Source organism: Halomonas sp. YLB-10, assembly GCF_003856855.1.
GTDB classification, from domain to species: Bacteria; Pseudomonadota; Gammaproteobacteria; order Pseudomonadales; family Halomonadaceae; genus Halomonas; species Halomonas litopenaei.
This window is the reverse complement of record NZ_RRCU01000009.1, coordinates 1-55,426: the sequence shown is the minus strand read 5'-3', so window position 1 is coordinate 55,426 and position 55,426 is coordinate 1. Positions and strand designations below refer to the sequence as shown.

Genomic DNA, 55,426 nt, shown 5'->3' with positions numbered 1-55,426 from the left:
ACCAATGTGGTACAGACAGCGCCGGGACTCAAGCACTATTTTGTTAAACTTACAACATTTCTCCAAAAACATTGATGAAGGACACTCTAATAAGCACGAAATTTCGACAACTTACTGCCCACGCCTTCTCTATGAAGGCCAGCGCTAGACCTTAGTCGCATCGTCAGGCCGTAGTAATATTACCTTCAACGCTCTAAGGTATCCCTCATCCCGGTGACACCATTCACCACGCCTTTTATCCCGGAGGCCCCATGCCCCAACCCGCCAAGGAAGTCAGCCGCATTCTGCCGGCTCGCAAGCGCATCGCCCTGGTCGCCCACGACGGCAAGAAGCAGGAACTGATGGAGTGGGCCTCCCGCTGGAAGGACACCCTGATCGCTCACCAGCTGCTCGGCACCGGCACCACCGCCGCGCGGCTCAGCCGCACCCTGGGGCTGGAGGTGGAAGGCCTGATGAGCGGTCCACTGGGAGGCGACCAGCAGATCGGTGCTCGCATCACCGAGCAACGACTCGATCTGCTGATCTTCTTCTGGGACCCCTTCGCCCCCCAGCCCCACGACCCGGACGTCAAGGCGCTGCTGCGCCTGGCCGCCCTGTGGAATGTGCCGGTGGCCTGCAACCCCTCCAGCGCCGACTTCATGATGAGCTCGCCCTGGCTCGGCCAGGACTACGAGATGCAGATCCCGGATGCCAACGCCTGGATTTCCTCTCGCAGCGATAACAACTGACCAATATCGAGGATTCTCCCGTGTTCCAGCTGACCCGAAGCGTGACCTGGCAGTCGCTGTTGAAGCTTCGCGACGAGACCGCCGACGACCGGATTCGCGACTACTTTGCCAAGGATCCGAAGCGGTTCGACAAGATGAGCCTGCGCGTGGGCGGGCTTTTTCTGGACTACTCCAAACACCAGATCTCCGACGCGGTGCTGGAGAAGCTGGTCGAGCTGGCCGAACACTCGGCGCTGGTCCAGCGTCGAGCCCAGATGTTCTCCGGCGACATCATCAACGTCACCGAGGACCGGCCGGTACTGCACACGGCGCTGCGCAATCTGGGTGACAGCCCGGTCATCGCCGATGGCAAGGACGTGATGCCGGAGATCCACGCCACCCGCGAGCAGATCAAGCGCTTCTCCGAAGAGGTCCGCAGTGGCAACTGGAAGGGCTACAGCGGCGAGCGTATTCGCGACGTGGTCAACATCGGCATCGGTGGCTCCGACCTGGGCCCCAACATGGCCAGCCGCGCCCTGCTCAAGTACCGCCAGGCGGACCTGAACTTCCACTTCGTCTCCAACGTGGACGGCGCGCATATCCAGAAGGTGCTGAGCCGCCTCGATCCGGCCACCACCCTGTTCATCGTCTCGACCAAGACGTTTTCCACCCAGGAGACGCTGCTCAACGCCCGCACCGCACGGCGCTGGTTCGTCGAGAACGCCGGCGATGACGCCGACATCGGCGCTCACTTCATCGCCGCCTCGACCAACCGCAAGGCCGCCATGGAGTTCGGCATCCGCGAGGAGAACGTGTTCGAATTCTGGGCCTGGGTCGGCGGTCGCTATTCGATGTGGTCCTCCATCGGCCTGCCCATCGCCCTGGCGATTGGCTATGAAGGCTTCATCGAGATGCTCGAAGGCGCCTACGAGATGGACCAGCACTTCCAGAACGCCCCGCTCGGCGAGAACATGCCGGTGCTGATGGCGCTGATCGGTATCTGGTACATCAACTTCGTCGGTGCCGAGACCCAGGCCATCGTGCCCTACGACCAGGCCCTGCATCAGCTGCCGGCCTTCCTGCAGCAGCTCGACATGGAGTCCAATGGCAAGTCGGTCGATATCTTCGGTCGCCCGGTGGACTACAAGACCGGCCCCATCGTGTGGGGGCAGACCGGCTCCAACGGCCAGCACGCATTCTTCCAGCTGTTGCACCAGGGCACCCGCTACGTGCCCATCGACTTCATCGCCTCGCTGAAGCCCGAGCCCGGCGTCGAGGACCACCACTTCGCCCTGCTCACCAACATGCTGGCCCAGGCCAACGCCTTCATGGAAGGCAGCAGCAAGGGCGGCGACCTGGACCCCTACAGCTGCCCCGGCAACCGCCCCTCCAGCGTGCTGCTGCTCGACGAACTGACACCGCGCAACCTGGGCGCGCTGATCGCGCTCTACGAGCACAAGGTGTTCGTCCAGGGGGTGATCTGGAACATCAACTCCTTCGACCAGTGGGGTGTCCAGCTGGGCAAGCGCATCGCCGGCGAGATCAGCGAGAAGATCGACGAGCGCAGCCAGGACTTCGACGCCTCGACCCAGGGACTGCTGGGCCTGGTGCGGGAGCACTTCCAGGCGCCCGGCAAGAGCGTGGAAAAGGCCGCCGAAAAGGCAGCGAAGAAGACCGCCAAGCCCGCCGGCAAGGACGCCAAGGCCAAGTAAGCAGGGCGGAGGCGGAAGGTGCCGAGCACCGAGTGCTCGGCACGCCGCCCGCCATGGTGGCGACCATCAACGGACAAGGAATGATCGAGAATCGCCAACGGGCCACCCCGGAGTCTGCGCTCCAGGGTGGCCCGCTTTGGTCTGGCTCGCGCTGTTCTGGCTCGCGGGGGCTGGAATAGCGGGATTGCGCCTGGCGTGAGCGCCTGGCACGAGCGCCTGGCTTGCCGAGACGAACTCCTGGGCTACTTGAACGACCGCTGGGGCTACTCTGACGAGCGTCTGGGCTACTCGGACGAGCCTCTGACCAGGGCCCGCCGTGCGCTGACGTCACCGGCCCAGGCCGCCGCCAGCCATAGCGGCACGCTCAGCACCACATAGGCCAGCGCCAGCCAGGGGCTGCCGCCGGTGGCCAGGCGGGCCGCTTCGAGGCTGAACAGCGAAAAGGTGGTGAAACCTCCACAGAAGCCCGCCACGACAAGCGGATGAAGCCTCGCCAGCCGAGGGCTGTCGCTCAGGGCCGCATGGGTAGCAAAGCGGGCAATCAACCAGGATCCCAGCACGTTGACCAGCAGGGTCGCCCAGGGAAAGGACGACGCCACCAGGCCCGAGACCGCGACGCCGGTCAAGAGGCGACACACCGATCCCAGGGCGCTGCCAAGGCCCACCGCCAGATAGAGCCGCCAGACGCTTGTTGCCTGACTCATGCTTCTCCCCTCTGCCGACACCTCACAGGCCACCCCCGAGGGCAAGTCCCGCCACCACGGCGGCCAGGCCCGCCAGCAGGGTCAAAGAGACGTTGAGCGCGGCGGCTGCATGACGACCTTCGCGCATCAGGTCCAGAGTCTGCAGACTGAAGGAGGACACCGTGGTGAAGCCGCCCATCACCCCGCTCAGCAGCATGAGTGCCGCGGTCGAGCCTGCCACCAGGCGACTGGCCAGCAGGCCGATCACTAAGGCTCCCAGCAGATTGACGATCAGGGTCCCCCAGGGGAAGCGCACTCCCCAGGCGGCCGCTGCCCGACGACTGACGAACAGTCGCCCCATGCCTCCTGCGGCGCCCCCCAGCGCTACCGCTGCCAGCGTCCACCACTCCATCACGAATCGCCTCGGCCAAAACCGCCATGGTATGCAAATACCTGGTCGATGTCGTGACCGGTGGCAATACCGCTGGACCTCGCCCTCGGCGTGGCGAAACGGGCTGATCGCAGATGGCCCGTAAAGCGACAAGGCACAAACAATGCCGAGCCTCGGAAGGCGGGAGATCAAAGATGCTGAAGGTGCTGAAAATCTAAAAAAAACGCCGCCCGAGGGGGCGGCGAAGTTGTGCTTGCCTAGCAGGGATGAAGCGCATGGGATGCGTTCACGATCAATATGGCACAGAATTGGCAATCCGTACAACTTTTGTACATCCTTGATTGCGTACAAGCGGCAAACGGGCATGTTAGCCTGCGACAGATTCGTCCAAGGACGCCCCTCTGCCCCGACGGGCCCACCCATCAAAGGAGAAGGTTTGCGTGATGCGATCACGACTCTGCTCTCGACTCTTCAGCGTGCTGATGCTCGCGCTCGTGCTGCTCGCGGGACCTGCCATCGCCCAGCAGGGCGGTGACGCCAGCGGCTCTGGCGGTTCCTCCAGTGACGGTCCGGCCTACTCGACCCTGGCCGACCTGCTGGAAAACGAACAGGCCCGCAGCCAGCTGATCGAGCAACTGCGACAGATGGCGGAAAACGCCCCCGAGCAGGCCCAGGCCGCCGGTGAACAGGCCGTCGACAGCGCCGCCGAGGCCACCCTGCCCAAGCAACTGGCAGACATGACCAGCCGCGTGGTCAGCGAGTTCGGCAATCAGTTCGAGAATCTCGCCGCCATCTTCGGTGGCATGATCGACGGCGCCCTGACCGAAGGCGAACTCAACTTCGACCTGTTCACCCAGGCGGCGATCAACCTCGGCCTGGTGATCCTGGCGACCTTTGTGCTGTTCGTGATCATCAGGCGGCTGGTCAGGCCACTGTTCACGCGGTTGAGCCAATATTCGCAGAACGGTCAGAACCTCAACCCCACCATCCGCCTGGTGCTGTGCGTGGTGCTGGCGGTGATCGTGGACGCCGCCGTGGTGGGTCTTGCCTACGTCGGCGGCAACCTGGCCGCCACTTTCGCCATCGGTGAAACGGGTAGCCTGTCGACCCGGGCGTCGCTGTTCCTCAATGCCTTCCTGGTCATCGAGCTGTTGAAAGCGGCCGTGCGCATGCTGTTCGCCTCGCGCTACGAGGGCCTGCGACTGCTGCCCATCACCGCTCCCAGCGCGTCCTACTGGAATCGCTGGATCGCCCGGCTGATTGGCCTTACCGGCTACGGCCTGATGGTGGTGGTCCCGTTGATCAACACCTACCTGTCTTACCGTGTCGGTGAGGGCATCGGCGCCCTGATCATGATCGGCGCCTACCTGTACGCCATCACCGTGGTGCTGATCAATCGCAGCCGCCTGCGCGATGGGCTGTTCGATGCCGCTGTCAGGTCCAGCCTGTCGGCCTCCCGTGTCGCGCTGCGCCTGCTCGGCCGCATCTGGCATCTGCTGGCGATCACCTACTTCACCGTGGTGCTGGTGCTGACCCTGACACGCCCCGAGGACGCCCTGCCGTTCGTGCTGATCGCGACCCTCAAGACCCTCGGTATCGTGCTGGCTGCCATGCTGGTGTCGCGCCTGCTGGCCCAGGCCATCGGTCGTCGCATCACCCTGTCCGGTGAGCTGCGCAAGAAGCTGCCGTTGCTCGAGGCACGCCTCAACTCCTATGTCCCGACGATGCTGCGCGCCTTCAACGTGCTGATCCTGATCGTCGCCGCCATGGCCCTGCTCAACGCCTGGGGCGTGTTCGACATGGCCACCTGGTACGCCTCCGAAGCGGGTCGCGTGCTGGTCAGCCAGGTGATCAACGTGGCCATCATCCTGATCGTCGCCGCGGCGGTCTGGATCGGCCTTGCCAGCCTGATCGAACACAAGCTGAATCCGACCACCGGCCGCGGCATGCCCTCGGCCCGGGCCCAGACGCTGCTGTCGCTGTTCCGCAATGCTCTGGCCATCGCCATCGTCACCATGACGGCGATGATCGTGCTGTCGGAAATCGGCATCAACATCGGACCGCTGATCGCCGGTGCCGGTGTGCTCGGTCTGGCCATCGGTTTCGGCGCCCAGAAACTGGTGCAGGACATCATCACCGGTATCTTCATCCAGGTGGAAAACGCCATGAATACCGGCGACGTGGTGACCCTGGGCGGCATCACCGGCACCGCCGAGAAGCTCAGCATCCGCTCGGTGGGTATCCGTGACCTGCACGGCACCTACCATCTAGTGCCGTTCTCCAGCGTCGATGTGGTCTCCAACTACATGCGTGGCTTCGGCTACCATGTGGGCGAATACGGCGTCGCCTACCGCGAGAACGTGGACGAGGCGATCGTCGCCCTGCGCAACGCCTTCGACGAACTGTCCTCCGACGAGGACCTCAAGTCCGAGATCCTCGAACCCCTCGAGGTGGCCGGTGTCATCGCCCTGGCCGACAGCTCGGTCAACATCCGGGTACGCATCAAGACCACCCCCGGCAACCAGTGGGCGGTGGGCCGTGCCTACAACCGTCTGGTCAAGCTGCACCTGGACGAGGCGGGCATCGAGATCCCCTTCCCGCACACCACGATCTTCTTTGGCGAAGACAAGCAGGGCCAGGCGCCAGCCGCCAACCTGCGCCTGGTCGAGAAGGATGTGGTGGCCACCGGCGAAGCCAGGGATACCGCACCGCTGCCCGGCGAGGACGGCAGTATCGACTCGCCCCGCGAGCACGAGACCCGCGAGGATGCCGAGACCAACGCCAAGTTCAGGGGCGACTACGACCCCGACGGCAACTGACAGACCTTACCTGCAACGCTTCTGGGGCGGCCTACGGGCCGCCCTTTTTTATTGATCGAATCGCCAGGGTGCCGAGCCCTGACGCCACGCTCTGCCGCCACGCCCTGACGCCACAACTCTGACAACACAGGCGTGGCGGCAGCTGCACGCCGGGCCTGTACTCGCCTTCAGCATGGTGACGCCACACCGCAGTCCCCTTGGCTGGCGCTGCGCACGAGCCCCATCCTCCAGGACCACAAACGCCACGGGCGGGGCCGAAGCCCCGCCCGTGGCGTTTGTGGGTACTGCTTAGTAGATCGAACGCCTGGCTCAGGCCTGCTGAGCGTCGCTCGGCTGCGGCAACGAGGGCAGCGACTTGTCGAGCAGCTCGACGCTCTGGCGATAGTAGAGCTGGCTCTTGTTGTGCTCGCCCAGGTTGGCGTAGAGCCGCGCCAGCTCGGCACAGACCACTCCGCTGGGACGTTGACGCTGGCTCGCCTCGAAGTACTCCTGGGCCTTGCCCCAGTAGGCGTTGCGCAGCGCCAGGCGACCCAGGGTCAACAGCAGGTCGGGATCGTTGGGACGCTCCTGCAGCCACTTCTCGGCGGTCACCAGCTGACGTGAAGCGTCCACCCCAAGCAGGCCATAGCGCAGCACCAGACGGCTGTCCCAGTTGGTCTTGAGCGAGTGGCGCAGCAGTTTCTCGGCGATCACCTGTTCGTCGCAGCGCACCAGCGTCTCGACGTAGAGCACCAGCAGGTCGATGTTGGTGCGCAGGTACTCGGGCATGTCGGACCACAGGTTGCGCACCCGCTCAATATCCTCGGGATTGCGCGTCTCCTGCAGGATCAGCTCGCGGTAGGCCTGCAGCTCGAGCTGTTCACGCTCTTCCCGGGCGATCAGCTGCTGGTCGGCCAGACGCGGCAGCAGGCGACGCAGGCCGTCCCAGTCGCTGACGCTGATATAAGCGGCCTTGAGCTGCTTGAGCACCTGGGGATGGCGCGGCAGATGACGGTCCAGACGGGTCAGGATCGCCAGTGCTTCCTCGTACTGCTGGCGGTCCAGCATCAGCTGGGCCTGCATCATGCCCACCGCCGGATCGGCACCGTCGGTGGAGATGTGGGCCCGCTTGAGCAGGGTGTCGGCCTGGTCATAGCGGCCCTGGTAGTGGGCCGCCAGGGCGGCAGACAGGTAGTTGACCAGCGGGGTGCTGGAGTCATCGGCGGCCTTGACCAGGGCCTTCTCGGCGCGCTTCCAGCGGCCTTCGGCCAATGCCACCAGGCCGCGCACGGTGCGCTTCATCGCGGTGCGATTGCGTGCCCGCGAGTTCCACACCTTGAAGCGGCTGACCGGACGGCTCAGACGGAACAGCACGCGCAGGGCAAAGTGCAGCACCATGAACAGGGCCAGCAGGATCACCAGGCCAAACCAGAACGAAGTCTGGAAGGAGGTGTCGCCCACCCGCACCAGCCAGTAGCCGGGCACCGACATCATCAGCTGACCGAACAGCGCCCCGAGCGCGAGGCCAACGACAATGAGCAGGATCAGCTTTCTCATGCGTTATCTCCCTGGCCGGAAGCGCCCGCTTCGAAGCGCTGCTCGATGAACCGGGCCAGCGCCTGCTGGGAAGCGCTGATATCAGGAAGCTCCGGGCGGATGGACTTGCCCTTGAGCTCGCCCAGACGAGCGATCACCGACTGCACCGACTCGTCGTCGACGTCGTAGTAGCCTTCGAGCAGGGTGATGGCCTTGTCGAGGCTGGCCTCGTACAGGCCGGTCTCTTCCTTGAGCAGGGCCAGCTGGGACTGCTCCAGCACCAGGCGCAGGCTCTGACGCAGATAGGACTCCTGCTCCGGGGTGATCAGGGCTTCCAGCGCCTGGTCGTGGTGGCGTACCGTCACCAGCTCCTTGAGCTCTTCACCGACCCGTGCCAGCTGCTCCTGCCAGGCACCGGAAGGAGCCTCCTCGATGGTGGTATCGGCGGTGAACTGCTCGATGTCCTGGGCCAGCGGCAGGCCGGCGATCTGCTCCTGCTGGGCGTTCAGGGCCAGGTAGAGGCCAGTCCGGTCAACCTTGGGCACCGTCTGCAGGGCGGCAAGCTCCTCGGCGATGGCGCGGCGTACCGGGACCAGTGCCGGATTGTTGGCCTCTTCCAGGCGAGCGTCGGCGGTGCGCAGCAGCGCCGCAGCACCTTCGACGTCACGCTCGAGCTGCAGGCGCTGATTGGCCAGACGCAGCAGGTAGGCGGCCTCGGCGTGCAGCCAGTCACGCTCGTCGGCGTTCTGTTCCTTGGACAGCTCGGCCAGTACCCGATCGAGGGTCTGGTTGACGTCGGACTTGTAAGCGTCGAAGTCGCTCTTGATGCCGTCCACCGCCTGGCCCATGGTCTCGCGACGCTCGGCAAGGCCGCTTTCCAGCTGGGACGACAGCTCCTGGACCTCGGCCACGCTGGGGCTGTTCTGCTTGAGCTGGTCGATGCGCGCGGACATGGCCTGCTGCAGCTGCCAGCCCTTCCAGCCGACAAAGGCCACACCGGCGATCAGGATCAGCACCAGCACCAGGGCCACGACGCCGGCCTTGCCGCCACCAGAGCCGCCACCAGAGCCTCCGGAAGACGAGGTCGCGGCACCGCCGGCAGAAGCCCCACCGTTACCACCCTTGCCTGCCGCTGGGCTGGGCTTGTTGTCACTGGCTTTGGCGCCACTGGCCTTGGTGTCACTGGCCTTGGTGTCACTGGGCTTGCCATCGCCGGGCTTGCCGGCACTGGCCTTGCCGCTATTGTCGGGCTTGCTAGCGCTGGGCTTGCTGGCACTTGGCTTGCTGGCACTGTCCCCGGCGGTGCCCTTCGCGGCAACCGGAGCGGCGTCACTCGGCGTGGCCTTGGCGGTGCCTGCGCTCGACGATGTGGCGCCGGCAGGCGATGAGCCGCCCGTCGCCGCAGCGGGTGTGGAGGATGCCGCGCTGGCACTGGACGAGGTGGATCCGGTCGAGCTGCTGCCACTCTTGTCGCGACGCCGCGACCGCCGCTGGGAGCCCCCCTTGCCCGCGCCGCCCTTCGAGGCGTCCGTGCCTGAGGTCGCGCTTCCTGTGCCCTGCTGGCCGGAAGCGGACGGGGTCTGCTGCTCGTCCTGATCGTGCTGTTGGTTGCTCATCTGTCGCTAGCCCTTTTAGAGATCTTCATTCGCCATCCTCTGGGTCGCAGGTCCTTGCCACCGCGGCCGCCAGCGCCGCAGGAGACGCGCCAGACGCCACGACCGGGATGCGAAATCCCAGCGTTTTCGCCAGTGTAGCCAACCGCTGGCTGGATACGACAAGCGGTTGTTGAAAGGCGGCCTCTGAACACCATCTTGCCAGATGTTCAAGGATTTCTCCGCTACTGACCACCAACGCCTGATAGCCCCCTTGTTCGAGCCATGTTCTGGCCCCGGCGTCGGGAGTGATCAGGCGGCGTCGATACACCTCGAGACGCGTGACACGCGCGCCCCTCTGCCCCAGGGTGTCGCCCAGCAGCGGGCGGCCACCTTCGCCCGCCACCAGCAGCACTCGCTGGTGCTCCAGGCGCTGCAGCGAGGCCAGCGCCAGCAAGGCCTCGCTGGTCTCTTCTCCGGCGGCGGGGGCAGGCACCCTCACCTTTAGCCCCAGCGCCTGGTGCAAGACCATCGCCGTGGCCTGCCCGACGGCGTGCAGTTCAAGCCCCTGGGGCAGCTGTGGCCAGTAGCGATCCAGCGCCTCGACCAACCGCTCGGCGGCAGCGGGACTGATGACTACCACCTTATGAAAGTGGTCGATGTCGAGCCAGGCCGAGCGCACATCTGCCGTCTCTGGCACAGTTTCCTGCCGCATCACCTCGAGCCGCTCGGTGCTGAACCCCTTGCTTTCGATGGCCTCGGCCAGCGCTTGGGCGCGTTCGCCGGGCCGGGTGATCAGTACCGGAGTGCCCATCAACGCGGCCCGTAGACCTCGGCCAGGATATCCCCGGCGCCCTGCTCCAGCAGCTGCTCGGCGACGCGGATCCCCAGCGCCTCGGGTTCGTCCACCGAACCACGCCCTTCGGCACGCAGCACGCGGGAACCGTCGGGCGTGCCGACAAGGGCTCTCAACCACAGGGTTCTGCCATCGTCCTGATAGATGGCGTGCCCACCGATGGGCACCTGGCAGCCGCCTTCCAGACGTGTATTCATGGCCCGTTCGGCACGCACTCTGGTCGCCGTCTCGATATCGTCGAGCGGTGCCAGCAGCGACACCAGCTCGGTGTCGTGCATGCGGCATTCGATGCCAAGCGCGCCCTGACCACAGGCCGGCAGGCAGATCTCCGGCGGCAGCTCCTGGGCGATACGTTCACCCAGCCCCAGCCGCTTGAGCCCGGAGGTAGCCAGCAGGATGGCATCGAATTCGCCAGCGTCGAGCTTGGCCAGGCGTGTCTGGACATTGCCACGCAGACTGATGACCTCGAGATCCGGACGGGCCTCGCGCATCTGCAGTCCGCGGCGCAGGCTGGAGGTACCCAGACGGGCGCCCTCGGGCAGGTCCTCGAAGCGAGCATAGTCATTGGAGACGAAGGCGTCGGTGGGCTCGGCGCCTTCCAGGATCACCGAAAGCCCCAGGCTCTCGGGAAACTGCATCGGCACATCCTTCATGGAGTGCACCGCGATATCGGCGCGGCCGTCGAGCATCGCCTCCTCGAGTTCCTTGACGAACAGCCCCTTGCCGCCAACCTTGGCCAAGGGCGTGTCGAGAATCTTGTCACCGCGGGTCGACATCGGTACCAGCTCGACCTCGAGCCCGGGGTGAATCGCCATCAGGCGATCGCGAACATGTTCGGCCTGCCATAGGGCCAACTGGCTCTTGCGCGTCGCGATACGCAGCCTGGACATCTGTTGCACGTTGCTCTCCCTGGTCGGGCTTGCGACCAAATCGCCGCGTCCGCCATGTTAAATGAATGACGTCATCATAAAGCACGGTCTCCGTCAGTAAAATCGACGGCGACGGGACCCGTTGCCGCGCCTGCCAGAAGCGCCTGCTGCCACCCTCGTTTCAGGGGCTGATGCCGCACCGTCCTTGCCGGCCCGCTGCACCCTCGCCTCAAGGGCCGACTCTGGTACACTTTGGGCATACCAACGACAACGGCTGCCGGCTCCGTCAGCGCCCTCGGCGCCGGCCACCGATCACGTCGCCATCGCATCGTCATTCAGGAAGTCCATTCAATGAGCCAGACCACCAACCAGTCCTGGGGCGGCCGCTTCAGCGAACCCACCGACGCCTTCGTCGCTCGTTTCACCGCCTCGGTCGATTTCGACCAGCGCCTGGCCCGCCATGACATCCAGGGCTCCATCGCGCATGCCACCATGCTCGCCCAGGTTGGCGTGCTGAGCGAAGAGGAACGTGACGCCATCCTGACCGGGCTCAAGGAGATCGAGACGGAGATCGCCGAAGGGCGTTTCGAGTGGTCGGTGGCGCTGGAAGACGTGCACATGAACATCGAGGCACGGCTGACCCAGAAGATCGGCATCACCGGCAAGAAGCTGCACACCGGGCGCTCGCGCAACGACCAGGTGGCCACCGATATTCGCCTCTACCTGCGCGAGGAGATCGACCTGGTCGCCAGCGAGCTGGCGCGGCTGCGTGCCGGGCTGATCGAGCTGGCCGAGGGCGAGGCCGACACCATCATGCCGGGCTTCACCCACCTGCAGACCGCTCAACCGGTGACCTTCGGCCACCACCTGCTGGCCTGGCAGGAGATGCTGGCCCGCGACCATGAACGCCTGCTGGACTGCCGCAAGCGGGTCAACGTGCTGCCGCTGGGCGCCGCCGCCCTGGCCGGCACCACCTACCCCATCGATCGTCACCTGACCGCCGAGCTGCTCGGCTTCGAACGCCCCGCCGAGAACAGCCTCGACGCGGTCAGCGATCGGGACTTCGCGATCGAGTTCACCGCCTTCGCGAGCCTGCTGCTTATGCACCTGTCGCGGATGAGCGAGGAGCTGGTGCTGTGGACCAGCGCCCAGTTCGACTTCATCGACCTGCCCGACCGCTTCTGCACCGGCTCCTCGATCATGCCGCAGAAGAAGAACCCGGACGTGCCCGAGCTGGTACGCGGCAAGACCGGCCGCGTCTACGGTCACCTGATGGGCCTGCTGACGCTGATGAAGTCGCAGCCGCTGGCCTACAACAAGGACAACCAGGAAGACAAGGAACCGCTGCTCGACACCCTGGATACCGTCAAGGGGTGCCTGCGCGCCTTCGCCGACATGGTCCCGGCCATCGTCTCCAAGGGCGATTCCATGCGCGAGGCCGCTCGCAAGGGCTTCTCCACCGCCACCGACCTTGCCGACTATCTGGTACGCAAGGGCGTGGCCTTCCGTGACGCCCATGAAATCGTCGGTCAGTCCGTGGCCTACGGCATCGAGAGCGGCAAGGATCTGTCGGACATGAGCCTCGACGAACTGCGCCAGTTCTCCGACGTCATCGGCGAGGACGTGTTCGAGGTGCTGACCCTGGAAGGCTCGGTGGCCGCCCGCAACCATATCGGTGGCACCGCCCCCGACCAGGTGCGCGCCGCTGCCCAGCGCGCCCGTGAGGCCCTCAAGACCCTTGCGACCGGCCAGGGAGGCGCCCAATGAACCGCCTCGTCAAGGTGCTGCGACCCGCCCTGTTGCCGGCCCTGCTGCTGGCCCTGATGGCCCTGGCGGGCTGCGGCCAGAAAGGCCCCCTGTACCTGCCCGGTGACGAAGAAGCGGCGGAGCGCTACGGCCCCCGCGAAACCGTCGAGGACGAACAGGGCGAAGAGGACAGCCAGGAAAGCGACCAGAGCGCGACCGAGGACGAGAGCTGAGCATGGATCACTTCAACTACCGAGACGGCGAGCTGCACGCCGAAGAAGTGCCTCTGGCCCGCATCGCCGAGGCGGTGGGCACCCCCTGCTACGTCTATTCACGTGCCACCCTGGAGCGCCACTTCCAGGCCTACCGCGAGGCGCTGGGTAGCCACCCGCATCTGATCTGCTACGCGGTCAAGGCCAACAGCAACCTGGCGGTGCTCAACGTACTGGCGCGCCAGGGTGCCGGTTTCGACATCGTTTCCCGGGGCGAGCTCGAGCGGGTGCTGGCCGCCGGGGGTGACCCGGCCAAGGTGGTGTTCTCCGGCGTCGCCAAGCGCCCCGACGAGATGGCGCGCGCGCTCGAGGTCGGCATCAAGTGCTTCAACGTGGAGTCGCGTCCAGAGCTTGAAGTGCTCAATGAAGTGGCAGGCCGCCTGGGCAAGGTGGCGCCGGTGTCATTGCGGGTCAATCCCGACGTCGACGCGGGCACCCATCCGTATATCTCCACCGGGCTCAAGGACAACAAGTTCGGTATCCCGGTGGATGAGGCGCTGGAGGTCTACCGTCTGGCCGCCGAACTGCCGCACCTCAAGGTCACCGGGCTCGACTGCCATATCGGCTCGCAGCTCACCGAGATCGCTCCCTTCCTCGACGCCCTGGAGCGTCTGCTGGTGCTGCTCGACCGCCTGCGCGAGGAGAACATCGAGGTCTCGCACCTCGACCTGGGCGGCGGCCTCGGCGTGCCCTACAGGGACGAGACGCCGCCGGCCCCGTTCGACTACGCCTCGAAGCTGCTCGAGCGCCTGTCGCGCTGGGACGGCGGCGAGCGCCTGACGCTGCTGTTCGAGCCGGGCCGCTCGATCGCCGCCAACGCCGGCGTCATGCTGACCCGGCTGACCTACGTGAAGCCCGGCGAAACCAAGAACTTCGCCATCGTCGACGCCGCCATGAATGACCTGATTCGGCCCTCGCTGTACCAGGCCTGGCAGGCCATCATCGAAGTCGACACTCGCCTGGACCGCGCAAGCGACGTCTACGACGTGGTCGGCCCGGTGTGCGAGACCGGCGACTTCCTCGGCAAGGAGCGTCAGCTGGCGGTGGCGCCGGGCGACCTGCTGGCGGTGCGCTCGGCAGGCGCCTACGGCTTCGTGATGGCCTCCAACTACAACAGCCGCCCGCGTCCGGCGGAGGTACTGGTGGACGGCGACAGCTATCAGGTGGTGCGCCGACGCGAGACCCTCGAGGACCTCTGGGCCGGTGAGTCGCTGCCCGGCGAATCGCAACCGGGATCGGCATCGGGATCGACGTCAGGAGCACCGCGCTGATGCTTCTGCACTTCACCAAGATGCATGGCCTGGGCAACGACTTCATGGTGGTCGATCTGGTCACCCAGCGGGCCCGCATCGAGGCCGAGGAAATCCGCCGTCTGGCCGACCGGCGCTTCGGCATCGGTTTCGATCAGCTACTGGTGGTGGAACCGCCGCGGGACCCGGACATGGACTTTCGCTACCGGATCTACAACGCCGACGGCAGCGAGGTCGAGAATTGCGGCAATGGTGCGCGCTGCTTTGCCCGCTTCGTACGCGACAAGCGGCTGACCCACAAGCGCCAGATCCAGGTCGAGACCGCCGGCGGCCCGCTGGTGCTGGACGTGCATGACGACGAGCAGGTCAGCGTCGACATGGGCGCCCCGCGCTTCGCCCCGCCGAGCCTGCCCTTCGAGGCCGACGAGGACCGCCTGCGTCACACCCTCGAGGTCGACGGCGAGACCCTCGAGATCGCCGCCGCCTCCATGGGCAACCCCCACGCGGTGATCAAGGTCGACAGCGTCGACCAGGCGCCGGTGGAGCGCCTGGGACCGCTGGTCGAACACCACCCGCGCTTTCCCAAGCGGGTCAACGTGGGCTTCATGCAGGTGGTCTCCAGCCACGAGATTCGGCTGCGGGTGTTCGAGCGCGGCAGCGGCGAGACCCTGGCCTGTGGTACCGGCGCCTGCGCTGCGGTGGCCTGCGGCATTCGCCAGGGCCTGCTCGAAAGCCCGGTGACCGTCCACCTGCCCGGCGGCAGCCTGACGATCCGCTGGGAAGGTGGCGAGCGCCCCTTGATCATGACCGGCCCCGCCGAGCGGGTGTTCGATGGACGAATTCCGCTGCGTTGACCCCAGGCGCACAGGACTCGACGGGACTGGGCTAAGCTGCCAGCAAGGTACCGGTCCCTCGCGTTCCCGGAAACTCGATCCAGCCTAGACATTGAACTCCAACAGGAAGACGCGCATGCCTCAAGCCGCCCCAGAGCCTCGCAAGACGCTCGACCCGGACCGCGTCGCCGAATGGCTGGCACGCCACCCGGACTTCTTCGTCGGTCGCGAAGGCCTGCTGCAGAGCCTCACGATTCCCCACCCGGAGACCCAGGGCGCCACCTCGCTGCTGGAACGGCTGGTCCATGACCTGCGCAAGCGCGCCGAAGGCGCGGAACTGCGGCTCGAGCAACTGCTCGACTCGGCCCGCCACAACGAGGCGCAGTATCGGCGCACCCGCGAGCTGGTGCTGGCACTGCTGGAAGCCCAGGACAACGACGCCCTGGGCCAGGCCCTGGCCACCCAGCTAAGCGAGCGCTTCCAGACGCCGGCGGTGTCGCTGTGGTGCCCCGCCAGCCTGACCGATCGCGACCCCAGACCGCCCCAGGCCCCGCGTCACGTGCTCGACGACCACACCGGCCAGCGCCTGACCGCGCTACTCGATGGGCGCGCCAGCCGCTGTACCCGTCTTGCTCCCACCGACTGGAAGCGCCTGCTGCCCCACGCCAAGGCGCCGACCAAGTCGGGCTCCTGCGCCATCGCCCGCATGACCCTGGGCGAGCCCCAGGGCTTTGTGGTGCTGGCAAGTCCTGATCCCGACCACTTCCGTGCCAGCATGGACACCCTGTTTACCGAGTACCTGGCCGAGGTGCTGGTGCGCCTGAGCGTGCGGCTGTGCGAGCGTGATGATGGCTGAAAAGGCGGCTGAGACGACGGCTGAGACGACGGCCAAGTGGCAGCTTGCCGGCGCGGTAGCGGACTTTCTCGATGAGCTGGGTCGCACCGCCAGTGCTGCCACCGTCGACGCCTACCGGCGTGACCTGGCCACCTTCGAGAACTGGTGGCACGCCCAGGCCAATGACACCGACGCCAGGCCGCCGGATGATCAGGCCCTGACGTCCCACACGCTCCGGCGTTTTCTGGCCGCCGAACGCAGCCGAGGCATGGCACCGCGCAGCCTGAAGCGCCGCCGCGCCGCCCTGTCGCGACTGTGTGAACACCTGGTGGCGGCTGGCCGACTCGACTACAACCCGGTCGGCCTGAGCCGCGGCCCCCGGGCACCGAAGGATCTACCTCGGCCGGTGGACGTGGACCTGCTGGCGCGCTTTCTCGACACCCCCCACGACGGCTCGCCGCTGTCGGTACGCGACCAGGCGATGCTGGAGCTGCTCTATTCCAGCGGGCTACGGCTGGCGGAACTGGCGGCGCTGGATCTCCCCGACCTTCATGGCGGCCGGGTGCGGGTCCTCGGCAAGGGCAACAAGCCGCGCCAGGTGCCGGTGGGCTCGCGTGCGCGCCAGGCCATCGACCAGTGGCTAAGCGTGCGCTCAGTGCTGGCCGCCGACGGCGAAACAGCGCTTTTCGTCGGCCAACAGGGCCACCGGCTCGGCCATCGTGCCATCCAGGCACGCCTGGTCACCCAGGCCCGCCGGCGCAGCCTGCCGGAGCACCTGCATCCCCACCGCCTGCGCCACTCCTTCGCCAGCCACCTGCTGGAATCGAGCCAGGACCTGCGCGCCGTCCAGGAGCTGCTGGGCCACGCCAACCTGTCCACCACCCAGGTCTATACCCGGCTGGACTGGCAGCACCTGGCGGAGAGCTACGACAAGGCCCACCCCCGCGCGCGGCGCAGCCGGAGCGACGACAGCCATCCCGGAGACACCCCTTGATCGACCACGCGGCAGCGGACGACTTCAGCCGACTCAAGGCCATCACCTTCGACCTGGACGACACCCTGTGGGACAACAGCGGCGTCATGCAGCGCACCGAGCAGGGCCACGTCGACTGGCTGACCGAACAGCTCGGCGCCTGGCAACGCGGCCGCGAGGAGCCGTTGACGCCCCCCATCGCGCTTTCGGACTACCTGAGTGAACGCCAGGCTCTGGCCAGGCGCAGCTGGTCGCGGCGCGGCGACTTCAGCTGGCTGCGTGAGCGCACCCTGATCCAGCTGCTGGAGGAAAGCGGCGTGAACCGGGCGGCGGCTCACTGGTGGGCGGCGCTGGCGATGCAGCGTTTTCACTCGCTGCGCATCCTCGTCACGCCCTTCCCCGACACCGACGCCATGCTGGAAAGGCTGAAGGGCCGCTATCGTCTCGGCAGCATCACCAACGGCAACGTGGCCTTCCACCGTCTGCCGCTGGCCCGCCACTTCCAGGCGCGTATCGCTGCCGGCGAGATGTTCGCACCCAAGCCCGATCCACGGCCCTTTCTGGCGATGCTGGCACGGCTTCAGGTCAAGGCCTGCGAGACCCTGCACGTGGGCGATTCCTGGGAGGAAGACGTGCTGCCGGCGATTCGCCTGGGCTTGCGGGCGATCTGGATCGCGCCGCCAGAGGCCGAGACGGCTCCCTTGCCACGCGGCGTGACCCGACTGTCTCGGGTCACCGAGCTGCCAGCCCTGCTCGGTGAGCATCAGGATCAATAAAGCGAGAAAAACCCCGGCGACCGCCGGCGCCACGTGGTAAACCGGCAGGCACCTGTTCCCTGAGTGCCTGCCGCCATGCCCCGCCCGCTCTATCGCCCCCTCGCTTCATCACCGCCGACCCGGCGTCACCTGCGACGAGTGCTCAAGCTCGGGCTGGCGTTTGCCCTGGTTTCGGGACTGGGGCTTGTTTCGGGGCTGTCTTCGGGACTGCTTTCGGGGCGTGTTTCAGGACTGGGGCCCGCTCTCTCCCTGCCCCTGGGCATCGCGCCAGCCCTGGCGGCACGCCCTACCTGCGACACCGTACGCCCGCCCGGTACCTGCGGCCTCTATAGCACCGGCATGTCCTACCCCTCGACCTTGTCCGGCACCACGCCGGAAGGCAACACCGCGGGGATAGCCTCCTTCCACACCACCTACGCCTGCCAGACCGGCAGCGACGGCCGCGTCTATATCCTGCTCGATACCCAGGGTTCCTACGACAGCGCCACCGGTGACGCCGAAAGCTCAGTGCAGGGCTTCTACTTCGACAAGGCCGACACCAGCATGGGCGGCCATCACCACCAGACCCTGGTCGCTTCCCTGCGCACCGCCAACCATGCATCTGGCTGTGTCTCCGGCAGCGTCACGAAGGAGATACCGATCGTACGCCATGGCGACACCGAACCGGGCAACTACAAACAGTTTACCTACTGGCCTCATACCCACGTGGCGACCAGCACCGGCGCCAGCGACAACTATACCGGTACGGTAGTCGGAGTTGGCGGCGCTTACGTCACCGTGATCGAGAGCACCTGCAAGATGTGGACCCCCTACATCATCCTGCCCGATATCGACCTCAGCGAGCTGCCGGGAGCAGGATCTCGGGGCGGCACCACCACCGCCTACCTGAGCTTCAACGACTGCGATGAGGTCAACATGGCGGATTTGTCCATACGCTCGAGCGGCGCCAGCGTCATCAACGCCCGCCAAGGCATCCTCGGCAACGCCGACACCTCAGGTGAAGGCGCCAAGGGCATCGGGCTGGCGCTGGAAATCGACGCTTTTTCAGCCCACGACTTCGACCCCGTGGACCTGTCTGGCTCGCGAGCGGTTGGCCTGATGGGGGAGGCGCCCAGGGTTCCGTTACGCGTCAGCTACTACCGCTATGCCGAACAGGCATCCGGGGGGCGCGTCAAGGGGCTGCTGGAGGTCACCGCCACGTACAAGTAGCCGGCGGGCTCGTCAGGCTGGCTAGGGCTCGTCAGGCTGGCTAGCCTTCGTGCGCAAGCCAGCCGTCCAGGCGCCGATGGGCCTCGTCGACGCCCTGGCGCTTGAGCGCCGAGAAAAGCTGCACGCTGACCAGGTCCTCCCACTCACGCAGCCGCGAGCGCACCTGCTGCAAGGCATTCTTGGCCGCGCCCTGCTTCAGCTTGTCGGCCTTGGTCAGCAGGATATGCACCGGCAGGTCGCGCTCATCGGCCACATCCAGCAGCGCCAGGTCGAACTCGGTCAATGGGTGACGCACGTCCATCACCAGCACCAGCCCCTTGAGCGAAGCTCGCTTCTGGAGGTATTCGGCCAGGTGGCGCTGCCACTCCAATTTGACCTTTTCGGGCACCTTGGCGTAGCCGTAGCCGGGCAGGTCCACCAGCCGGCGCTCGCTGTCCTCGCCCAGCGAAAAGACGTTGATGAGCTGGGTGCGACCCGGCGTCTTGGAGGTACGCGCGAGCGCCTTCTGTTGGGTGATGGTGTTGATCGCGCTGGACTTTCCGGCATTGGAACGTCCGGCAAAGGCGACCTCGACACCACTGTCTTCGGGGCATCGGGCCAGCGTCGGCGCACTGGTGAGGAATCGGGCCAAGGAGTAGTTGAAAGCCATGAGATGGAAGAAATCCTGACGGTGATCAAAGGTAGGGTCGAGGGCCCTGGCATTCCCGCCCCCGGGGTGTTTGGTTATAGTAAGCTTTGAGGCGGCTGCGACCCGGGGAATCATCATAACATTGTGCCGCTGTCGCCAGCGACCGGCCTCAGCGCGGGCGCTTCCCCCTGCAGTGAAGGCCACGCCTTCCGCGGGACCGTGAAAACATTAAAACGGCATAAGTGAACTAGCGATGAGACAGTTACTGGCAAGCCTGGCAATCTCCATCGGCGTCGTCGGCGCCGCCCATGCCGACCTCCAGAGTGACGCAGACGCCGCCGCAGGACGCGACAAGGCTACCGCCTGCGCCGCCTGCCACGGCCAGACCGGCGCCAGTATCGCGCCGACCTTCCCCAACCTGGCCGGCCAGCAGGCCTCCTACCTGGCCAAGCAGATCATCGACATCCGTGACGGCACCCGTCCGGTGCCGCAGATGGCGGGGCAGGTGGACAACTTCAGCGACCAGGACGCCTGGGACGTGGCCGCCTTCTTCGCCGGCCAGGACCCGGTGGTGGGGCAGGCCAAGGATGACGAGGCGTTGCTCGAGCGCGGCGAGGCGCTCTACCGCGCTGGCGACCTGGCCAAGGGCATCCCGGCCTGCAGCGCCTGCCATGGCCCGACCGGCAGCGGCATCGGCTCGGCGGTCTATCCGGGGCTTTCCGGCCAGCACGCCGGCTATGTGGTCAGCACCCTCCAGGCATTCGCCTCCGGCGCCCGCGCCAACAGCCCCGGCGGCGTGATGGCCGACATCGCCGCCAAGATGAGCGACGCCGACATGGAAGCCGTGGCCAACTACGTCCAGGGCCTGCACTGATCGATTCACCTTTCGATGCGTCCCGCGGGGCGGCCCTTGTGGCCGCCCCGTTGCGTTTACCAGCAAAGATAGACATGCGACGCCTGCCCAATCGGGATATTCGGGAACCCTTCGAACGTTGTAGACTCAAAACAGCGTTCGCTTTGCGGCTCCAGGTTCGTCGCGCCCTCGCGCCGCCATGGCATGCCCGCCTCAATCAAGGAGAAAACATTCTATGCTGAAGTCACTGATGATGGGCCTCGCTGGCCTTAGCCTGTCGACCATGGCGGTCGCCGCCTCGATCACCGAGGGCGAGGACTACACCGTCGCCCCCAATCAGGTCGAGCTGGGCAGCGACGATGGCAAGATCAACGTGACCGAAGTGTTCTGGTATGGCTGCCCACACTGCTACTCGCTGGAAGATCCGCTCAACGCCTGGGTCGCCGAGCTGCCCGATGACGTCGAGTTCGAACGCATGCCGGCCACCCTGGGCGAGACCTGGGTCAAGCATGCCAAGGCCTTCTATGCCGCCCAGCAGCTCGAGATCCTCGACGAGGTGCACGAGGACTTCTTCGACGCCATCCACCAGGAAGGCGAGCAGCTTACCGAGCCAGCAGACATCGCCGCCTTCTTCAGCGACTACGGTGTCAGCGAAGAGCAGGCGCTCAAGGCGCTGGATGGCTTCGGCGTGAAGTCCCAGATCAATCGCGCCAGCGCCACCATGCGCAACCTCGAACTGATGGGCGTCCCCGCGCTGATCGTCGATGGTCGCTACATCGTCTCGCCGAGCACCGCCGGCAGCCTCGACAACATGCCGCGCATCGCCGAGGCGCTGGTGGAGCAGATCCGCAGCGAACAGGAGTCTGGAGCCCAATGACGTCACTGGCCGAGGAACGCCACCCCACGCTGGACAGAGGTCACCTGAGGCTGGTGACCTTCAACCTGCAGGTGGGTATCCAGACCTCGGCCTACCACCACTACCTCACCCGTAGCTGGCAGCACCTGTTGCCTCACCCGCGTCGGCAACGACGTCTGGACATGATCGCCGAGGTGCTGTCGCACTTCGACATGGTGGGGCTACAGGAGGTGGACGGCGGCAGCTTTCGCTCGAACCAGGTCAATCAGCTCGAGTACCTGGCCATGCAAGGCGGCTTCCCCCACCACTATCAGCAGCTCAACCGCAACCTCGGTCGACTTGCCCAGCACAGCAATGGTCTGCTCTCCCGGCTGGCACCCAGCCGCATCGAGGAGCACCGCCTGCCGGGAACCCTGCCCGGCCGGGGCGCCATCCATGCGCGCTTCGGCCAGGGCCCCGAGGCCCTGCACCTGTTCGTCGCCCACCTGGCCCTGGGCCAGCGCACCCAGAACCTGCAGCTCGACTACCTCAGCGAGCTGATCCAGCCACTCAAGCACGTGGTGGTGATGGGGGACCTGAACTGCACCCCGGATCGCCTGCACGCCCACGACCGCTTCTGCGCCTCGTTGCCGCTGCATCCGGTGCGACCGGCACTGAGCTACCCTTCCTGGCGCCCCAGCCGAGCGCTGGACCATATCCTGCTGTCGTCGTCGCTGGAGGCCGATGAGGCCGAAGTCCTCGACCGACTGTTTTCGGACCACCTGCCGGTGGCCGTCGATATTCGCCTGCCCCAGCCCTGCCTCGCCGCCATCCAGGCCGATCAGCCCGAGCAACCTGCCTGAGCTATCCTGTCGGCGGCGGACGCCACGCCAGCGGACCTCGACTTTTGGTGTCATGACAGTGCTACCTCGACTGCCGTATAGTCAGCGTTGACGTGCACCGAGATTCGCTAATGTCTCCGCGTGCCACACTATCCATGACGCCAGGTCCCCCCGGCAAGCCGACGTCCTGCCCTGGCGACGGCGTGCCCGGGCGCCAGCCTGGACAATGATCGCCCTGACACCACCAGCGAGTTCCTAATGTCTACATCTTCCGGCTTGCCGGGGCCACTGGCGGCCCTGGACGCCTTCTCCGAACGCCTTGGCAGGGGCCTTTCCTGGCTGATCCTGGCGATGATGATCATCCAGTTCCTGATCGTGGTGCTGCGCTATGCCTTCAGCGTCAACAGCATCCCCATGCAGGAATCGGTGATGTACATGCACGCCGCCGTGTTCATGCTGGCGGCGGCCTACACCCTGAAGCACGGCGGGCACGTGCGCGTCGACATCTTCTATCGCGCGATGTCACCCAGGCGCAAGGCGCTGGTCGACCTGCTCGGCACCCTGCTGCTGCTGCTGCCGGTGATGGGCTTCGTGATCGCCACCAGCCTCGGCTACGTCGGCAAGTCCTGGGCCATCTTCGAGGGCTCGCCCGACGCCGGCGGCATCCCCGGGGTGTTCCTGCTGAAGACGCTGATACCGGCCTTCGCCGTGCTGATGATTGTCCAGGGCCTCGTCGAGATCTACCGCAATATCCTGATTTTAAAGGGACGTCTCGACCCCAACGCCCTTCCCCATGACGCCGACGAGGAGCACCTGTAAATGCTGGAGTTCATGCCCCTGGTGCTGTTCGGTGTCATCTGTACGGTATTGATGTTCGGTTTTCCGGTCGCGCTGTCGCTGGCCGGTACCGCCCTGGCCTTTGCCGGGCTCGGCTACGGCCTGGAGTCCCTCGGCATCGATGCCAACTTCGACGGCAGCTACCTCAACGCCTTCCCCAATCGCCTCTACGGCATCATGACCAACACCACCCTGCTGGCGGTGCCCTTGTTCGTGCTGATGGGCGTGCTGCTCGAGAAGTCCAAGGTCGCCGAAACCCTGCTCGACGCCATGGCCCTGCTGTTCGGCTCGCTGCGCGGCGGACTCGGCATCTCGGTGACTCTCGTCGGCATGATGCTGGCCGCTTCCACCGGCATCGTCGGCGCCACCGTGGTCACCATGGGCCTGATGTCGCTGCCGACCATGCTCAAGCGCGGCTACAGCCAGTCGCTGGCCACCGGCACCATCTGCGCCACCGGCACCCTGGGTCAGATCATCCCGCCGTCCATCGCTCTGGTGCTGCTTGGTGACGTGCTGTCCAGCGCCTACCAGCAGGCCCAGCTGTCCATGGGCATCTTCAGCCCCAAGACGGTGTCGGTGGGTGATCTGTTCATGGGGGCGCTGGTCCCGGGCCTGATCCTGGTGCTGGTGTATATCGTCTACGTCAGCCTGGTGGCGCTGTTCAAGCCCAGCGCCGCTCCTGCCGCCGATCGCCAGGAACTGATGGCCGAGCTGGGCCACACCTCGGGCATCGGCCTGTTGCTGCTCAAGGGCCTGGTGCCGCCCATCGTGCTGATCGTCGCGGTGCTCGGCTCGATCCTGGCCGGACTGGCCACCCCCACCGAAGCCTCCGCGGTGGGTGCCTTCGGCGCCCTGGTGCTGGCTCTGGCCTATCGTCGCCTCGATCTGGCCACGCTCAAGGACGTGCTGCGCTCCACCACCCACGTCACCACCATGGTGTTCCTGATCCTGATCGGCGCGGCGTTGTTTTCACTGGTGTTCCGCGCCTACGGCGGTGAAGAGCTGGTCACCCATCTGTTCGAGAACATGCCTGGCGGGGTAGTCGGCGCCACCATCATCGTGATGCTGGTGATCTTCCTGCTCGGCTTTATTCTCGACTTCATCGAGATCACCTTCGTGGTGGTGCCGATCGTCGGTCCGATTCTGCTGGCCATGGGCCTGGATCCGATCTGGCTGGGCATCATGATCGCGATCAACCTGCAGACGTCCTTCCTGACGCCTCCCTTCGGCTTCGCCCTGTTCTACCTGCGCGGGGTGGCCCCGGAGTCGGTACCGACGTCCGCGATCTACCGAGGCGTCATTCCGTTCATCGTGCTTCAGCTCGGCATGCTGCTGGCCCTGTCATTCTTCCCAGAACTCGCCACCTGGCTACCGGAGCAGTTCTGACCCGGCGCGTTGGCGATGCGTGGACGGCAGCCCACGCCGGGGGGTGCCCCCGGCGTCTATAGTTGCCCGACGAGCCATCGCCCGCTTCACGGCGTCTCGGGCCATCCCGCGAGACGCCAACTACCCGCCGGCCCTACCCTGGCCGGCAGGTCCCGACAACGCCAATACCATACAAAGGGGACTTACATGCAACGCAGCTCAATCGCCAAGGCCATTACCCTCGCCGGTGCCTCCGGTCTACTGCTGGTCGGAGCCCAGGCCCAGGCCCAGGACACCTTCGAGTGGAAGCTGGTCACCTCCTGGCCGAAGAACTTCCCCGGTGTCGGCCAGGGTCCCGAGCGTCTGGCCAAGCTGGTCGAGGAAATGTCCGACGGCCGCCTGACGATCGAGGTGTTCGGTGCCGGCCAGCTGGTACCGGGCTTCGAGGTCTTCGACGCCGTCGCCGAAGGCACCGCCCAGATGGGCCACTCTGCCTCCTACTACTGGAAGGGCAAGGCGCCCGCCGCCCAGTTCTTCGCCGCCGTGCCCTTCGGCATGAACGCCCAGGAAATGAACGCCTGGCTGCACTATGGTGGCGGCCTGGAGCTGTGGAACGAGCTCTACGATGACTTCGGCGTCGAGGTCATGACCGCCGGCGCCTCCGGCGTACAGATGGGCGGCTGGTACAACCAGGAAATCAATTCGGTCGACGACCTGGACGGCCTCAAGATGCGCATGCCGGGCCTCGGTGGTGAGGTCATGAACCGCATGGGCGTGGCCATCGTCAATATGCCCGGCGGCGAGATCTTCACCTCGCTGCAGTCCGGCGCCATCGATGCCACCGAGTGGATCGGCCCGTACAACGACCTGGCCTTCGGCCTGCATCAGGCCGCCGAGTACTACTACTACCCGGGCTGGCATGAGCCGACGGTGATGTTCGAGGCCATCGTCAACGATGAGGCCCTGGCCGAGCTGCCCGCCGACCTTCAGGCGATCCTGCGCACCGCGGTGCGCGACGTGAACCAGGACGTGCTGGACGAGTACACCGCGCGCAACAACGATGCCCTGGCCACCCTGATCAACGAACACGACGTCCAGCTGCGCAAGCTGCCCGACGACGTGCTCGCCCAGGCTCAAGAGATCTCCGCCGAGGTGGTGCAGGAACTGGCTGACTCCAGCGATATCGCCGGTCGCATCTACGAGTCGTACCGCGACTTCCAGGACAAGGTGGTGAACTACCACGCCATCTCCGAGCAGGCCTACTACAACGCCCGCAACCCGGACGGCGGCACTGACTTCGGCCAGGAGTAACCCATCCAGAAGGTGTCGAGCATTGCCGACACAAGCACCCAGGGGCCGCCTCGCGCGGCCCCTGTCCGTTTTCGGGGCACAGGCGGACATCGTGTCGACTCTCGAGCAGTGATCAGCCGCAGCTGAAATAGCGTTCGGCAAACCACAGCAGCACCGCGTAGCGCCCGCCCTTGCTGACGACGATCCACAGCGTGGCACGCCACCACGGCAGCCGGGCGATTCCCGCGAGTACCGTCAGCGGATCCCCCACCACCGGCAGCCAGGCCAGCAGCAGACTCGCTTCTCCGCCCTTGCGATACCAGCGCTGGGCTCGTGCCAGTCCCGCCCGGGAGGCGGGAAACCAGCGACGATCGACATACTGGGTGGCGTAGCGGCCCAGGGCGACATTGACCAGACTGCCCAGGGTATTGCCCAGGGTGGCCACCAGCCACAGTGCCAGCGGCGCTTCGCCCCGGCACCACAGCCCGGCCAGCCATAGCTCGGACCCTCCGGGCAGCAGGGTGGCGCTGGCAAACGCCATGACAAACAGACTCAGCATGATGCGCTCGACATTGGCTCTCTCAGCGCCGCCTCTTGTATTCTGTGTCTTCTGCTGACTTTCGGGTGTCTTTCATGTCCCACGCCGTATCCATCCCTCACACGCTGACCATCGCCGGCTCCGACCCTTCTGGCGGCGCCGGCCTCCAGGGCGACCTCAAGACGCTGTCTGCCCTGGGCACCTATGCCACCAACGTCATCACCGCGGTGATCGCGCAGAATACCTGTGGGGTACGCGAGGTGCACCCGGTGGCTGCAGAGAGCATCCGGGTGCAGCTCGATCACCTGCTCGACGACGTGCGCATCGACGCGGTGAAGATCGGCATGGTCGCTAGCCGCGAGGTCGCCGAGACCCTGCGTGAAGCGCTCGAGGCCAGGCGTCCCCGCTGGATCGTGCTCGATCCGGTGATGGTAGCCAAGAGCGGCGACATCCTGGTGGATGAGGCCGGGATCAGTGCGGTACGCGATGTGCTGGTGCCGCTGGCCGACGTGATCACCCCCAACCTGCCCGAGGCGGCGGTACTGCTGGGGGTCGAGCCGCCCACCAGCGCCGATGCCATGGAGGCGATGCTGCCCGCGCTCAAGCAACTGTCCGCCCCCTATGTGCTACTCAAGGGTGGCCATCTCGATGGTGACAGCTGTCCCGACCTGCTGGCCTCGCCCGGTGGCGATCGCTGGCTGCCGGCGCCGCGCATCGATACCCAGAACCTGCATGGTACCGGTTGTGCCCTGTCCTCGGCGATCGCCGCCAAGCTGGCCCATCTGCCACAGGACGCCGACGAGGCGCAGGTCATCGACGCCATCGGCGACGCCAAGCGCTGGCTGCACCAGGCGCTCGACGCCAGCCGGCGGCTGTCGGTGGGCCAGGGGCGCGGCCCGGTGCATCACTTCCACGCCTGGTGGTAGCGGCAGGAGCCGTGGCGGGCGATGGCAGGCCGTGGAAGCCACGATGCGCCCGGTCTGATCTGATCCGAGCGCAGGACGGCGCTATCGTGCACTGACAGGGACTGACGACACCGTCGCTTGCGCGAATCGGCACGTCCGCCCATGCTGAAGGTTCACCCACTGGCGTCGTGAGGGCAGAGCCATGACTCGCACCCTGCTGTTTGCCTGTGACCTGTCGGCAGAAAACCGTTCCGCCTTCGGCCGCGCCATCCGCCTGGCCAACGAGATGGGCGCCCGTCTCGACGTACTGCACGTGCTGGATCCCTACCTGCCCCACCGGGTGCTGCGCGACCTGGAAGGTGCGGTAGTAGATGACATCCACGCCATCGCCACCGACCTGCGCGAGGACTACGCACTGGCCGAACCGCCGCTGCTGGTGCAGACGGTGACCGGCGCCCCCTACGCCGAGATCATCCGTGAGGCCCACGATCGCAACGCCGAGATGATCATCCTCGGCACCCATCGCAAGCGCGGACACCCTGACCTGATCGGCGGCACCACCCTGGCCCGGGTGCTGTTGAGCGCCCCCTGTCCGGTGCTGACTGTCAGCCAGCCCCCCGCAGAGCCGTGGAACGACATTCTGGTCCCGGTGGACTTCTCCCTGACCTGCCGTCGCACCCTGCGCGAGACCCTGCGACACTTTCCGGAATCCCGCCTCGAGTTGCTCCACGCCTGGGACGTGCCGGGCGAGCGCGAACTCGGCTCCGATACTGACTTCGCGCAGTGGCGCGATCGTGAGGTCATCCGACTTAGACAGCAGCTCGAACAGGAGATCGACCACCTGATGGCGGAATTCGATCGGGTGCCGGAGCTGGAACTGGTGCTGGAACAGGGCGACCCCCTGGACGTGTTGATCGCCCATCTGCGCCGTCAGCCTCCCGATCTGCTGGCACTGGGCAACCGCAGTCAGGCGGGCCGACGCAGTCAGATTACCAAGCGTCTGCTGGCGGAGCCCCGTTGCGACATCATGCTGTGCCGCGCCTGGTAGTCACGGGAAGAACGCTCTACAAAAACTGTACATAAGTCATATCTCGCGCCATGATGTGTACAACATCATGTCACGGGAGTTTCATCATGCCTTCGCGACAACCCCGACAGCACCCGCTGGTTCGGCTGCTTGCCGCGGTCAGCCTGATCACCTGTCTGACCCTGACCATGGCCGCGCCCCCCGAGGCCAACGCCCAGACGTCGACGCAGCAGGTCAGCGTCAAGAGAGCTAGCTTTGCCACCCAGATCGACGATGGCCGGCGCTACGAGATGATCGGCCACGGGCTCTTCACCTATCTGGTGTGGGACGCCTACGCCGGCGCCTACTACCAGGCCGCGGGGTACCCCCTCCCCGCTCCCGAATCCGACGTCCCGCGCCGGCTGGTGCTGCACTACTTCCATGCCATCGAGGCCGACGACTTCGCCAGCACCACCCTCGAGACCGTGCGCGAGCAGGTCGGTGCCGTGGACTTTCCGTCGATTCGCCGCCCGCTGACCGCGCTGGTCGACAGCTATCGCTCGGTCGCGCCGGGCGACCGCTATTCGCTGACCTGGGATGGCGAGAGCCTGATCCTGGCGCTCAATGGTGCCCCGCTGTACCGCTCCAACGACAAGGCGCTTGCCAACGCCATGTTCGCCATCTGGCTCGGTGAAGATCCCCTGGACCGCGACTTCCGCGACGCTCTGCTGGGGCGCTGACGCCGGCGCCTCCCTGGCCAGGCAGGCCCGTGCTAGGCTAGCGGGCCCTGCTGTGTGCAATCCCCCACCTGTTGCCAGAGGAAGCCCTGCATGAAAGCCCTGATCCAACGTGTCCGCCGTGCCAGTGTCGAGGTCGAGGATCGCACCGTCGGCGCCATCGACCACGGCCTGCTGGCCCTGGTCGGGGTGGAAAAAGGAGATGACGAGGCCTCGGCCGACCGCCTGCTGCACAAGCTGCTGCACTATCGCGTGTTCGCCGATGACCAGGACAAGATGAATCTCAATGTGCAGCAGGCCGGCGGTGGCCTCTTGCTGGTATCCCAGTTCACCCTGGCCGCGGATACCCGCAAGGGGCTGCGTCCCAGCTTCTCCAGCGCGGCGCCGCCGGCCGAAGGCGATCGTCTGTTTCACTACCTGCTCGACCAGGCCCGCCAGCGCCATGCGCCGGTGGCCAGTGGCGAGTTCGGCGCCAATATGCAGGTGGCACTAATCAACGACGGGCCGGTGACCTTTCTGCTCGAAAGTTGATTCCCCTCCCCCTGGCGCGAGCGCCAATAGGCAGCGAACGCGGCGTCCTGCCACCTTTGTGATCTTCAAAAGCCCGATCGCAACGCGATATCGGCGGGAAGGTAAACCAGGCTCTCTCGTCTAATCCCGTCTCATCTTGATGTTTATGGAAACATTTACCACAATCACCTGTATACAAAAACAACCGGTGATCGTATCCATGAGCAACGCCCGCTACCCCGTCAGCGTCTCGGTCTTCGACTTCCACGGCCGGCCACCGCTGAGCCGTGCCCTGCCACTGTCGCTGCAACACATCCTCGCCATGATCATGGGTACCATCACGGTGCCGATCATCGTCTCCGGTGCCATCGGCGCCTCCACCGCCGAAACCCTGCTGCTGATCCAGATTTCGCTGGTGGCCTCGGCGCTGTCGACGCTGATCCAGCTGTTCGGTGTCTGGCGCTTCGGTGCCCGCCTGCCGACCATCTTCGGTGTCGGCTTTGCCTACGTGCCCACCCTGACCGCCGTGGGCGCCCAGTATGGCCTCGGCGGCATCCTCGGCGCCCAGTTGATCGGCGGCATGGCGATGCTGCTGGTCGGGTTCGGTATCCGCCCGCTGCGTCACCTGTTTCCGCCGGTGGTGGCGGGGGTGGTGGTGCTGGTGATCGGCCTGTCGCTCTACGACATCGCCATCCACTACATGGCCGGGGGCAAGGGGAGCGCCGACTACGGTGGCGGCAGGCAGTGGCTGGTGGCGCTGGTCACTCTGGCCGTGGTGCTGGCGATTTCCCAGTTCGGGCGGGGCTTCATCAAGCTCGCCGCGATCATCTGCGGCATCGTGGTGGGCTACGCGCTGGCACTCGCGCTGGGCATGGTGGACTTCACTGCGGTGCATCAGGCGGCCTGGTTCAGTGCGCCGCGCCCGCTCCCCGTGACGCTCGAATTCGCGCCGGTGGCGATCCTGTCCATGGTGATCATCTGCGTGGTCAATTCGGTGCAGACCATCGGTGATCTATCCGCTACCACCATCGGTGGCATGAATCGCGAGCTGGGCCATCGGGAGCTGTCCGGGGGCTTGCTGGGCAACGGCCTGTGCACTCTGGTCGGTGCCCTGTTCGCGGCTCTGCCGACGGCGTCGTTCAGCCAGAACGTCGGTATCGTCGCCATGACCAAGGTCATCAGTCGTTCGGTGCTGGCACTGGCGGCGCTGTTTCTGCTGGCGGCGGGACTGATGCCGAAGTTCGGCGCGCTGATGACCACCATTCCCTATCCGGTGCTCGGTGGCGCCACCATAACGGTGTTCGGCATGATCACCATGACCGGTATCCAGCTGCTGACCCGCGACGAGCTGTCCGGGCGCAACATGACCATCGCCAGCCTGGCGCTGGCGCTGGGCCTCGGGCTCGCCGCGGCGCCGCAGGCCATCGCCGCGCTGCCGGACACGATCGAGATGGCGATCGGTGGATCACCCGTGGTGGTGGCGGCGCTCACCGCCGTGCTGCTCAATCTGCTGCTGCCTCACAAGAGCCTGGCCGACGAGCAGGCCGAGCGCGAGCGGCTGGCCGCGCGCATGGAAGCCAGCGACACGGCTCCCGCTAGCGTGCCCGCCTCATCCCGGTGCGACTCGCAATAGCCGTTCGCCACACCCACTCGCCCCTGCTATCGGGCGACCCAGCGACCCGAGGCGCTATCGAACCGAGCGTGGCTCAGCCCGACAGCGCCTCGTTCATTTCCTCGAGCGCCTCTTCGGCGGCGAGCCAGTCGGCCTCCAGCTCCTCGAGGCGCGCCTTGAGCTCGCCCTGGCGCGCCAGACAGTCGGTCAGTTCCTGCTTGCGCGCCGCGTCGGTGTAGAGCTCGGCGTCGCCGAGCTGCGCTTCCACCTCGCCGAGTTCAGCCTGGACCTTCTCCATGGCCTTTTCGGCCTTGTCCCGCTCGCGCTTCAAGGGCCTGAGCTTCTCGCGCAGCTCGGCGGCGGCGCGGCGCGAGGCCTTGCGATCCTCCCGCGGGGCGGCCTGGCCAGCCTCGGCCCTGTCGGCCTTGTCTTCCCTGGCCGCGCGACGATCGCTTTCCAGGCGTGACTTGAGCCAGGCCCGGTAATCCTCCAGGTCGCCATCGAAGGGTTCGACCCGATGGTCGGCGACCTTCCAGAACTCGTCGACGGTGGCCTTGAGCAGGTGGCGGTCGTGGGATACCACGATCACCGTCCCTTCGAACGACGCCAACGCCTCGGTCAGCGCCTCGCGCATCTCCAGGTCCAGGTGGTTGGTCGGCTCGTCGAGGAGCAGCAGGTTGGGCTTCTGCCAGGCAATCAGGGCCAGCGCCAGGCGTGCCTTCTCGCCGCCGGAGAACAGCTCGACCCGGGCAAACACGTCGTCTCCCGGAAAGCCGAAGCCACCCAGGAAGTTGCGGATATCGCTGTCGGCGGCCTGGGGCGACAGGCGCTGCACGTGGGTGAAGGGGGTCGCCTTGAGATCGAGCCCTTCGAGCTGGTGCTGGGCGAAGTAGCCCACCGCCAGGTGCTCGCCGGGCACCCGACGGCCAGAGAGCAGCGGCAGATCGCCGGTCAGCGACTTGATCAGGGTCGACTTGCCCGCGCCATTGGGACCGAGCAGTCCGATGCGCTGTCCCGGCAGCAGGGTCAGCTTCACGTCGGACAGCTGGGTGCGCTCGCTGCCGTCCTCGCGACGATAGCCCAGGCTGGCGTCATCGATCACCAGCAGCGGATGAGACGTCTTGTCCGCCGCCGGCAGGGTAAAGTGAAAGGGGGAATCGACGTGGGCCAGGGCGATGTCGCCCATGCGCTCGAGCATCTTCAGTCGGCTCTGGGCCTGGCGCGCCTTGGTCGCCTTGTAGCGAAAGCGGGCGACAAACTTCTCGATTTCCTCGCGACGCGCCTGCTGCTTCTCGGCCTGGGCCTGCTGCAGCGCCAGCTTCTCGGCCCGGGTCCGCTCGAAGGTGGTGTAGTTGCCCCGATAGAGCACCAGGCTGCGACGATCGAAGTGCACGATGTGGTCACACACCGCATCGAGAAAGTCGCGGTCGTGGGAGATCAGCAACAGGGTGCCGGGATAGCGCGTCAGCCACTGCTCTAGCCACAGCAGGGCGTCCAGGTCCAGGTGGTTGGTCGGCTCGTCGAGCAGCAGCACGTCGGAGGGCATGAACAGGGTACGCGCCAGGTTGGCTCGCATGCGCCAACCACCGGAGAACGCCGACAGCGGCTTGTCCAGATCGTGCTGGGCAAAGCCCAGCCCGACCAGCAACTGGGCCGCGCGGGCTGGCGCGCTGTAGCCGTCCAGCGCCTCGATGGCGCCGTGAAGTTCGGCCTCGCGGTGATGGTCACCGTCGGCCTGGGCAGAGGCGAGGGCAACCTCGGTACGCCTTAGTTCCGCGTCCCCGTCGAGCACGTACTCGATGATGGGGCGAGACAGCGCCTCGACTTCCTGCGCCATATGGGCAATACGCTGGCCGCCACTCATCTCGACCGCGCCCTTGTCGGCGCCGATCTCGCCGAGGATCAGGCCAAACAGACTGGACTTGCCGGCGCCATTGGGGCCCACGATACCGGCCTTGTGGCCGGCGTGCAGGGTCAGGTCGGCACCCTCGAACAACGGCTCGGCGCCGCGTTGCAGGGTTACTTGGCGCAGTGCAATCATCACGGCTCCATCGGGATGAGCCCGCCGGGCCGGGCACCCGCGAGCTTCTCTAATAAAAGAAGGATATCGTCTTGGACCCCGATTCTACCGAATTCACCGCTCGCCTGCGCCCTCGCCTGGCGACTTCGCCGCTATGGGACTTCGCCCTGGCAATCTATGCCCGGCCAGGCGTCGAGCAAGCCTGCCTGACGCTGCAGGATGAGCACGGCTGGGATGTGTGTGAACTGCTGTGGCGTTGCTGGCTGTATCAACAGGGCGCCCAGGCCGGTGCACTGCCGTCGCAGGTCGCCGCCTGGCAGCGCGAGGTCACCCAGCCTCTGCGCCGACTGCGCAGGAATCTGAAGCCCCAGGCGCAAGCCGACCCGCAGGTGGCGAGCGTTCGCTCGCGGATCAAGCAGGCGGAGCTCGAAGCCGAGCAACAATGCCTGCAGATGCTCATGAAAATTAGCCTGAACGAACTGGCTTTCTCGCCGATACCCGCCAGACTCCAAGGTCTAGAAAATGTGCTGCTTTCTAGCCAACAACGGCAGAAAAAAACGCAACTTATGGCCATAAGAAGCGTGGAAAGCCAGCTTGACCCTCTTCCGGCAGCGCGCTAGCCTGACGTTAACTGCATGAGAATTCCTGCATTTTTTGCATGATCGATCTTGTTCGCGCCAATAGCACAAGGTCCGAGATTCCGAAGCGAGACACGAAGCAATACAACAGGCGAGCGCGATCCGCCCATAGCTCCAACACCTGCAGAGGAACCACAAGAATGAAGGCAACACAGCTGCTGACCACCGCCAGCATCGGCGCCCTGATGCTGGGTCTTTCCTCCACCGCCATGGCCGACAACTGGCGCTACGCCCACGAAGAGTACGAGGGCGATGTCCAGGACGTCTTTGCCCAGGCGTTCAAGCAGTACGTCGAGGAGAATTCCGACCATTCCGTCCAGGTCTACCGCTTCGGCGAACTGGGTGAATCCGACGACATCATGGAGCAGACCCAGAACGGCATCCTGCAGTTCGTCAACCAGTCTCCCGGCTTCACCGGCGCGCTGATTCCCGAAGCCCAAATCTTCTTCATTCCCTACCTGCTGCCCACCGACGAAGAAACCGTGCTGAAGTTCTTCGACGAGAGCAAGGCGATCAACGAGATGTTCCCCGAGCTCTACGCCGAGCACGGGCTGAAGCTGATGCAGATGTACCCGGAAGGGGAAATGGTGGTCACCGCCGACGAGCCGATCACCTCGCCGGAGGACTTCGACAACAAGAAGATCCGCACCATGACCAACCCGCTGCTGGCGGAGACCTACGACGCCTTCGGCGCGACCCCCACGCCGCTGCCCTGGGGCGAGGTCTACGGCGGTCTGCAGACCGGCATCATCGACGGTCAGGAAAACCCGATCTTCTGGATCGAGTCCGGCGGTCTGTACGAGGTCTCCCCGAACCTGACCTTCACCGGCCACGGCTGGTTCACCACCGCCATGATGGCCAACCAGGACTTCTATGACGGCCTGTCCGACGAGGACAAGCAACTCGTCCAGGACGCCACCGACTCCGCCTACGACACCACCATCGAGCACATCCAGGGCCTCGCCGAAGAAGCCCTCGGCAAGATCCAGGAAGCGTCTGACGAGGTCACCGTGACTCGCCTGGACGACGAACAGATCCAGGCCTTCAAGGATCGCGCTCCGCAGGTCGAGGAGAAGTTCATCGAGATGACCGGTGAAGGCGGTCAGGAACTGCTCGACCAGTTCAAGGCTGACCTGGAAGCGGTTCAGTCCGGCGAGGAGTAATCCTCGTCTGAGCCATCGCTCCCGAAAGGGGCAGCCCTACCCGGCTGCCCCTTTTGTGTTTCCAGAGCCCTGAATAGCGACCCGACAGTCGCCGCCACGCCAGGCGCGCTGCGTGCATCCAGCGTTGACCAGATGGCTGCGAACCGCGACCCAGAGGGCGTACGCTGCGATACAGGTACGTGCGTTTCTCCCGGAATTCCCGACCAAGGATCCCATCATGACCGAAGAAGAATCCGAACAGCACTACCACTCGGGGTTGCCTGGTTTTCTGGGCATCATCGATACGTGGATCAGCAAGCTGGAAGCCATCATTCTTGCAGTGGGTGTGCTGCTGATGGCGGCCAATACCATCGCCAACGTCGTTGGCCGCTTCGTGCTCGGCGAGAGCATCTTCTTCAGCGGCGAGATCAACCGCATTCTGATCATCATGATCACCTTTGCCGGTATCGGCTATGCGGCGCGCCACGGGCGCCATATTCGCATGTCGGCGATCTACGATGCCCTGCCGGTAGGTGGCCGCAAGGCATTGATGATCTTCATCTCCCTGTTTACCTCTCTGGTGATGTTCTTCCTGCTGTACTACTCGGTGATCTACATCGTCGACCTGTATGACAAGGGGCGCATTCTGCCCGCCCTTGGCATCCCGATCTTCTGGATCTACCTGTGGGTACCGCTGGGCTTTCTGATCACCGGTATCCAGTACCTGCTCACCGCCATCAAGAACCTGACCTCCCGCGACGTCTACCTGTCGACCGGCGTGCTGGATGGCTACAAGGATACGGAGACTGAAGTATGAGTGACGCGACGGCGGCAGCAGGAGGACAGCCCCAATGACAACCATAATGGTCACCACCATGATCGCCCTGCTGTTGCTGGGCTTCCCCATGATGATCCCGTTGATCACCGCGGCGGTCATCGGTTTCTTCATGATGTTCAACGGCCTGGACCAGATGGACACGCTGATCCAGCAGATGATGGCGGGCATCCGGCCGGCCTCGCTGATCGCCGTGCCGATGTTCATCCTCGCCGCCGACATCATGACCCGCGGCCAGTCGGCAGAGCGCCTGATCAACATGGTCATGGCCTTCATCGGCCACGTGAAGGGCGGCCTGGCGGTATCCACCGCGGCCTCCTGCACCCTGTTCGGCGCCGTGTCCGGCTCGACCCAGGCCACCGTGGTAGCGGTGGGCTCGCCGCTGCGCCCGCGCATGCTCAAGGCCGGCTACTCCGACTCCTTCACCCTGGCGTTGATCATCAACTCGAGTGACATCGCCTTTCTGATCCCGCCCAGCATCGGCATGATCATCTATGGCGTGATCTCGGGCACCTCCATCGGCGAGCTGTTCATCGCCGGCATCGGGCCAGGCCTGCTGATCCTGCTGATGTTCTCCATCTACTGCGTGCTCTACGCGGTGATCCGCGACGTCCCCACCGAGCCCAAGGCGTCCTGGAGCGAGCGTCTCTCCGCGGTGCGTCAGGCGCTGTGGCCGCTGGGCTTCCCGGTGATCATCGTCGGCGGCATCTACGGCGGCATCTTCAGCCCCACCGAGGCCGCCGCGGCCTGCGTGCTGTACGCGGTGCTGCTGGAGTTCGTGGTGTTCCGATCGCTGAAGATGAACGACATCTACGCCATCGCCAAGTCCACCGGCCTGATCACCGCGGTGGTGTTCATCCTGGTCGCCGTGGGCAACGGCTTCTCGTGGATCATCTCCTTCGCCCAGATTCCGCAGGCCATGCTCGAGGCGGCCGGGATCAACGAAGCGGGTCCCACGGGTGTGCTGATCGCCATCTGCATCGCCTTCTTCGTCGCCTGCATGTTCGTCGACCCGATCGTGGTCATCCTGGTGCTGACGCCGATCTTCGCGCCGGCCATCGAGGCCACCGGACTCGACCCGGTGCTGGTGGGTATCCTGATCACTCTGCAAGTGGCCATCGGCTCGGCGACGCCACCCTTCGGCTGCGACATCTTCACCGCCATCGCGATCTTCAAGCGGCCCTATCTGGACGTGATCAAGGGCACACCTCCGTTCGTGTTCCTGCTGATCCTGGCCGCGGCCCTGCTGATCATGTTCCCGCAGATTGCGTTGTTCCTGCGCGACGTCGCCTTCCGCTAGGCGGCGTCTATCGGATGCGCGGAGACCAAGCTTGAGGAGAGACCGATGTTCAATCGAATCCTGGTGGCGGTGGACGGCTCCAAGGGCGCCCTCAAGGCGCTGGAGAAGGCCGTTGGGCTGCAGTACCTGACCGGCGCCGAGCTCTACATCCTGTGCGTGTTCAAACACCACAGTCTGCTCGAGGCCTCCCTGTCGATGGTTCGCCCGGACAAGCTGGACCTGCCCGACGATGCCCTCAAGGAGTACGCCTCGGAGATCGCCGTGCATGCCAAGAACCACGCGGTGGAACTGGGGGTACCGCTGGAAAAGGTGCGCGCCTTCGTCAAGGGAGGCCGCCCCTCGCGCACTATCGTGCGCTTCGCCCGCAAGCGCGAGTGCGACCTGATCGTGATCGGCGCCCAGGGCACCAACGGCGACGCCAGCCTGATCCTGGGCAGTGTCGCCCAGCGGGTGTCGGGGTCGGCGCAGTGTCCGACCCTGGTGGTCTAGCGCCACATTCATCACGGCTAGCACAGACGCAGCCGCAACCACAGGCCCGGGTCATGCCCGGGCCTGCCTCGTAGGGGGTAACGCGCGGCGGGTGCGGAACCCTTTTGCCCCTGTTACAGTCACAACAACGACACTCACACTACGGCCAACGCGCCAGCCAAGGATTTCCATGAAGACACTGCTGACTTCCGCCTCCCTGATCGCCCTGCTGGGCGCCGCTCCCATGGCCTTCTCCGCCCCCGAGAGCGACCAGGAAAAGCTTAGCTACAGCCTGGGTGTGACCCTGGGCCAGAGCATCAAGCAAGACGTGGAAGACCTCGACACGGATGCCTTCAGCGAGGCGATCAAGGACGTGTTCGCCGACGACGGCCTCGACATGACCGACGAGGAGATCGCCGCCGCCCTGACCAAGTTCCAGGAAGAGGCCATGGCCAAGCGCGCTGAAGAACAGCAGCAACGTGCCGAAGAGATGGCCCAGCAGGCGGACGCCAACAAGCAGGAAGGCGAGGCCTACATGGCCGAAAACGCCGACAAGGACGGCGTTACCACTACCGACTCCGGACTGCAGTACAAGGAGCTCGAGGAAGGTGACGGCGCCTCCCCCGAGGCCGGCGACACCGTGCAGGTCAACTACGAAGGCAAGCTGATCGACGGCACCGTGTTCGACAGCTCCTACGAGCGCGGCGAGCCGGTATCCTTCCAGGTGGGCCAGGTCATCGAGGGCTGGCAGGAAGCCCTGAAGATGATGAACGTGGGCGACACCTGGGAAGTCGTGATTCCGCCGGAGCTGGGCTACGGCGCGCGTGGCCAGGGCCCCATCGGCCCCAACGAGACCCTGATCTTCAAGGTCGAGCTGCTTGACGTGAACCCCAGCGACGAAGGCTGAGTCGATGACTCACCTTAGTCGTGCCAACGCCAGCCTCCTCGCGGGGCTGGCGTTTTTCGTGCTGGCACCTCAGGCCACGGCCGACTCCCCCGACGCCCTGCCCGCGCTGGGTCTCTCGAAGGACCGTCTGGCCACCATCGGCGTCTCGTCCGGCGGCTACATGGCCGCGCAGCTGGCGGTGGCCTGGCCCGAGCGCTTCGATGCACTCGGGCTGGTCGCCGCCGGCCCCTGGGGCTGTGCCCGGGGCGAGCTGGGAGTGGCGCTGGGTCAGTGCATGTTCACTCGCCTTGGCGACCCCGACCTGGCGGCGATCGACAGCCGCCTTGCGGACTACCGCGAGCTCGATCGCGCGGGTAGCGCTGAATCGCTCGACGACCTCAAGGTGTATCTCTGGCACGGTGAGGACGATGGCACCATCGATCCCGACGTCGGACACGCCGCCGCTCGACAATGGCGTGACTGGCTCGCCGACGATGAGCAACTGAAGGCGGTGTTTCAGGACGGCGCGGGGCACGGCTGGCCGGCGCTGGACGCCGCTGGCGAGGCGGACCTGGCCGACTGCGAAGAGGGCGGTGCGCCCTTCCTGCTCGACTGCGGCCTGGACCTGGCCGGCGAGGCGCTGGGCTGGTGGTGGGACGATCTGGCGCCTGCCGGCGAGGCCGACGACCAGCGCCTGCTGGCCTTCGACCAGAGCGAGTTCGACGCCAAGGGACTCGCCGACACCGGCTTTGTCTATCTGCCGAAGCAGTGCGAGAGCGGCGACTGCGCACTGGTGGTGGCGCTGCATGGCTGCCAGATGGGCGTGGACGACGATGAAGGCGCAGCGACGCCATTCACCCGGGCAAGCGGCCTGAACCGTTACGCCGAGAGCAACGACCTGGTGGTGCTCTACCCCCAGGCGGAGGCCAGCCTGGCCAATCCCAAGGGATGCTGGGACTGGTGGGGGTTCAGCGAGAGTACCTGGCAGCGCGACCCTTTGCATGACAGCCGGGACGGTCGTCAGGTCAGCGCCCTGATGCAAATGGTCGACAGACTGCAGGAAGCGCCCTGAGGCGTGGCAAGGGATTTGCCAAGCGCGTGGGCAGGTTGAGCGCCCTCGACAGGCTACAGCAGGCGCCCTGAGGCGCCTGCTTGGCTAGAGGCCTAGGCTTGGCAGGAAGTTAGTTCAACGCCCGATCCAGCGCCGCCGAGAGCGGCCCCGGGGTCGGCGCATGCAATACCCGTTCGATGATTTCGCCGCTGGCGTCCACCAGATAGAGCGAGGCCGAGTGATCCACCAGATACTCCACGGCGGATTCCGGCGTCTCGACCTTGCGCCAGACGACGCCGTAGCGCTCGCCGATATCGGCAAGCTCGGCCTGGCTACCGGTGGCGCCGATGAAGTCGTCGCCGAAGGCCTCAAGGTACTCCGACAACCGCTCCAGGGTGTCACGCTCGGGGTCCACCGAAATCATCAACGGCACCACCCGCCGACGCTGCTCTTCGGGCAGTGCCTGGCGCGCCTGGCGCACCACCGCCAGGCTCATGGGGCAGACGTCGGGACACCAGGTGTAGCCGAAGAAGATCACCGCCAGCTGGTCATCATCGAGATCACTCAGCGCAAAGTCGCCCACGGTCGACGCCAGGCGTATCTCACCAGCGACCAGCCCGTCCTGCTCGGCGGGCTGCCAGGGCTTGAAGGTCCACAACAGGGCCGCCGCCAGCATCACCACCGCCGCCAGGACCAGCCCCAGGGTCCGTCGATCGAAGCCGTGTCGTCGTTGCTGCTGTCGTTGCCGTCGAGTCATGGCAGGCTTCGCTCCACGTCCAGATCGAAGGTACTTCCGAGACGCCCACGCGGCGCATCGAAGCTGACCCGGGCACGCCAGGTCATGCGCTCACGGGTGCAGATGCCGAGCTGTCCCACCCCCTGAAAGCGGCCCGGTTCGCCGCCTTGCACGGCGTCGAGGTGGAAGCGATGCTCGCCCATGTCCATGCCGACCCCTTCGAACACCACCCGTACGTTCTGCGCTTCCACGCCGTCGACGCGCACTTCGAGGGGCAACGACTCCAGCGGGCGAATGTCACCCTCCACCGGGATCGCCAGGGTCAGCCGCTCATCCTCCTCGAGGCCGACGCCGCAGGGCCCCTGGTGCAGATCGCAGCCGGGCGCGGCCGGATACCAGGTCGTCTCCTGGTGATCGCCAAGCTCGTAGCGCAGCAGGTACCATAGGGCGATCAGCAAGGTGACAACGGTCACCGTGATCAGCAGGCGAAGCCGAGGACGACGGGCGCCGCGCGAGGCTGGGGACTGGCGCGAATGCATGTCGGAGGGCTGCCTCCAAAGGGAATGGGCGTAGGGTAAGCTTATCAGCAAAACTCCGACGCCCCCTGCGCGACAATGTCGCAGCCGTCAACGCGCGCTTACTCACGCTCGACGGCGCACTATTCTGCCACCGGCCTCGCCCGGACAAGGAACGTACATGGCCTCCATCACTGCGGCCCTGGGCCCGCTTTTTCTGCTTATCCTGCTTGGCGCCGTGCTGGGTGTCGGACGCATCCCAGGCGGGGACTTCTGGGCGCGCATGGAGCGCCTGATCTACTTTCTGCTGTTTCCCGCCATGCTGGTGGCGACCCTGGCCAGGGCGGACATCAGCCAGGTACCGGTGGCCAGGCTCGCCCTGGTGCTGCTGGGCACCATGCTGGTGCTCTCCGCTCTGCTGTGGTGGCTCAAGCCCCGCCTGAATCTCGACGCCGCCGCCTTTACCTCTGTCTTCCAGGGCGCGGTGCGCTTCAACACCTATGTCGGCGTCGCCGGCGCCGCTGCGCTGCACGGTCCCCAGGGCGCCACGGTGGCAGCGGTGGCCCTGGCGCTGATGATTCCCACGGTCAATGTGCTGTGCGTGCTGACCTTTATCGCCGCGGGCACCCTAGGTCGCTCGGGTCTATGGCGCTCACTGCTCGCCCTGGCCCAGAACCCGCTGATCCTCGCCTGCCTGATCGGCATCGGGCTCAATCTCTCGGGTATCGGCCTGCCGGGCTGGTCGGCGGGAACCCTGGAGCTGCTGGGACGCGCGGCGCTGCCGCTGGGGCTGGTGGCCGTAGGGGTGGCACTGCGACCCCAGGCCCTGCTGAGGCGCGATCTTGGCCTGTGGGTCTCGAGCCTGGTCAAGCTGGTGCTGATGCCGGCGCTGGTGCTGGTGCTGGCGTGGTTGCTGGGCCTCGACCCTGTCAGCCAGGATGTGGCGCTGCTGTACGCCGCCCTGCCCACCGCCACCTCCGCCTATATTCTGGCACGCCAGCTGGGCGGTGACGCTGAGCTGATGGCCGGACTGATCACCGCCCAGACCCTGGCGGCGATGATCAGCCTGCCGCTGTGGATGCAGCTGACCTGAGGGGCCAGGCGAGGCTTTATTAAAAAAGATTCTCGTTTGTGTTGACGAAACAAATGAGAATGATTTACGCTGAGGTTGTCGGCGTTGATGAGTCGCCGGCGCCAGATACCAGACATTGCCAGTCGCTATCTGGTTTCTCCTCCTCATTGCTAGTCACGGTCCTTGCGCCGCTTCCCTCTGGAAGCGGCTTTTTCATGGCCGCTTGGTTCAGTCCCGCGGCCAGCGCTCCTTCGCCTCGTTGCTCAAGACGTCCTGCCACCGCTTGATTCCGCCATCCCGAGCCTCTGCCCGGTTTCGCCTGCTGTCTTGGCGCCGCCCCTCGCATGCGTCTCCCTTGGCAGAAAGCCAGCGAGTGTGAGCGGACACACTGCCTTAATAAAAAATATTCTCGTTACGCTTGACGAAGAAAATGAGAATGATTTACGCTGAGGTTGTCGGCGTTGATGAGTCGCCGGCGCCAGATACCAGACATTGCCAGTCGCTATCTGGTTTCTCCTCCTCATTGCTAGTCACGGTCCTTTCACCGCTCCCCCGGGAGCGGTTTTCTTTTTTCTGGCCATCGACGCTTCTGGTCAACCTCGCCCCAGGGCCTTGGCTCCTGTTCGTCGCACCGCTCCCTGCGTCTCACCGCTCTCGTTCATCTCACCCCAGTGCCAGCGGCCTGGCCTCGCGGCTATTCGCAGCCCAGGGGCCTGCACCGCTCAGACGCTGGCGCAAGAGCCCCGCCAGGGCTTCCACCGCCGGCCATGAGGCTGCGGCGATGCGCCGGCTGAAGTACAGGCAGGCGTCACTGGTACCCAGGTGGGGCAGCCCCTCGGCCTCATCCAGCACGCGCATGCGCGGCGTCAGCCGCTGGCGATCGAGGATGCTCACGGCCAGGCCGACTTCCACGGCCTTTTCCACCGCATGGATGCTGGTACTGGTGAAGACCGCGTACCAGTCGCGCCCCTGACTCTCCAGGGCCTCGACCCCGAGCGAGCGGAATGGGCAGTCCAGCGGATGGAGCGCCAGCGGTAACGGCGCCTCGTCGGCGACGCGAAACTCACGGGACGCCGCCCACACCGGCGAGGTCTGCCACAGCGTTTCGCCATTGGTCAGCTGATGCGGACGGTCCAGCGCCACCGCCAGCGACAGCTCACCGCGTTCCAGGCGCCGGGCCAGCTCTCCGCTGGGCGCCGTGACCGCCTCCAGCAGCACATTGGGGTGGCTGGCCAGAAAGTCAGGCAGCACCTGCTCGACCAGATGCGGGGCGTAGCCCTCCGGCATGCCGAAGCGCACCCGCCCGCTGAGTCCCTGTCCGGTCAGTCGCGCCACCAGGCCGTCGTGCTGACGCAGCAGCTCACGCGCCTCCTGCAGCAAGGCCTCGCCGGCCGGCGACGGCGACACTCCGCGCGGCCCACGGATCAGCAGGCGCGCATCGAGACGCTGCTCGAGGCGCTTGATCTGCATGCTCAAGGCACTGACGGTGCGGTGTCGCAACTCCGCCGCCGCCGCCAGACTGCCCTGCTGGGCCACCGTCACAAAGCTGCGCAGCGCCTCCAGATCCAGCGCCGCTCCCGTGTTCTCGGTCATCGTTGCTCCCCCTATGGCGCCAGACCACCCTACCCGAAGACTTCAATATTATTGAAGTCAGCGTGAAAAACGTTTCGCTACTCGAAAGGCTAGCACCACGGCAGACTGCTCATCCAGCGCTTCCTCTATCCAGCGCTGCCGTCATCCACCCGTGCTCAAGGAGGCCCCATGCAGACGCTGCTACCCCGTCTGATCCCCCTGCTCCACCAGCTTCCCCGGCAACTGGGCAAGCACTCGGGTGCCCTGATGGTCGCCACGGGCTTCGTGGTCTGCTGGAGCAGCGGTTTCGTCGGCAGTCGCATGGCGGTGGACCTGGACGTGCCGGTGATGGGGCTCTATGCCTGGCGCTTTGCCCTGGCGACCCTGCTGGCCTGGATGCTGGTGGTCTGTCGTCTGGGCCATCCGGGGCATCGCCCGAGCTGGCGCCAGGCAGGCCACGAGCTGCTGACCGGTGGTCTGACGGTGGGCGTCTACCTGCTGACGATGCTGGTGGCGGTGGCCGAAGGTGTGAGCGCCTCGGTGGCGGCACTGATCGGCGCGCTGCAGCCGCTGGCGGCGGCGCTGCTGGCACGGCACCTGCTCAAGGAGCGCAGCGACAGCGCACAATGGTGGGGAATGGGGGTAGCGACGCTCGGCGCCATGGCGATGATCGCTGGCGACATGCGCAGCGTCGGCGGCGCCCCCTGGTGGGCCTACCTGCTGCCGCTGGTCGCGGTCGCCGCGGTATCGATCGGCAGCATCCTGACGCCGCCGGCGACCGCCAGGCCCGGCGAGGAGAATGGCGGTGTGGTGCCGCTGTCACTGATCACCCGCCTGGCGCTGCAGCTGAGCGCGGCAACGCTGGTGTTCATGCTGGCGGCGGTGATGCTCGAACCAGGCCTGCCGGCGCTGCCTCCGGCGACGCTGGACGCCTGGCTGACCATTGGCTGGCTGGTGGTGCTGGCCACCTTCGGTGGCTACGGCTTCTTCGTGGCGTGCCTGGGGCGCTTCGGGGTGACCCCGACCTCGGCGCTGATCGCGCTGACCCCGGCGGTGACGCTGTTGATGACGCTTTCACTGTTCGGCGAGCGCCCGGATGGGCTGGGCCTGGCGGGACTGGTGCTGTCGCTGGGTGGCGCCCTGTGGGCGCTGGCGGCCGGGCGACGCGGCCAGGGTCGCGCCGCCGATGCCGGCGTCAGTCGACGCGGCGGAAGATCAGGTCCCAGACACCGTGACCGAGCCGTTCGCCCCGCGCCTCGAACTTGGTCAGCGGACGAAAGTCGGGACGCGGCACATAGGGCGCCGTCTCCGGGGTCGCGGTATTGAGGTAGCCCGGGGCTGCCTCCATCACCTCGGCCATCCATTCGGCGTAGGCTTCCCAGTCGGTGGCCATGTGCAGGGTTCCGCCGCTGGCCAGGCGAGTCCGCACCAGCTCGACGAACGCCGGCTGGACGATGCGCCGCTTGTGATGCTTCTTCTTCGGCCAGGGGTCGGGAAAGAACAGCTGCAGGGTGGTCAGGCTGCCCTCGGGCAGGCACTGCTCCAGCACCGCCAGGGCATCCTCGCGGTAGACCCGCAGGTTGGTCAGCCCACGCTTGTCGGCTTCGTCGAGCAACTTGCCGACGCCCGGGGCGTGTACCTCGATCCCGATGAAGTCGGTGTCCGGGTGGGTCTCGGCCTGCTCGATCAGCGACGCTCCCATGCCGAAGCCGATCTCGACCACCCTGGGCGCCTGGCGGCCGAACAGCGCATCGAGGTCCTGGCGCCCCTGGGCGAGGGTCAGTCCCAGCCGCGGCCAGACTTCCTCAAGCCCACGGGTCTGCGCCTGGGTCATGCGCCCGGCCCGCAGCACATAGCTCTTGATACCACGGCGATGCAGCGGTGCGTCCGGTCCTTCCGGGCCGGTGGTCTTGCCCTCGTCGGGGCGATCTTGGTCGGTCATGATGATGTCTGGGGCGTGGTGAAAGTGTCAGGGCGAGAAAGCTGGGCAGGAGCGGCAGGCTGGGCCTTGCCGCTCCTGCTGGCTTCAGGCGTTGATGCGGCCGGCGAACGGCGATGACGCCTCGGCGCCGCGACGCGGCATGCGACCGGCGAGAAACGCCTGGCGTCCCGCCTGCACGGCATGCTTCATGGCTTCGGCCATCAGCACCGGCTGGCGCGCGTGGGCGATGGCGGAGTTCATCAGCACGCCGTCACAGCCGAGTTCCATGGCCAGGGCTGCCTCGGAGGCGGTGCCGATGCCGGCATCGATCAGCACCGGGACCTTGGCCTGCTCGATGATCAGGCGCACATTGTGCGGATTCTGGATGCCGTGGCCGGAGCCGATCAGCGAGCCCAGCGGCATCACCGCGCAGCAGCCGATGGCCTCGAGTTCCCTGGCAACGATGGGGTCGTCACTGGTGTAGACCATCACGTCGAAGCCATCGGCGACCAGCGTCTCGGCGGCCTTGAGGGTCTCCACCACATTGGGATAGAGGGTGTTGTCGTCCCCCAGCACCTCGAGCTTGACCAGCTTGTGGCCGTCGAGCAGTTCCCGCGCCAGCCGACAGGTGCGCACGGCATCCTTGGCGTTGTAGCAACCGGCGGTATTGGGCAGCAGGGTATAGCGCTCCGGCGGCACCACGTCGAGCAGGTTGGGCTCACCGGCCTCCTGACCCAGGTTGGTGCGACGCACCGCGAAGGTCACGACATCGGCGCCACTGGCGGCGATCGCCTCGCCGGTCTCGTCGAAGTCCTTGTACTTGCCGGTGCCCACCAAGAGACGCGAGGAAAAGGCGTGGTCGGCGACCCGCAGCGGGCTGTCCTGAAAGATGTCGGTCATGCTCAAGTCCTTCTCACGAAACGGAACCAGGCCGCCTTCGAGCGGCACCTCTATAGTCGTCGGTATCTGCTGGCGGGTGGTTCGCCTCAGCCGCCGCCGATGGCATGGACGATCTCGATGCGATCGCCATCCGCCAGGCGGGTCTCGCCGTGCTGGCTGCGCGGCAGGATGTCCTCGTTGAGCTCGACGGCGATGCGGCGCCCGCCCAGACCCAGGGCGTCGATCAACTCCGCCACGGTCTGCTCGCGGTCGAGGGCGTGGGGCTCACCATTTAGCTGAATCTGCATGGCCACCTCATTATCAAGATGTCGCGGGGGCAACATTGTAGCGGCTCGGGCCGCCGCGGGGTACGGTTGAGGGCAGATTCCTCTCTCTCGTCGTCAAGGAGCCTCGATGCCGGATCGTCACTGGTGGATCACCCTCGCCCTGTCCGGCGCCCTGGTGGTGGCGCTCGGCGCCTTCGCCGCCCATGGCCTCGACGGACGCCTGCCTGAGCGTCTGACCGCCGCCTTTACCACCGGGGTGCGCTACCAGGCCTGGCACACCCTGGCAGGCCTGGCGCTGCTGGCCTGGCGGGCCCAGCAGCCGCTGGCCGCCCAGCTGACGGCACTGAGGCTGTGGTCGGCAGGTATCCTGCTGTTCTCGGGTTCGCTGTACGCCATGGCCCTGGCCGGGCTCTACGGCGTCGGGCTCGGCCCACTGGGGCTGATCACACCGCTCGGCGGCGTGCTGTTGCTGCTTGGCTGGCTGGCGCTGGCCTGGGGACTATGGCGAGCCCGCGTGTGAGATAGCCTCTCAGTCGTTATCGGGCAGTACGTAGGTCGCCGTCACGTGCGCCACCGGCGCCTCGTCTCCGTCGGAGAAAAGCTCCACCTCACCCACCGCCAGGCGGCGTCCCAGCTTGATCAAGCGGGCGTTGGCGATCAGATCGCGATCACCCCGGGCGCGCCGTAGAAAGTGGCAGTTGAGGTTGCTGGTGACCGCCATGGGCTCCGGCCCGATCTGGGCCAGGATGGCCACGTACAGGCAGACGTCCGACAGTCCCATCATGGTCGGGCCGGAGACGCTGGCGCCGGGCCGCAAGTGTTCATCCTCGATGGCCAGGCTCATGGTGGCCCGCATCTCCGAGACGGCTTCGATGGTGCCCATGCGCTGGGGAAAGACGTCGTCCAGAAAATCCTCGATGGCGGCGGCGGTCATCACGGTCATGGTTCTCTCCCTGAAGGCAATCCGGCTCGTGATAGCTTCACCATAACTCAAGCCCGGATACGACGCCTCAACGCCCTCGCTGCTGTGTGCTTTCCCCTCGACACAACGACACACCCCCGGGGAGTCCCGGGGGTGTGTCCAGGGAAACGCCGCCTGGATCGCGGCGTTTGCTTGGCGTACTCGGTGGCGTCCCGAGTGTGTTACTTCGCCTTGTGGACCTGACGCCAGTGGTGCAGCAGCGGCTCGGTGTAGCCGGCCGGCTGCTCACGCCCCTTGAAGATCAGGTCGCTGGCCGCCTGGAAGGCGGTGGACTTGTCGAAGTCAGGGCTCATCGGGGTGTAGGCCGGGTCGCCTTCGTTCTGACCGTCCACCACCTTGGCCATGCGCTTGAGCGTCTCTTCCACACGCGCCGCGTCGACTACGCCGTGGTACAGCCAGTTGGCGATGTGCTGGCTGGAGATCCGCAGGGTAGCGCGGTCTTCCATCAGACCCACGTCGTGGATGTCAGGCACCTTGGAGGCGCCGACGCCCTGCTCGACCCAGCGCACCACGTAGCCGAGGATGCCCTGACAGTTGTTGTCAAGCTCCTGCTGGATCTCGTCGTCGCTCCAGTCGGCAGAGGCGACCACCGGCACGGTCAGCAGCGCCTTGAGCAGATCGTCGCGCTGCTCACTTTCGTCCAGCTCCTCGAGTTCGCGCTGGACCTGGGCCACGTCGACCTGGTGGTAGTGCAGGGCATGCAGCGCTGCAGCGGTGGGAGACGGCACCCAGGCGGTGTTGGCGCCCGACTTGGGGTGGCCGATCTTCTGCTCGATCATCGCCGCCATCAGGTCCGGCATGGCCCACATGCCCTTGCCGATCTGGGCGCGTCCGCGCAGGCCACAGGCCAGTCCGACCAGCACGTTGCTGCGCTCGTAGGCCTGAATCCAGTCGGCACCCTTCATGTCGCCCTTGCGCAGCATGGGGCCCGCCTCCATGGCGGTGTGCATCTCGTCACCGGTGCGATCGAGGAAGCCGGTGTTGATGAACACCACCCGGCTGGTGGCCTCGTTGATGCAGGCCTTGAGGTTGACCGAGGTGCGGCGCTCCTCGTCCATGATGCCCATCTTGAGGGTATTGCGGGCCATGCCCAGCAGGTCTTCGACACGCCCGAACAGGGTGTTGGCGAAGGCCACTTCCTTGGGACCGTGCATCTTCGGCTTGACGATATAGACGGAGCCGGTGCGCGAGTTGCGCGGCTGATCGTCACCCTTGTTGAGGTCATGCAGGGCGATCAGCGACGTCATGATGGCGTCGAGAATGCCCTCGGGCATTTCGTTGCCGTCGGCGTCGAGCACTGCCGGGTTGGTCATCAGGTGACCCACGTTGCGCACGAACAGCAGCGAGCGTCCCGGCAGGGTCAGCTCGGAACCATCCGGCGTGACGTAGTCGCGATCCGGATTCAGGCGACGGGTGAAGGAACTGCCGCCCTTGGCCACCTCGGCGGTGAGGTCACCCTTCATCAGGCCCAGCCAGCTGGCGTAGACGCCCACCTTGTCCTCGGCATCCACCGCCGCCACGGAGTCTTCGCAGTCCATGATGGAGGTCAGCGCGGCTTCCACCACCACGTCCTTGACGTGGGCCGGGTCGGTCTTGCCGATGGGGTGGCTGTCATCGACCTGGATTTCCAGATGCAGGCCATGGTGGGACAGCAGCACGGCACTCGGCGCGGAGGCGTCGCCCTGGTAGCCCACCAGCTTGCCCGGCTCCTTCAGGCCGGTCTCGCGGCCGCCGTCCAGAGACACCACCAGGTGGCCATCGCGCAGGAAGTACTTGACCGCGTCACGGTGGGAGCCGGTCGCCAGCGGTGCCGCCTGGTCCAGCACATTGCGGGCGTAAGCCACGACCTTCTCGCCGCGCTTGGGGTTGAAGCTCGAGCCCTTCTCGCAGCCATCCTCTTCGCTGATCACGTCGGTGCCATACAGCGCGTCGTAGAGGCTACCCCAACGCGCGTTGGCGGCGTTCAGCGAGTAGCGTGCGTTGTTCACCGGCACCACCAGCTGGGGGCCCGCCTGGGAAGCGATCTCGCGATCCACGTTTTCGGTGGTCACCTCGACCTTGGCCGGCGGATCGACCAGATAGCCGATTTCCTTGAGGAAGGCCTGGTAAGCGGCCATGTCGTTGACCGGCCCCGGGTGCTCACTGTGCCAGGCCGAGAGTTTCTGCTGCAGCGCGTCGCGCTCGGCCAGCAGGGCCTGGTTGGTCGGCGTCAGGTCGTGGAAGATGGCATCGACGCCCTTCCAGAAGGCATCGGCATCGATCCCCGTGCCAGGCAGCGCCTGTTCGGTGATGAACTGGTCCAGCTCGGCGGCCACCTGCAGGCGATGGCGAGAAATGCGTTGCGTCATTGGGTCTAGCTCCTCGTTGGGCCTTGGGTGCCCCCCTGGCACCTTCCAGCCGGACAGGGGAAAAGGTGACTGCTCCAGAATGATTTTGTGGAAAATCATTCCATTTGTAAACCGAAAACCCCGCTCTACCGCTCAAGGCTAGACCAAATGATGAGCTTTCGAGGGCCTTGTCGATTGGGAAACAGTGGTGCCGAACTCGATGGGTCGCTAGCATGGAACAGGCAAGGAAGCCCAGACAGGAAGGTGTTGACGTGTGCTGGCGACTCCCTCATCTGACGCCGAAGGCCATACCTCCATGGCACAGGTGAGCAACGACGGCCTCCGGACGGTGTCAGAAGAAGCAGGTGGCCAACGATCGGTCAGGGTGCAACCAGGCGCAGGGTGATGACGCTACCCTCCACGCCATCTGGCCGTCCCAGCACAACCGAGTGCCGAGCAACGCACGCCACCGCCCCTTCCCAGCGGAGGACGCTATGACCGACTACACGCCCCTTGAGACCATCGAACGGCTGACCCCGGTGGCAAGACAAGGCGAAGGCTTGGTGGCGACAGCCGCCCCGGCCATGGCAACGACCCTTGAACGCTATCTGGCGCACTATCGGCTCGATGTCCTGCTCACCGAAGGGGTAACGCTGCACGCGGGTAATATCGAGACGCCACGCTTCCGCCTGTGGACTCAGGTATGGCGCCCGCCCCACCCGCGGGGCACCGCGGTGGTGGTTCACGGCTACTACGACCACCTGGGCCTGTACCGCCACCTGCTCGAGCTGCTGCTGGAACTCGAGCTCACGGTGGTGCTGTGGGATCTGCCGGGACACGGGCTGTCCAGTGGGGATCGTGCCGACATCGACGACTTTGCCGACTACGGCGACTGCCTGCGTACGCTTCAGCAGCACCTGAGCGAAGCCGGCCTGGCCCAGGGACCTTGGGTCGGCGTCGGCCAGAGCACCGGCGGCGCCATCCTGGCCACCGATGCCCTGAGCCGGGGCGATGACGGCCACTGGTCGGCGCTGGTGCTGCTGGCGCCCCTGGTCAGACCCTGGGGCTGGACCCGAGCAGCCTGGGTCCATCGCCTGGTCAGCCCCTTTGTCTCCAGCGTGCCGCGCAAGTTTAGGGCGAACACCAATGATGACGACTTCGCCACCTTTCTGCGCGAACAGGACCCGCTCCAGCCCGTGCGCCTGCCCACCGGCTGGGTCAGCGCCATGCGCCGCTGGATGCCCCGCCTGATGCAGCTGCCCCCGTGCCAGCTACCGACCCTGATCCTGCAAGGCGAGAAGGACCTGACGGTGGACGGGCCCTGGAATCTGGCGGTACTCGGCAAGAAGTTTCCCGGGGCGCACATCTGCTGTCACCCGCAAGCCCGCCACCATCTGGTCAACGAGGCCGAGGCCATCCGTCTGGACCTTTTCGCCGAAGTGCGCCAATTTCTGGAACAACAGCTCAGTGAAGGGCCTCTACCGAAAAGGATGTCATCTCAATGCCCAGACGCTTGACCCGACAGACGGTACACCGCGCCGGCAGCCACGCCTCCTTGCTGCCCTGGCTGGCGCTGGTGCTGCTGGTCTGGCTGGCCGGCTGTGCCAGCGCCCCCGAGCGCCCCGAGACGCTGCGCCAGGCGCTGCTGGGCCTTGGCCAACAGGCGGCCGAGAGGGTCGCCGAGGCGCCGGCCCTGGCAGGGGAAACCCTGGCCGATCAGGTGCTGCTGCTGTCCCCGCCCAAGGTCGACGAAAGGCTGGAGCTCGGCGTCGGCCGCGTCCAGGAGAGCCTGACCCGTGGCCTGCTGGCGATCGACGACGGCCCCCAGGTGCTGGACTGGCAGCCCGGTGATACCCCCGCCGCCGATACCAATCAATGGCTGGTCGATAGCCGACTGATCGCCGATGGCCCACGCCTGACGCTGTCTGACCGCGAGCTTTTGCCCTACCGCTTCGAACTCCGCCTGCGCCGCCCCGGCGACGGTGCCGCGCTGTGGTCCACGGTCATTAGCGGCGCCTTCGACGCCGACGCGCTCTAGGGCTTGCTGAAAAGTGCCTGCGCTTGTCGTTTTCGGGCCAAGCCCAGACCCGGGCAGGGACTATGCCTGGCGATAACGGGTGCATGGAACGACCGTGCGGCGCCCGTCAGCCCTTGCGCAACAGCCGATCCAGCTGGCGATAGCCGATGGCCTCGATCAGGTCATCACGGCACGGACGTTCGCGCCCGGCCAGGTCGGCCAGGTGCGCTCGGCCACATCCAGGGCGCCGGCGAGCTGGGCGGAAGCCACAAGCAGGCCCGGCGCAATGGGCAGGTCGAAGCATCTACCCTCCTTGGGCAGATCGACGGGAGCAAGATTCAGGGCAATGAGGCGTAGCGGGTAGTCGAGCCCACAAGTGGCAAGGGCACTGCGCACCCGTTCGCGGCTTCCGCGTACCGAAACCTGTGCGACCATCGATAACCCATTCGCCTTCCTTCGCATGTCTTAAACAATGACAACCTTCTACGCTTCTTATAGCATCCACACGTCGAAAAAGACTATCGGCTAGGTCATTGCCCAGGCCATGACTGGAGATACGCAGGGAGCGAAGCAGTGCAACTAAAGTATGAGAAGCATCATAATGAATGCATTTTCTGTCACGTGCCGCACCTACCGAGTGCACAGGGCGGGAAGGCGTACCGCTTGGTACCTGATGCTTTTCCTACCGACTCTGAATTTCTGCCGCCGGCCATCATGAAGCCTGCTCGCACGTTCAAAACTGCCGAGCAACGCTGCTCTGCCTATGCCTTGTCTTTTTTCACTAGCGCTCATAATGCAAGAAGAATGCAGGCTAAGCTTGCCAAGCAGATAAAAGCATTTAGAAGAATGCAGTGTATTGCAGAAACTGCCGTCGACCCTAAAGATGGAAAAGTTAGCGAGGTCGATTCCAAAGGACACTTTGACCTCCATGAGTCCCGAGATGCCCGCCTAGCTCACTCTGTCACCAATTGCTATCCGGTGGGTTCGAAATGATAAAACTTACAGGGGAAAAGGTTCCTAAGGGCAATCTTAATCATCGGTGGGTAGAGGATATACTTTATTTCGATGGACCAATCCTGTCCATCTTGAAAGGAAGTACGACGCAGGATTACTTCTACTACTGGTGCGACGCGGACGACCGCCACAACAGGTGGATGATACTCCCTGTATCCCGAGAACAGATTATCGAATACAAGTCTTCAAAGATCACACTTCTTGATATATGCAAGAACAAAAAAAGTGTAACATTTGTTGATATTAATGAAGAACTTAACCCAAAAAAAGGGATTGACGTTTCATTAGATTCCGTGCCAGATGACTATCTTCCGCCTGAAGAATCTTACTTTGACATAGACCTATGCCCTTCTGATGGTTTCTTGGTGGAGCCAGAGCTTTACGATCTAAAGCTTGATGGTGACTGGTACTTGGAAGAATTGGTAAACTTGCCGAAAACATACGACCAGCTATATTCTTTTGTCTACACACTAAAGAACCTGATAAGAGACTCTGTGTCTAGTAATGCGGAAAGAATATTCAGCAACTACCCTTGGAAAGGTGGTTTCAGCACAGTCAACTTTTACCGAGACTTGAACGCTGTAATTCCGTCTTTCCATGAGCCGAAAGTCGACTCTATTCAGTATGCATCCCCAGGACAAATTAGGCTTGAGCTTCTCAGGTCTGTCTCAAGCTCAGTCGAGGAGCTAGTAAATACTTGCTTCAAAAACAGAGAGGCGCTGACTGCTCATAACAAAGGCGTGGCAGGGTTTCTTAGAGATAAAGAGTTTTCAAAGGTTGATGGAAGCGATGCCGGTATAGTTATAAGCAAACAAGACAGAGAGTTTCTTTCCAAAGGGGTTTCAGAATTCTGTCGACTCATGGATATTTCGGCTTGCGAAAAGGACATCCTCCGACTTTCTGGGAATGAGCTGGTAGCTGTCAAAATCGTCATGTCTGTTTACAGAAGAGTTAAGAGGCTCTTTGATTTCATAGAGCGTGACATGCTGAAGCTGTAGTATTCAGAGAAAAAGACAATAGCGCAATGTCAGCCTCAATTGTAAAGTTGTGCTGAGCGCTTTCCGGCAACTCCTTCGAGACCGCCGCCCCCTCCATCTTGCGTATTATAGGCGTGTTCTCGTCGGACATATCCTGTTTGCGTTCCGCCACGCTTTTACGCTACTAATCTATTTCGAGCCATTGATGCATCTAACTGAATGTAGGCCGAGACTTCCGTCGTCGACGCCCCCACACAATAGTGCCTCCTCCCGGTAGTTTCCGATGGAGTAGGCACGTTGCTTCTTTATGGAAATCGATGTCTTTATCATGGGCCACCTCGTTCAGAGTAGTTACTTAACAGGGTGGCCACTGCTACTGGGCAAGATCAAGATAACTCGTATTTCTTTCCGCCTAACCTCTTGCTTTAACATTACCGACTGGGGATGATCACAAAGTCCATTGACCACTACCAAGGAGCGAAAATGTCGGAAGTTCAGGAAGAGATCAAAAAGCTCGTTATGAGTGGCGAGATTACCCTGTCAAGCTTAGAGAATAGAAAACAGATTTTGCAAAATATTCAGGAGTTTGAGTCTGAGGCTTGGACGATTGGTTTTTGTAAAGAGATCAGCCTCACAGCTGAGGATAATTTTCTTCCGCTTCTCAAGCTTGATGATGTTTTTCTGAAGCATGTAGGAATTCATTCAGTTCTTCTTAAAAAGTTTTCTTCAAAACTTGAAGAACACCTACCAATACTCTTGTCAAAGAAAGATAGGGCAATACGATGCGATGAATTCGGCGATACCATAAGCAAAGGGTGGTTCAGCTATCTTGAAAAATATTACAAAGATAAAATCGAACCTTTCATTCATGGAACACATGACAGTATCGACAGTGAATTATTTGAGCATTTTGAAACCACTCGCCTTAAACACCTTGTATGGTACGAAATAAACAAAGGTGAAGTTATCCGTGCAACATTGAAAAATATCGACTTCTTCATTGAGTTTAATCGAGAAAACACCACTACGCCTGACATTAATATATCTGGGACAGAGTATGAATCAAGAATCGCCAGTCAAATTAATAAAGAAACCACTTGGGATGCTGAACTTACTAAAGCGTCTGGCGACCAAGGCGCGGACATCATACTGTCAAAATCACAACTAACAATTATAGTTCAAACTAAATACCACTCGTCAAAGATCGGAAATAGCGCTGTTCAAGAAGCATTCTCTGCTAAAAAATACTATGGTGCTGACTTGGCTTTTGTTGTTTCTAATTCTGGATTCACTAAGTCAGCAAGTGAATTAGCCGACGCAACAGGTGTAAGGTTGTTTTCAGATGTCGAGCTAATGAGTTTTCTTAGCTGACCCATATCGCTTCCTTCAAAAATTCGGTTAAATAAAGATTATAAAATTCGACATGGCCAAGCATTAAGGATCAGAAAACTTAAATTTAGCTTAATTAAAAAGCAGCCAAAATATAACTTTTTTTCCACTCCCCCTCCCCTCCGGACCTGAACATACCATCGTTAAACTCTAGACGGGCGATTAAATAACACCACGAAAAAGTGGACACAAAGTAATTGATAGTTTTAGTAAAACCAGGCCCTGGGTTTGATTTTGGTAATCCACCCAAATAGCGAATACTATGAAACGTCTACAACACAAGGCGGTCTCAATGAGCAAGTGCAACACCTGATCGATCAGGTACGCTATCGCTATGACTCATTGCTACCACCACCTTACTACTGAAGAACGTGCCACCATCATGCTGATGCGTGAAGGTCA

General features: G+C 64.5%; 53 protein-coding genes and 2 pseudogenes. 37 read left to right on the top strand and 18 right to left on the bottom strand.

From position 1 onward, the window contains the following. Positions 1–251 precede the first annotated feature (251 nt). Together EBB56_RS18850 and pgi are read left to right on the top strand one after the other, a co-directional pair. Positions 252–728 carry a methylglyoxal synthase gene (locus EBB56_RS18850; protein ID WP_108131858.1) on the top strand — a complete coding sequence of 159 codons (477 nt, stop codon included), beginning with the start codon at positions 252–254 and terminating at the stop codon, positions 726–728. A gap of 20 nt (positions 729–748) precedes the next feature. Beyond that, a complete protein-coding gene (gene pgi / locus EBB56_RS18845) occupies positions 749–2,419 on the top strand; it encodes a glucose-6-phosphate isomerase (RefSeq protein WP_045993127.1) in 1,671 nt (556 codons plus the stop codon). 284 nt (positions 2,420–2,703) lie between these two features. Here the strand turns inward: pgi and EBB56_RS18840 are convergent, their stop codons facing one another. Together EBB56_RS18840 and EBB56_RS18835 are read right to left on the bottom strand one after the other, a co-directional pair. Next, positions 2,704–3,123, bottom strand: a complete 420-nt coding sequence (locus tag EBB56_RS18840; RefSeq protein WP_108449498.1) for a CrcB family protein — start codon at positions 3,121–3,123, stop codon at positions 2,704–2,706. Between the two features lie 22 nt (positions 3,124–3,145). Next, on the bottom strand, positions 3,146–3,514 hold the full coding sequence (locus EBB56_RS18835; RefSeq protein WP_124805054.1) for a CrcB family protein: 369 nt from the start codon (positions 3,512–3,514) through the stop codon (positions 3,146–3,148). 422 nt (positions 3,515–3,936) lie between these two features. On the opposite strand from EBB56_RS18835, the gene ybiO reads away from it, so the two are divergent. After that, complete coding sequence (gene ybiO / locus EBB56_RS18830; RefSeq protein WP_045993124.1) at positions 3,937–6,312, top strand: mechanosensitive channel protein; 2,376 nt, start codon at positions 3,937–3,939, stop codon at positions 6,310–6,312. A 309-nt stretch (positions 6,313–6,621) separates the two neighbouring features. On the opposite strand, the gene EBB56_RS18825 is transcribed toward ybiO, so the two are convergent. The 4 genes from EBB56_RS18825 to hemC are packed head-to-tail and all read right to left on the bottom strand — an operon-like array spanning position 6,622 to position 11,165. Continuing rightward, positions 6,622–7,848 (bottom strand): heme biosynthesis HemY N-terminal domain-containing protein, encoded by a 1,227-nt coding sequence (locus EBB56_RS18825; protein WP_045993949.1) that lies wholly within the window; start codon positions 7,846–7,848, stop codon positions 6,622–6,624. Continuing rightward, entirely contained in the window at positions 7,845–9,443 is a 1,599-nt protein-coding gene (locus EBB56_RS18820) for a uroporphyrinogen-III C-methyltransferase (protein ID WP_124805053.1), read from the bottom strand. The genes EBB56_RS18825 and EBB56_RS18820 overlap by 4 nt, the downstream gene beginning before the upstream one ends. A 25-nt stretch (positions 9,444–9,468) precedes the next feature. Beyond that, complete coding sequence (locus EBB56_RS18815) at positions 9,469–10,233, bottom strand: uroporphyrinogen-III synthase (protein WP_124805052.1); 765 nt, start codon at positions 10,231–10,233, stop codon at positions 9,469–9,471. Beyond that, a complete protein-coding gene (gene hemC, locus EBB56_RS18810) occupies positions 10,233–11,165 on the bottom strand; it encodes a hydroxymethylbilane synthase (protein WP_045993946.1) in 933 nt (310 codons plus the stop codon). Before hemC ends, EBB56_RS18815 begins: the two co-directional genes overlap by 1 nt. Before the next feature lie 330 nt (positions 11,166–11,495). On the opposite strand from hemC, the gene argH reads away from it, so the two are divergent. The 8 genes and pseudogenes from argH (at position 11,496) to EBB56_RS18770 (ending at position 19,038) form a co-directional block, all read left to right on the top strand. Then, positions 11,496–12,911, top strand: a complete 1,416-nt coding sequence (gene argH / locus EBB56_RS18805) for an argininosuccinate lyase (RefSeq protein WP_045993945.1) — start codon at positions 11,496–11,498, stop codon at positions 12,909–12,911. Further along, positions 12,908–13,042 (top strand): annotated as a pseudogene (gene lptM, locus EBB56_RS22440) (LPS translocon maturation chaperone LptM); the annotation flags it as partial. The gene argH and the pseudogene lptM, both read left to right, overlap by 4 nt. Before the next feature lie 83 nt (positions 13,043–13,125). Beyond that, entirely contained in the window at positions 13,126–14,433 is a 1,308-nt protein-coding gene (gene lysA / locus EBB56_RS18795; protein ID WP_124805051.1) for a diaminopimelate decarboxylase, read from the top strand. Then, on the top strand, positions 14,433–15,266 hold the full coding sequence (dapF, locus tag EBB56_RS18790; RefSeq protein WP_124805050.1) for a diaminopimelate epimerase: 834 nt from the start codon (positions 14,433–14,435) through the stop codon (positions 15,264–15,266). The genes lysA and dapF overlap by 1 nt, the downstream gene beginning before the upstream one ends. Before the next feature lie 115 nt (positions 15,267–15,381). Then, positions 15,382–16,101, top strand: a complete 720-nt coding sequence (locus EBB56_RS18785; protein ID WP_124805049.1) for a DUF484 family protein — start codon at positions 15,382–15,384, stop codon at positions 16,099–16,101. Then, complete coding sequence (locus EBB56_RS18780) at positions 16,094–17,074, top strand: tyrosine recombinase XerC (RefSeq protein WP_124805102.1); 981 nt, start codon at positions 16,094–16,096, stop codon at positions 17,072–17,074. The genes EBB56_RS18785 and EBB56_RS18780 overlap by 8 nt, the downstream gene beginning before the upstream one ends. Further along, positions 17,071–17,829, top strand: coding sequence for an HAD family hydrolase (locus EBB56_RS18775; protein WP_239452584.1), 759 nt, complete (start codon positions 17,071–17,073; stop codon positions 17,827–17,829). Before EBB56_RS18780 ends, EBB56_RS18775 begins: the two co-directional genes overlap by 4 nt. A 75-nt stretch (positions 17,830–17,904) precedes the next feature. Next, positions 17,905–19,038, top strand: a complete 1,134-nt coding sequence (locus EBB56_RS18770; RefSeq protein ID WP_124805048.1) for a fimbrial protein — start codon at positions 17,905–17,907, stop codon at positions 19,036–19,038. A gap of 40 nt (positions 19,039–19,078) precedes the next feature. Here the strand turns inward: EBB56_RS18770 and yihA are convergent, their stop codons facing one another. Further along, entirely contained in the window at positions 19,079–19,687 is a 609-nt protein-coding gene (gene yihA, locus EBB56_RS18765; protein WP_108131866.1) for a ribosome biogenesis GTP-binding protein YihA/YsxC, read from the bottom strand. Between the two features lie 232 nt (positions 19,688–19,919). Between yihA and EBB56_RS18760 the strand changes: the two genes are divergently transcribed. From EBB56_RS18760 to EBB56_RS18735, 6 genes are all read left to right on the top strand, one after another. Then, entirely contained in the window at positions 19,920–20,540 is a 621-nt protein-coding gene (locus EBB56_RS18760) for a cytochrome c (RefSeq protein WP_045993937.1), read from the top strand. 214 nt (positions 20,541–20,754) lie between these two features. Beyond that, the gene (locus EBB56_RS18755) at positions 20,755–21,396 is read left to right on the top strand and encodes a thiol:disulfide interchange protein DsbA/DsbL (RefSeq protein ID WP_045993936.1); all 642 of its coding nucleotides are present in this window, start codon (positions 20,755–20,757) and stop codon (positions 21,394–21,396) included. Beyond that, on the top strand, positions 21,393–22,217 hold the full coding sequence (locus EBB56_RS18750; RefSeq protein ID WP_045993935.1) for an endonuclease/exonuclease/phosphatase family protein: 825 nt from the start codon (positions 21,393–21,395) through the stop codon (positions 22,215–22,217). The genes EBB56_RS18755 and EBB56_RS18750 overlap by 4 nt, the downstream gene beginning before the upstream one ends. A gap of 237 nt (positions 22,218–22,454) precedes the next feature. Continuing rightward, entirely contained in the window at positions 22,455–23,015 is a 561-nt protein-coding gene (locus tag EBB56_RS18745) for a TRAP transporter small permease subunit (RefSeq protein ID WP_124805047.1), read from the top strand. Then, the gene (locus EBB56_RS18740; RefSeq protein WP_108131869.1) at positions 23,016–24,419 is read left to right on the top strand and encodes a TRAP transporter large permease subunit; all 1,404 of its coding nucleotides are present in this window, start codon (positions 23,016–23,018) and stop codon (positions 24,417–24,419) included. 186 nt (positions 24,420–24,605) lie between these two features. Next, on the top strand, positions 24,606–25,709 hold the full coding sequence (locus EBB56_RS18735; RefSeq protein WP_045993932.1) for a TRAP transporter substrate-binding protein: 1,104 nt from the start codon (positions 24,606–24,608) through the stop codon (positions 25,707–25,709). A 112-nt stretch (positions 25,710–25,821) separates the two neighbouring features. On the opposite strand, the gene EBB56_RS18730 is transcribed toward EBB56_RS18735, so the two are convergent. Continuing rightward, positions 25,822–26,247 carry a YqaA family protein gene (locus EBB56_RS18730; RefSeq protein ID WP_045993931.1) on the bottom strand — a complete coding sequence of 142 codons (426 nt, stop codon included), beginning with the start codon at positions 26,245–26,247 and terminating at the stop codon, positions 25,822–25,824. Positions 26,248–26,321: 74 nt separating this feature from the next. Between EBB56_RS18730 and thiD the strand changes: the two genes are divergently transcribed. From thiD to EBB56_RS18705, 5 genes are all read left to right on the top strand, one after another. After that, a complete protein-coding gene (gene thiD / locus EBB56_RS18725) occupies positions 26,322–27,152 on the top strand; it encodes a bifunctional hydroxymethylpyrimidine kinase/phosphomethylpyrimidine kinase (protein ID WP_124805046.1) in 831 nt (276 codons plus the stop codon). A gap of 181 nt (positions 27,153–27,333) precedes the next feature. Beyond that, positions 27,334–28,179, top strand: coding sequence for a universal stress protein (locus tag EBB56_RS18720; RefSeq protein WP_045993929.1), 846 nt, complete (start codon positions 27,334–27,336; stop codon positions 28,177–28,179). An 86-nt stretch (positions 28,180–28,265) separates the two neighbouring features. Then, the gene (locus EBB56_RS18715; protein ID WP_260425395.1) at positions 28,266–28,877 is read left to right on the top strand and encodes a chalcone isomerase family protein; all 612 of its coding nucleotides are present in this window, start codon (positions 28,266–28,268) and stop codon (positions 28,875–28,877) included. Positions 28,878–28,967: 90 nt separating this feature from the next. Further along, the gene (gene dtd / locus EBB56_RS18710) at positions 28,968–29,405 is read left to right on the top strand and encodes a D-aminoacyl-tRNA deacylase (RefSeq protein ID WP_045993928.1); all 438 of its coding nucleotides are present in this window, start codon (positions 28,968–28,970) and stop codon (positions 29,403–29,405) included. A gap of 199 nt (positions 29,406–29,604) precedes the next feature. Next, on the top strand, positions 29,605–31,017 hold the full coding sequence (locus EBB56_RS18705; RefSeq protein WP_124805045.1) for a uracil-xanthine permease family protein: 1,413 nt from the start codon (positions 29,605–29,607) through the stop codon (positions 31,015–31,017). Between the two features lie 73 nt (positions 31,018–31,090). On the opposite strand, the gene EBB56_RS18700 is transcribed toward EBB56_RS18705, so the two are convergent. After that, positions 31,091–33,037, bottom strand: a complete 1,947-nt coding sequence (locus tag EBB56_RS18700) for an ATP-binding cassette domain-containing protein (protein WP_108449484.1) — start codon at positions 33,035–33,037, stop codon at positions 31,091–31,093. A 71-nt stretch (positions 33,038–33,108) separates the two neighbouring features. Here EBB56_RS18700 and EBB56_RS18695 point away from each other — a divergent pair, with 71 nt between their 5' ends. From EBB56_RS18695 to EBB56_RS18665, 7 genes are all read left to right on the top strand, one after another. Beyond that, entirely contained in the window at positions 33,109–33,636 is a 528-nt protein-coding gene (locus EBB56_RS18695; RefSeq protein WP_260425394.1) for a TIGR02444 family protein, read from the top strand. 158 nt (positions 33,637–33,794) lie between these two features. After that, positions 33,795–34,817 (top strand): TRAP transporter substrate-binding protein DctP, encoded by a 1,023-nt coding sequence (gene dctP / locus EBB56_RS18690; protein WP_108131873.1) that lies wholly within the window; start codon positions 33,795–33,797, stop codon positions 34,815–34,817. Positions 34,818–35,034: 217 nt separating this feature from the next. Beyond that, positions 35,035–35,613, top strand: a complete 579-nt coding sequence (locus tag EBB56_RS18685; RefSeq protein WP_124805044.1) for a TRAP transporter small permease — start codon at positions 35,035–35,037, stop codon at positions 35,611–35,613. A 34-nt stretch (positions 35,614–35,647) separates the two neighbouring features. After that, positions 35,648–36,931: a TRAP transporter large permease gene (locus EBB56_RS18680; RefSeq protein ID WP_045993923.1), complete on the top strand. Its 1,284-nt coding sequence runs from the start codon at positions 35,648–35,650 to the stop codon at positions 36,929–36,931. Between the two features lie 45 nt (positions 36,932–36,976). Next, a complete protein-coding gene (locus tag EBB56_RS18675) occupies positions 36,977–37,420 on the top strand; it encodes a universal stress protein (RefSeq protein ID WP_045993922.1) in 444 nt (147 codons plus the stop codon). Positions 37,421–37,589: 169 nt separating this feature from the next. Then, positions 37,590–38,306: an FKBP-type peptidyl-prolyl cis-trans isomerase gene (locus EBB56_RS18670; protein ID WP_045993921.1), complete on the top strand. Its 717-nt coding sequence runs from the start codon at positions 37,590–37,592 to the stop codon at positions 38,304–38,306. Positions 38,307–38,310: 4 nt separating this feature from the next. Further along, positions 38,311–39,357 carry a PHB depolymerase family esterase gene (locus EBB56_RS18665; RefSeq protein ID WP_124805043.1) on the top strand — a complete coding sequence of 349 codons (1,047 nt, stop codon included), beginning with the start codon at positions 38,311–38,313 and terminating at the stop codon, positions 39,355–39,357. 109 nt (positions 39,358–39,466) lie between these two features. Here the strand turns inward: EBB56_RS18665 and EBB56_RS18660 are convergent, their stop codons facing one another. After that, the gene (locus EBB56_RS18660) at positions 39,467–40,093 is read right to left on the bottom strand and encodes an SCO family protein (protein ID WP_260425393.1); all 627 of its coding nucleotides are present in this window, start codon (positions 40,091–40,093) and stop codon (positions 39,467–39,469) included. Beyond that, complete coding sequence (locus EBB56_RS18655) at positions 40,090–40,611, bottom strand: hypothetical protein (protein ID WP_124805042.1); 522 nt, start codon at positions 40,609–40,611, stop codon at positions 40,090–40,092. The genes EBB56_RS18660 and EBB56_RS18655 overlap by 4 nt, the downstream gene beginning before the upstream one ends. Before the next feature lie 157 nt (positions 40,612–40,768). Between EBB56_RS18655 and EBB56_RS18650 the strand changes: the two genes are divergently transcribed. Continuing rightward, positions 40,769–41,680: an AEC family transporter gene (locus tag EBB56_RS18650; protein WP_108131876.1), complete on the top strand. Its 912-nt coding sequence runs from the start codon at positions 40,769–40,771 to the stop codon at positions 41,678–41,680. Between the two features lie 642 nt (positions 41,681–42,322). On the opposite strand, the gene EBB56_RS18645 is transcribed toward EBB56_RS18650, so the two are convergent. Continuing rightward, positions 42,323–43,252: a LysR substrate-binding domain-containing protein gene (locus EBB56_RS18645; protein WP_045993916.1), complete on the bottom strand. Its 930-nt coding sequence runs from the start codon at positions 43,250–43,252 to the stop codon at positions 42,323–42,325. A 168-nt stretch (positions 43,253–43,420) separates the two neighbouring features. Here EBB56_RS18645 and EBB56_RS18640 point away from each other — a divergent pair. Then, a pseudogene (locus EBB56_RS18640) lies at positions 43,421–44,368 on the top strand (DMT family transporter); the annotation flags it as partial. A gap of 58 nt (positions 44,369–44,426) precedes the next feature. Here the strand turns inward: EBB56_RS18640 and trmB are convergent. The 3 genes from trmB to thiS form a co-directional block, all read right to left on the bottom strand. Continuing rightward, on the bottom strand, positions 44,427–45,173 hold the full coding sequence (trmB, locus tag EBB56_RS18635) for a tRNA (guanosine(46)-N7)-methyltransferase TrmB (RefSeq protein ID WP_045993958.1): 747 nt from the start codon (positions 45,171–45,173) through the stop codon (positions 44,427–44,429). A gap of 84 nt (positions 45,174–45,257) precedes the next feature. Continuing rightward, complete coding sequence (locus tag EBB56_RS18630; RefSeq protein ID WP_045993915.1) at positions 45,258–46,052, bottom strand: thiazole synthase; 795 nt, start codon at positions 46,050–46,052, stop codon at positions 45,258–45,260. Positions 46,053–46,138: 86 nt separating this feature from the next. Beyond that, complete coding sequence (thiS, locus tag EBB56_RS18625; RefSeq protein ID WP_181248714.1) at positions 46,139–46,339, bottom strand: sulfur carrier protein ThiS; 201 nt, start codon at positions 46,337–46,339, stop codon at positions 46,139–46,141. A gap of 106 nt (positions 46,340–46,445) precedes the next feature. Here thiS and EBB56_RS18620 point away from each other — a divergent pair, with 106 nt between their 5' ends. Beyond that, entirely contained in the window at positions 46,446–46,838 is a 393-nt protein-coding gene (locus tag EBB56_RS18620) for a DUF423 domain-containing protein (RefSeq protein WP_124805041.1), read from the top strand. A 9-nt stretch (positions 46,839–46,847) separates the two neighbouring features. On the opposite strand, the gene EBB56_RS18615 is transcribed toward EBB56_RS18620, so the two are convergent. Continuing rightward, on the bottom strand, positions 46,848–47,261 hold the full coding sequence (locus tag EBB56_RS18615) for a PaaI family thioesterase (RefSeq protein WP_124805040.1): 414 nt from the start codon (positions 47,259–47,261) through the stop codon (positions 46,848–46,850). Between the two features lie 200 nt (positions 47,262–47,461). Then, the gene (locus EBB56_RS18610) at positions 47,462–49,648 is read right to left on the bottom strand and encodes a malate synthase G (protein WP_108131878.1); all 2,187 of its coding nucleotides are present in this window, start codon (positions 49,646–49,648) and stop codon (positions 47,462–47,464) included. 473 nt (positions 49,649–50,121) lie between these two features. Here EBB56_RS18610 and EBB56_RS18605 point away from each other — a divergent pair, with 473 nt between their 5' ends. Both EBB56_RS18605 and EBB56_RS18600 read left to right on the top strand, forming a co-directional pair. Continuing rightward, positions 50,122–51,144 (top strand): alpha/beta hydrolase, encoded by a 1,023-nt coding sequence (locus tag EBB56_RS18605; RefSeq protein ID WP_108449478.1) that lies wholly within the window; start codon positions 50,122–50,124, stop codon positions 51,142–51,144. After that, positions 51,129–51,665, top strand: coding sequence for a hypothetical protein (locus EBB56_RS18600; protein ID WP_240184265.1), 537 nt, complete (start codon positions 51,129–51,131; stop codon positions 51,663–51,665). Before EBB56_RS18605 ends, EBB56_RS18600 begins: the two co-directional genes overlap by 16 nt. A 156-nt stretch (positions 51,666–51,821) precedes the next feature. Here EBB56_RS18600 and EBB56_RS18595 read toward each other — a convergent pair whose 3' ends face one another. Continuing rightward, positions 51,822–52,079 carry a magnesium chelatase domain-containing protein gene (locus EBB56_RS18595; RefSeq protein WP_409360220.1) on the bottom strand — a complete coding sequence of 86 codons (258 nt, stop codon included), beginning with the start codon at positions 52,077–52,079 and terminating at the stop codon, positions 51,822–51,824. A 138-nt stretch (positions 52,080–52,217) separates the two neighbouring features. Between EBB56_RS18595 and EBB56_RS18590 the strand changes: the two genes are divergently transcribed. From EBB56_RS18590 to EBB56_RS18580, 3 genes are all read left to right on the top strand, one after another. Continuing rightward, positions 52,218–52,637 (top strand): hypothetical protein, encoded by a 420-nt coding sequence (locus EBB56_RS18590; protein WP_124805039.1) that lies wholly within the window; start codon positions 52,218–52,220, stop codon positions 52,635–52,637. Beyond that, the gene (locus EBB56_RS18585) at positions 52,634–53,656 is read left to right on the top strand and encodes a DUF6575 domain-containing protein (protein ID WP_124805038.1); all 1,023 of its coding nucleotides are present in this window, start codon (positions 52,634–52,636) and stop codon (positions 53,654–53,656) included. Before EBB56_RS18590 ends, EBB56_RS18585 begins: the two co-directional genes overlap by 4 nt. 462 nt (positions 53,657–54,118) lie before the next feature. Next, complete coding sequence (locus tag EBB56_RS18580; protein ID WP_221621210.1) at positions 54,119–55,006, top strand: restriction endonuclease; 888 nt, start codon at positions 54,119–54,121, stop codon at positions 55,004–55,006. Positions 55,007–55,426: the final 420 nt, after the last annotated feature.

What these genes read in the sequence shown, in the direction of transcription:
- EBB56_RS18850 (WP_108131858.1), top strand. Translation starts at nt 252, where the DNA reads ATGCCCCAACCCGCCAAGGAAGTCAGCCGCATTCTGCCGGCTCGCAAG.
- EBB56_RS18840 (WP_108449498.1), bottom strand. Translation starts at nt 3,123, where the DNA reads ATGAGTCAGGCAACAAGCGTCTGGCGGCTCTATCTGGCGGTGGGCCTT.
- EBB56_RS18835 (WP_124805054.1), bottom strand. Translation starts at nt 3,514, where the DNA reads ATGGAGTGGTGGACGCTGGCAGCGGTAGCGCTGGGGGGCGCCGCAGGA.
- ybiO (WP_045993124.1), top strand. Translation starts at nt 3,937, where the DNA reads ATGCGATCACGACTCTGCTCTCGACTCTTCAGCGTGCTGATGCTCGCG.
- EBB56_RS18825 (WP_045993949.1), bottom strand. Translation starts at nt 7,848, where the DNA reads ATGAGAAAGCTGATCCTGCTCATTGTCGTTGGCCTCGCGCTCGGGGCG.
- EBB56_RS18820 (WP_124805053.1), bottom strand. Translation starts at nt 9,443, where the DNA reads ATGAGCAACCAACAGCACGATCAGGACGAGCAGCAGACCCCGTCCGCT.
- EBB56_RS18815 (WP_124805052.1), bottom strand. Translation starts at nt 10,233, where the DNA reads ATGGGCACTCCGGTACTGATCACCCGGCCCGGCGAACGCGCCCAAGCG.
- hemC (WP_045993946.1), bottom strand. Translation starts at nt 11,165, where the DNA reads ATGTCCAGGCTGCGTATCGCGACGCGCAAGAGCCAGTTGGCCCTATGG.
- argH (WP_045993945.1), top strand. Translation starts at nt 11,496, where the DNA reads ATGAGCCAGACCACCAACCAGTCCTGGGGCGGCCGCTTCAGCGAACCC.
- lysA (WP_124805051.1), top strand. Translation starts at nt 13,126, where the DNA reads ATGGATCACTTCAACTACCGAGACGGCGAGCTGCACGCCGAAGAAGTG.
- dapF (WP_124805050.1), top strand. Translation starts at nt 14,433, where the DNA reads ATGCTTCTGCACTTCACCAAGATGCATGGCCTGGGCAACGACTTCATG.
- EBB56_RS18785 (WP_124805049.1), top strand. Translation starts at nt 15,382, where the DNA reads ATGCCTCAAGCCGCCCCAGAGCCTCGCAAGACGCTCGACCCGGACCGC.
- EBB56_RS18780 (WP_124805102.1), top strand. Translation starts at nt 16,094, where the DNA reads ATGGCTGAAAAGGCGGCTGAGACGACGGCTGAGACGACGGCCAAGTGG.
- EBB56_RS18770 (WP_124805048.1), top strand. Translation starts at nt 17,905, where the DNA reads ATGCCCCGCCCGCTCTATCGCCCCCTCGCTTCATCACCGCCGACCCGG.
- yihA (WP_108131866.1), bottom strand. Translation starts at nt 19,687, where the DNA reads ATGGCTTTCAACTACTCCTTGGCCCGATTCCTCACCAGTGCGCCGACG.
- EBB56_RS18760 (WP_045993937.1), top strand. Translation starts at nt 19,920, where the DNA reads ATGAGACAGTTACTGGCAAGCCTGGCAATCTCCATCGGCGTCGTCGGC.
- EBB56_RS18755 (WP_045993936.1), top strand. Translation starts at nt 20,755, where the DNA reads ATGCTGAAGTCACTGATGATGGGCCTCGCTGGCCTTAGCCTGTCGACC.
- EBB56_RS18750 (WP_045993935.1), top strand. Translation starts at nt 21,393, where the DNA reads ATGACGTCACTGGCCGAGGAACGCCACCCCACGCTGGACAGAGGTCAC.
- EBB56_RS18745 (WP_124805047.1), top strand. Translation starts at nt 22,455, where the DNA reads ATGTCTACATCTTCCGGCTTGCCGGGGCCACTGGCGGCCCTGGACGCC.
- EBB56_RS18740 (WP_108131869.1), top strand. Translation starts at nt 23,016, where the DNA reads ATGCTGGAGTTCATGCCCCTGGTGCTGTTCGGTGTCATCTGTACGGTA.
- EBB56_RS18735 (WP_045993932.1), top strand. Translation starts at nt 24,606, where the DNA reads ATGCAACGCAGCTCAATCGCCAAGGCCATTACCCTCGCCGGTGCCTCC.
- EBB56_RS18730 (WP_045993931.1), bottom strand. Translation starts at nt 26,247, where the DNA reads ATGCTGAGTCTGTTTGTCATGGCGTTTGCCAGCGCCACCCTGCTGCCC.
- thiD (WP_124805046.1), top strand. Translation starts at nt 26,322, where the DNA reads ATGTCCCACGCCGTATCCATCCCTCACACGCTGACCATCGCCGGCTCC.
- EBB56_RS18720 (WP_045993929.1), top strand. Translation starts at nt 27,334, where the DNA reads ATGACTCGCACCCTGCTGTTTGCCTGTGACCTGTCGGCAGAAAACCGT.
- EBB56_RS18715 (WP_260425395.1), top strand. Translation starts at nt 28,266, where the DNA reads ATGCCTTCGCGACAACCCCGACAGCACCCGCTGGTTCGGCTGCTTGCC.
- dtd (WP_045993928.1), top strand. Translation starts at nt 28,968, where the DNA reads ATGAAAGCCCTGATCCAACGTGTCCGCCGTGCCAGTGTCGAGGTCGAG.
- EBB56_RS18705 (WP_124805045.1), top strand. Translation starts at nt 29,605, where the DNA reads ATGAGCAACGCCCGCTACCCCGTCAGCGTCTCGGTCTTCGACTTCCAC.
- EBB56_RS18700 (WP_108449484.1), bottom strand. Translation starts at nt 33,037, where the DNA reads ATGATTGCACTGCGCCAAGTAACCCTGCAACGCGGCGCCGAGCCGTTG.
- dctP (WP_108131873.1), top strand. Translation starts at nt 33,795, where the DNA reads ATGAAGGCAACACAGCTGCTGACCACCGCCAGCATCGGCGCCCTGATG.
- EBB56_RS18685 (WP_124805044.1), top strand. Translation starts at nt 35,035, where the DNA reads ATGACCGAAGAAGAATCCGAACAGCACTACCACTCGGGGTTGCCTGGT.
- EBB56_RS18680 (WP_045993923.1), top strand. Translation starts at nt 35,648, where the DNA reads ATGACAACCATAATGGTCACCACCATGATCGCCCTGCTGTTGCTGGGC.
- EBB56_RS18675 (WP_045993922.1), top strand. Translation starts at nt 36,977, where the DNA reads ATGTTCAATCGAATCCTGGTGGCGGTGGACGGCTCCAAGGGCGCCCTC.
- EBB56_RS18670 (WP_045993921.1), top strand. Translation starts at nt 37,590, where the DNA reads ATGAAGACACTGCTGACTTCCGCCTCCCTGATCGCCCTGCTGGGCGCC.
- EBB56_RS18665 (WP_124805043.1), top strand. Translation starts at nt 38,311, where the DNA reads ATGACTCACCTTAGTCGTGCCAACGCCAGCCTCCTCGCGGGGCTGGCG.
- EBB56_RS18660 (WP_260425393.1), bottom strand. Translation starts at nt 40,093, where the DNA reads ATGACTCGACGGCAACGACAGCAGCAACGACGACACGGCTTCGATCGA.
- EBB56_RS18655 (WP_124805042.1), bottom strand. Translation starts at nt 40,611, where the DNA reads ATGCATTCGCGCCAGTCCCCAGCCTCGCGCGGCGCCCGTCGTCCTCGG.
- EBB56_RS18650 (WP_108131876.1), top strand. Translation starts at nt 40,769, where the DNA reads ATGGCCTCCATCACTGCGGCCCTGGGCCCGCTTTTTCTGCTTATCCTG.
- EBB56_RS18645 (WP_045993916.1), bottom strand. Translation starts at nt 43,252, where the DNA reads ATGACCGAGAACACGGGAGCGGCGCTGGATCTGGAGGCGCTGCGCAGC.
- trmB (WP_045993958.1), bottom strand. Translation starts at nt 45,173, where the DNA reads ATGACCGACCAAGATCGCCCCGACGAGGGCAAGACCACCGGCCCGGAA.
- EBB56_RS18630 (WP_045993915.1), bottom strand. Translation starts at nt 46,052, where the DNA reads ATGACCGACATCTTTCAGGACAGCCCGCTGCGGGTCGCCGACCACGCC.
- thiS (WP_181248714.1), bottom strand. Translation starts at nt 46,339, where the DNA reads ATGCAGATTCAGCTAAATGGTGAGCCCCACGCCCTCGACCGCGAGCAG.
- EBB56_RS18620 (WP_124805041.1), top strand. Translation starts at nt 46,446, where the DNA reads ATGCCGGATCGTCACTGGTGGATCACCCTCGCCCTGTCCGGCGCCCTG.
- EBB56_RS18615 (WP_124805040.1), bottom strand. Translation starts at nt 47,261, where the DNA reads ATGACCGTGATGACCGCCGCCGCCATCGAGGATTTTCTGGACGACGTC.
- EBB56_RS18610 (WP_108131878.1), bottom strand. Translation starts at nt 49,648, where the DNA reads ATGACGCAACGCATTTCTCGCCATCGCCTGCAGGTGGCCGCCGAGCTG.
- EBB56_RS18605 (WP_108449478.1), top strand. Translation starts at nt 50,122, where the DNA reads ATGACCGACTACACGCCCCTTGAGACCATCGAACGGCTGACCCCGGTG.
- EBB56_RS18600 (WP_240184265.1), top strand. Translation starts at nt 51,129, where the DNA reads ATGCCCAGACGCTTGACCCGACAGACGGTACACCGCGCCGGCAGCCAC.
- EBB56_RS18595 (WP_409360220.1), bottom strand. Translation starts at nt 52,079, where the DNA reads ATGGTCGCACAGGTTTCGGTACGCGGAAGCCGCGAACGGGTGCGCAGT.
- EBB56_RS18585 (WP_124805038.1), top strand. Translation starts at nt 52,634, where the DNA reads ATGATAAAACTTACAGGGGAAAAGGTTCCTAAGGGCAATCTTAATCAT.
- EBB56_RS18580 (WP_221621210.1), top strand. Translation starts at nt 54,119, where the DNA reads ATGTCGGAAGTTCAGGAAGAGATCAAAAAGCTCGTTATGAGTGGCGAG.